Here is a 55940-nt window from a genome sequence, read left to right as displayed (position 1 = left end):
TGGCCGAGAGCATGGCCGACCGCCGACAGCGCGCGCGCGAGATCCTGATGATCATCATCCCGCTGATGACCATGCTGGCGCTGGGCACCGCAGCGCTGGTCTGGTTCGGCGTGACCTACGGCCTGCGCATCCTGACCCCGCTGAGGACCCGCCTGGCGCAGCGCCGTGGCGAACTGGCACCGATTTCCGATGCCGACGTACCGGAGGAGATCCAGCCACTGATCAGCACCATCGACGATCTGTTTGCCCGCCAGGCGGAAATGATCACCCTGCAGAACCGCTTCATCGCCGATGCCGCGCACCAGCTGCGTTCGCCGCTGGCGGGCATGGCCCTGCACGTGGACCAGGCGCTGGCACACGGTGACCCCGATACGGTGCGCGAGGCGCTGCAGCACATCCGCCGGCTCAACCAGCGCACCGCCCGGGTCAGCACCCAGCTGCTGGCGCTGAGCCGGGCGCAGACCGTGCCCGATACCGTGGAAGCACTGGACCTGTGCGAGCTGGTGCCGCAGTGGGTTGGCATGCGCGTGCCGGAGGCGATCCGCGATGGCATCGACCTCGGCTACCGCGGCAGCCCCCATCCGCTGCGTGTACTTGGCAACGGCGCCATGCTGCAGGAGGCGCTGGACAACCTGATCGACAACGCCCTGCGTTATGCCGGCCGCAATGCGACCGTCACGGTGGGCGTGCACGCGCTGGACGACAATGATGTCGAACTCTATGTGGAAGACAACGGCCCCGGCGTGCCCGACGACGTGATGCCACGGCTGGGCGAGCGCTTCTTCCGGGCGCCGGGCACCGCTGCCAGCGGCACCGGCCTCGGCCTGGCCATCGCGCACGAGGCGGTAGAGCACTTCGGCGGCCGCCTGAGCTTCCTCAACCGCCCGGGCGGGGGGCTCAAGGTCGCCATCACGCTGCCGCTGCTGAAGGCCCCCTGACCCGGCCCGGCGCGCTGAAAGGCTGGTGAAAATCGCGCTTGCGATCCTGCCATCCCCACTGCCGTCCCGGAGCCGCCAGGTGACCGAATCGCACGACTTCTTCCTCCCCGGTGGCCCCCAGGGCGTGCTGCTGGTCCATGGCCTGACCGGCACCCCGGCGGAAATGCGCATGCTGGGCAAGGGCTTGAACAATGCCGGCTTCACGGTGCACGGCGTGCAGCTGCCCGGCCATTGCGGCACCGTGGATGACCTGCTGGCGACCACCTGGGAACAGTGGTACCAGGGCGTGGAAGATGCGGCGGCCGCCCTGCGCGGCAAGGTCGACCAGCTGTTCGTGGGTGGACTGTCGATGGGCGCGGTACTTTCGCTGGCGTTGGCGGCACGTCGCCCGGAGTGGGTGTCCGGCGTGGGCGTGTACGGCGCCACTTTCCGTTACGACGGCTGGAACATTCCCGCCGTGGCCCGGTTCTCGTTCCTGCTGCCGTGGTTCAAGCGCTTCAACATCGGCCGCGACCGCATGTTCATGGAAGAACCGCCGTACGGCCTGCGCGACGAGCGCCTGCGCGCGCAGGTCAGCGCCGCAATGCTGTCCGGCGACAGCGCGGCTGCCGGCCTGCCGGGCAATCCCTGGCATGCGCTGGCCGAGATGCGTGCGCTGAGCAACTGGACCCGCCGCCACCTGCACCAGGTCACCGCACCGTGCCTGGTGATGCACGCCCGCGAAGACGATGTGGCCAGCATGGGCAACGCCGAGCTGGTGATGTCGCGGGTCAGCGGCCCGAAGGAACTGGTGGTGCTGGAAGACAGCTACCACATGATCACCATCGATCGCGAACGCCGCGATGTGATCCGTCGCAGCGCGCGCTTTTTCACCGAGATCGGTGAACGCACGGGCGTGCTCAAGGCGGTGGCCTGAGATGGGGGCACTCGCCACCCTGCTGTGGCTGGCCAATGTGGTACTCGATACCGGTGGCCAGCTCGCCTTCAAGGCCGCCGCCAGCGATCCGCAGGAAGGCGAAGGACTGCAACGCTGGAAACACATGCTCAGCCGCCCCTGGCTGTGGATCGGCATCGCCTGCTACGTGCTCGAGTTCGTGGCCTGGATTGCGTTCCTGTCGCTGGTGCCGCTGTCCAAGGGCGTGCTGCTGGGCTCGATCAACATCGTTGCGTTGATGATCGCCGGTCGTTTCCTGTTCCGCGAGAAGCTCACGCCGCTGCGGGTGACCGGCATGCTGCTGGTCACCGCGGGCGTGGCGGTGGTGGGGGCCGGCTCATGAGGCGCCTGTATGTGATCGGTTTCCCGCTGCTGATGGCCTTCGACACGCTGGCCCAGCTGTGCTTCAAGTACGCCGGTGACGCCGCGCTGCCGGTCGAGGCCAACACCGCCTGGCTGCTGCGCGTGCTGTCGCAGCCGTGGGTGTATGGCGCCATCCTCGGCTACGTGGGTGCGTTCTTCACCTGGATGAGCCTGCTGCGCCATGCGCCGATCGGCCCGGCGTTCGCGGCCTCGCACCTGGAAGTGATCAGCGTGCTGCTGCTGTCGGCGTGGCTGTTGAACGAGCCACTGACCCTGCACCATCTGCTCGGTGCGGTACTGATCGTGGCCGGCATCGTCTGCCTCGGCCGCGCTGAAGCGGACGACCCGCACAGTCCCGCCGAAAGCGCGTCGTGAGTGGGCTGCGATGAGCCTGTTCGCGCGCGAACTGCCACCTACCGCTGGCCTGCCGATTCAGGCCAGCGATTTCCTGCCCGGTGGTGGCGACCTGCGCGAAGTCCTGGCCAGCCAGCTCGGCACACCGCCACTGCAGCTGACCTGTTCCGGCACGCACGCACTGCTGATCGCGCTGCGTACGCTGCGCAAGCGCGCGCCAAGGCGCGACACCGTGATCATGCCGGCCTATACCTGCCCGCTGGTGCCGATCGCGGTGCACAGCCTGGGCCTGCGCGTGCAACTGTGCGATACCCGTCGTGGTCACTTCGACTTTGATCCCGGCCAGCTCAGGCGTCTGGCCGATGCGCGCACGCTGGCGATCCTGCCGACCCACCTGGGCGGGCGCATCGCCGATGTCGAACTGGCCTGCGAAGTCGCCCGCAACGCCGGCGCCTGGGTGATCGAGGACGCCGCACAGGCACTCGGCGCACGGGTCGGCAACAGCAGTGTCGGCCTGCGTGGCGACATCGGATTCTTCAGCCTGGCTGCTGGCAAGGGCCTGAGCCTGCATGAAGGTGGCCTGCTGGTCAGCCGTGACGACGAACTGCGTGCTGCGCTGGCCGAACATGCCGTCCAGCACGTTCGCTCCAGCCTGCGCTGGGAGCTGCTGCGCAGCGTGCAGTTGATCGGCCTTGCTGCCTGCTATCGCCCTTCGCTGCTGTCGCTGGTGTATGGCAATCCATTGCGCAGTGCGCTTCAACGCGACGATCTGGAAGAAGCGGTCGGCGACATTTTCCCGCTTGATATACCGCAGCACCGGGTCAGCCACTGGCGGCAGAACATCGGCGCGCATGCCGCGCGGCGCTTGCCGGCGTTCCTGCAGGCCGGTCGCCTGCGTGCGTTGCAGCTGCGCGTGCAGCTGGCACAGCTGCCAGCCGTTGAGGTGGTCGACGGCCTCGCCGGTAGCGGTGGCACCTGGCCATTGCTGATGCTGCTCCTGCCCAGCCAGCGCGCCCGCGATGCCGTGCTGAAGGACCTGTGGCCACGTGGTCTCGGCGCCAGCCGCATGTTCATCCATGCCCTGCCCGGCTACGCGTACCTGCGTGGCATCGTGCCGCAGGACGACATGCCCAATGCACGCGACTTCGCCGCACGCATGCTGACCCTTGGCAACAGCGCCTGGCAGACCCGCGAAGAGACTGCCGAAATACTGCAGGTCCTGGCCCGCGCCTGACCCGAACGTGCACGCGCGGCCTGTCCTCCGCGCATTCATCCGTGCACCTTCCTGAACGTTTTCCCAGCCTGTCAGAAGAGCCTTTCAACAGGAAAGGAACGAGAAAGGCGGCCTGCCTACATTGAGCCTGCCCCGGCATCGGGCCGGGCGTTTCTTTCATCGACGGACCTGCCCATGCACTGGAGCATCCTGTGTGACTTCGACGGCACCATCAGCCTCGAAGATGTCATCGACTCGCTGCTGGAAAAGTACGGCCAGCCGGGCTGGCAGGAACTGGAAGACCAGTGGAAAGCGGGAAAGATCGGCTCGCGTGAATGCATGCAGGGCCAGGTGCGGCTGCTGAAGCTGGACCCGGCCACGCTCGACGCCCATCTGGACCAGGTACAGATCGATCCGGGCTTCGCCGCCTTTGTCAGCCGTGCCGAACAGCTGGGCCTGCCGCTGCGCATCGTCAGTGACGGCCTGGACTATGCGATCCACCGCATCCTGGCCAACCACGGCCTGTCGCAGCTGCCGGTGGTGGCCAACCACCTGCGCTGGTGCGAAGACCATTGGGAACTGGAGTCGCCCTACCAGGCCGAAGGCTGCCGCAGTGGCACCTGCAAGTGCACCTGCGCCGCGCAGGCGCGCGCCAACGAAGCACCGCGCGTGCTGATGATCGGTGACGGCAGCTCGGATTTCTGCGTGTCCGAAGACGCCGACTTCGTGTTCGCCAAGCGCCGCCTGATTACCCATTGCACGAATGCCGGCATCGAGCATGCCGCCATCGACACCTTCCACGATGCAGTCGCACTGTTGCCGCGCCTGCTCGATGGCAGCCTGCTGCAGCCACGTCGCATCGACGCCACCCCGCAGCCCGCCGTACCGCCCCTGCTGCTGGCCACCGCCTGAGCACTCCCTTCCAGCCACGCTCCCCCGTTGCCCCCTTTCGAACGTCCTTCACGGAACCGAACTGCATGAACATTTTTGACAAGAACGCCGACGCCGCTGCCTCCGATGCGCAGCTGCTGGCCGACGAAGCCCGCTACAGCTCCTTCGGCGACACCGTCCACTACGTCGACCCGCCGAAGATCTTCCAGCGCGGCGAAGGCAGCTACATGTTCGACGGTGCGGGCGTGCCCTACCTCGATCTGCAGATGTGGTACTCGGCCTGCAACTTCGGCTACAGCAACAAGCGCCTGAATGACGCGCTGAAGGACCAGATCGACACCCTGCCGCAGGTCGCCAGCCAATACCTGCATCCGACCCGCGTGCAGCTGGCCAAGACCATTGCCGTGGACATGCACGAAAAGTTCGGCCTCGACGGTCGCGTGCATTTCAATGTCGGTGGCGCGCAGGCCATTGAAGACTCGTTGAAGATCGTGCGCAACGCGCGCGGCGGCAAGAGCCTGATGTTCGCCTTCGAAGGCGGCTACCACGGCCGCACCCTGGGTGCCTCGTCGATCACCTCCAGCTACCGCTACCGCCGCCGCTACGGCCACTTCGGCGAGCGCGCGATGTTCATCCCGTTCCCGTACCCCTTCCGTCGCCCGAAGGGCATGACCCCGGACGAGTATTCCGACCACTGCGTGTGGCAGTTCGAGCGCCTGTTCGAAAGCGAGTACAACGGCGTGTGGGATCCCAAGGTCGGCCAGGCCGAGTACGCCGCGTTCTACGTCGAGCCGATCCAGGGCACCGGCGGCTACGTCATTCCGCCGCGCAACTTCTTCACCGGCCTCAAGCGCGTGCTGGACAAGTACGGCATCCTGATGGTGGTCGATGAGATCCAGATGGGCTTCTGGCGTACCGGCAAGCTGTGGTCGATCGAGCATTTCGGCGTGACCCCGGACGTGCTGGTGTTCGGCAAGGCGCTGACCAACGGCCTGAACCCGCTGTCGGGCCTGTGGGCACGCGAAGAGCTGATCAACCCGACCGTGTTCCCGCCGGGTTCCACCCACTCCACCTTCAACTCCAACCCGCTGGGCACCCGCCTGGGCCTGGAAGTGTTGAAGCTGGGCAAGGAAATGGACTACGAGCGCATCGTACCGGAAAAGGGCGCGTACTTCCTCGACGGCCTGCGTGGACTGCAGAAGCGCCACCCGGAAATCGGCGACGTCGACGGCCTGGGCCTGGCCCTGCGCGCCGAAATCTGCCAGGCCGACGGCTACACCCCGAACAAGGAACTGCTGGACCGCATGGTCGACATCGGCCTGGCCGGTGACCTCCTGCACGACGGCAAGCGCATGGGCCTCGTGCTCGACGTGGGTGGCTGGTACAAGAACGTGATCACCTTCGCGCCGTCGCTGGACATCAGCTACGAAGAGATCGACCTGGCGATCACCCTGCTCGACCAGGCGCTGACCAAGGCCAAGGGCTGAGGCTGGATGCGCTGCCGGTTCCCGTGCCGATGGAGATGACGTCACGCGCATCCAGCACCGCGCTGGAACCGGCCGCGCTGCTGGAGGGTTTCCTGGCCCACCCGCCGCTCGGATTCGAGGCAGGCCGCCTTCCCAGTGGCTTGCCGACCTTCCGTGCGCCGCTGGACCTGACCACCACGATGGACGACGCGCTGCGCAGCAAGCTGCTCGGTCTGCCGCTGTCGCGCCTGTGGCGGCCATGGATCACCTGGAAGACCCGTTTCGTCGGTGCCACCAGCACCGAGTACACCCCGCTGCCGGCGCACGTGGCGCCGGAGGCGCTGGCCGAGGACGTGACGCGTCACGCGATTGGCGATACCCGGCTGCTGGTGGTCAAGGACCTGGCCATCGATTCACCGCTGCTGGACGACGCGGCCAACGCGCACAGCGCGGCGTTCCTGCAGGCCTTGCTGGCGCGCGGCTTCGTTGAACTGGAAGGCATGCCGCTTGCCTGGGTGGCGATCGATTTCGATTCGCTCGATGGCTACCTCGGCCGCCTGTCGCCCTCGCGCCGCAAGAACATCCGGCGCAAGCTCCGTTCGCGTGATGACCTGCAGATCGACTGCATCGCCACCGGCGATCCGGCCCTCGCCGACCCACGGCTGCAGGCCGAGCTGTATGCGCTGTACCTGGGCGTGTATGCGCAGAGCGCGGTGCATTTCGACCAGCTCGACCTGACCTATTTCCAGTACCTGCTGGCCGACAGCCAGGGCCAGGGACGAATGTTCCTGTACCGCCACCAAGGTCAGCTGATCGGCTGGAACCTGTGCTACATCCACGCCGGAAAGCTGGTGGACAAGTACATCGGTCTGGCCTACCCGCAGTCACGCGAGCACAACCTGTACGCGGTGAGCTGGATGCACAACCTCGAGTACGCGCTGCTGCATGGCCTGAGCCACTACGTGGCCGGCTGGACCGACTCGCGGATCAAGGCCGAACTGGGCGCCCGCTTCACCTCCACCCGGCACGCGATCCACGCCCGTTCCCCGCTGCTGCGCACTGCCCTGCGCAAGCTGGCGCCGCATCTGCAGGGCGAACCTGATGGAGGCGGTTGAACGATGCCGTTGCGTTCTCCGTTGATCCTCGACCTGGACGGTGGCGTGCTGCCGCTGCCCCAGGCGCAGACCCTGGCCCTGCCGCAGTGGCACGACCCGCTGCGCTTCGCCTGCAGCACTGCCACCCTGCACCGTTTCGCCGCCGAAGTGCTGGCGCCGCTGCCCGCGCAGCTCGGCACCGTGATGCTGGGCAGTGGCGACTTCCATCATCTCAGCCTGCCGCTGTTGTGCCGCATGCGCACACAGGCGCCGTTCCAGCTGGTAGTGCTGGACAACCATCCGGACAACATGCGTTTTCCGTTCGGCATGCATTGTGGCTCGTGGGTGAATGCAGCCAGCAAGCTGCCGCAGATCTCGCACATCCATGTGCTCGGCATTACCTCCAGCGACATCGGCCTCGGCCATGCCTGGGAGAACCACTGGCGCCCGCTGCTGGGCGGTCGCTTGACGTACTGGTGCATGGACGTGGATGTCAGCTGGGGCCATCGCCTCGGCATGGGCCACGCGTTCCGCCGCTTCGAGCACCCCGAAGCGCTGGTGGCCGCGTTCGCTGCCGAACAGGCCAAGTCGCCGCAGCCGGCCTACCTGTCGATCGACAAGGACGTGTTCGCCGAGGACGTCGCGCGCAGCAACTGGGACCAGGGCCGATTCCAGCTGGAAGACGCGCTGGTGGTGATCGAAGCGCTGCGTGCCGGCGGCCTGGTCGGCAGTGACATCACCGGCGAGGTGTCGCTGGCCACCTACCAGAGCCGCTTCAAGCGCTGGCTGTCGTCGCTGGATGGCCAGCCGGACATCAGCGCCGATGATCTTCCCGCCTGGCAGGCGCGTCACCAGCAGGTGAACCGCGAACTGCTGGCGGCAATCGCCGCCGTACCGACGGCCTGCTGACCGCGCCGGTAATGCCGGCCGCGGGCCGGCGTGGCTTCGGTAGTGCCGGCCGCTGGCCGGCAATGCCAACCGAGGTTGGCATCTACCAGACCAATGCCGGCCAGCGGCCGGCACTACACTGGGCGCCTACCCCAGGAGCCCTCGCCATGCCCCAGACCGTCATCCCGCAACTGCGCATGCGCCACGCCGACACCACCCTGCCGTTCTACGTGCAGGGGCTGGGCTTCGTGGTCGACTGGGAACATCGCTTCGAACCCGGCTTCCCACTGTTTGCCCAGCTCACCCGCGACGGCCAGACGATCTTCCTTACCGAACACAGCGGCGACTGCGAGGTCGGCGGCGCGGTGTACTTCATCGTTGACGACGTCGACAGCCTGCACCGCGCCTTCGGTGCCGCCAACGTCCCAATCGAGCAGCCCCCGCATGACACCGAATGGGGCAGCCGCGAAATGCTGCTGCGCGACCCGGATGGCAACCGGCTGCGCTTCGCCACCCACACGGACTGAATGACGTCGGCTTGAGATGGATATACGGAACATATACGATTCGTATATTCATACTCGAGGGCCACCCATGGGCATCGTCAACATCGATGACACCCTGCACGACCAGCTGCGCCGTGCCTGCACCGTCTCCAGCCGTTCGATCAACGCCCAGGCCAACTTCTGGATCCGGGTCGGCATGCTGTGCGAGATGAACCCGACGCTGAGTTTCCAGGACATCGTCGCCAGCGAGCTGCGCGCGGCCGGCGTGCAGCCGCCGTTGTTGCCTCCGGGCCAGGTCTGAGCCGATGGGCATCATCAAGCGCCCCGACGAGATCGCGCTGATGGCCGAATCGGGTCGCCTGCTGGCGCAGGTGTTCGCCGCACTCGACCAGCTGCCGCTGCAGGGCCGCAGCACGATGGAGATCAACGAATTCGTCGAGCGCATGATCGTCGATGAGCTGCAGGCGCGGCCGGCCAGCAAGGGCCAGTACGGTTTCCCGTACGTGCTCAATACCTCGATCGACAACGTCATCTGCCACGGCGTGCCCAGCACCACCGACGTGCTGCGCAACGGCCAGATCGTCAACCTCGACATCACCCTGGAAAAGAACGGCTACATCGCCGACTCCAGCACCACCTACCTGGTCGGTGAGGTCGACTACGCCGCGCGCCGGCTGGTGCAGACCGCCTACCAGGCGATGTGGAAAGGCATCGCCGCGGTGCGCCCCGGCGCACGCCTGGGCGATATCGGCCACGCCATCGCCCGCCACGCACGCAGCCACGGCTACAGCGTGGTGAAGGAGTACTGCGGCCACGGCATCGGCCAGGAGATGCATGAGGAACCGCAGATCCTGCACTACGGGCATCCCAACACCGGCGTGGTGCTGGAAGAAGGGATGGTGTTCACCATCGAGCCGATGCTCAACCAGGGCAAGCCGGCCATCCGCCAGCAGCCGGACGAATGGCCGGTCTACACCCGCGACGGCAAGCTGTCGGCGCAGTTCGAGCATACCGTCGCGGTCACCGGCAGCGGCGTGCGCGTGCTGACCCTGCGCCCGGGCGAAACACCGTTGTGCGCGGTGGATGCCGCCTAGAGCGGGCGCAACAGCAACAGCATGGCAAGGCAGAGCATGAACATCGCCACGCCTGCATCCAGCACCCGCCACGCAGACGGCCTGCGGAACACCGGCTGCAGCAGCCGCGCGCCATAGCCCAGTGCACAGAACCAGGCCACACTGGCCACGCACGCACCGGCGGCAAAGGCCCAGCGCAGATCGCCCGGATAGCGCGTCGACAGGCTGCCGAGCAACACCACCGTGTCCAGGTAGACATGCGGGTTGAGCAAGGTGAAGGCCAGGCAGGTCAGCAGTACCTGGCGCCCACTGCCGCCCTGCGCCTCGGCGGCGGCCAGCGCGCTGCCACCTCGCCACGCGCGCAGGCCCGCCTGCAGGCCATACCAGAGCAGGAAGGCCGCACCACCGAAGCGCAGCACCTGCAGCAGCAACGGCCACTGCAGCACCAGCGCGCCCATGCCGCCCACGCCGGCCAGGATCAACGCGATATCCGCGCCGGCGCAGGCCAGCACCACCCTGCCCACATGACGTTGTTGCAGGCCCTGGCGCAGCACGAAGGCATTCTGTGCGCCGATGGCGATGATCAGGCCGGCGCCCGCGAAGAGGCCGGCGACGGTAGCGGCAATCCACATCGGGACAGGCCAGGCAGCGAGGGGACGCGCAGGGTGCGGCCAACAGCCTTGTTTAGACAAACTGATTTTTCTTTATCCTGCGCAGGAAAACTGAAGAGGCACCGGCATGGACCTGGTACACCCGCAACTGGCCGCGTTTGCCGCGGTGCTGGAGGAAGGCAGCTTCGAGGCTGCGGCACGCCGCCTGTCGATCAGCCCATCAGCACTGTCGCAGCGGATCAAGGCTCTGGAAGACCGGCTCGGGCAGGTGCTGGTGGTGCGCCAGGCGCCGTGCCGCCCCACCGCCGCCGGTGAGGCGCTGCTGCGCCGGGTGCGACCGATGCAGGCGCTGGAGGCCGAGGCATTGGCCGAGCTGCTACCCGAGCGTGGCAGCAGCGACGCTGCGCGCACCCCGATCCCGCTGGCGGTCAATGATGATTCGCTCGATACGTGGTTCGTGCCGGCCATCGCCGACCTGCACCAGCGCCATGGCTACCTGTTCGACCTGCGCATGGACGACCAGGACCACACCCTGCGGTTGCTGCGCGACGGCAGCGTGCTGGGTGCGGTCACCGCCGAAAGCCAGCCGGTGAAGGGCTGCAACGTGCACCCGCTCGGCGCCATGCGCTACCAAGCGATTGCTTCGCCCGGCTTCGCCCGCCAGTACTTCAGCGATGGCATGGACGCCACAGCACTGGCACGCGCGCCGATGCTGGTGTTCAACCGCAAAGATGAACTGCAGTGGCGCTTCGTGCGTCGTCTGACCCGCGCGCGGCTGCAGCCGCCGCTACACTACCTGCCCTCCTCCACCGGTTTCGTCGAAGCCGCCGCGTGCGGACTCGGCTGGGGCCTGGCCCCGGAAACCCTGGCCGCGCCCGCTGTGCGCGCCGGCCGCGTGGTGGTACTGGAACCCCGCCGCTGGCTCGATGTGCCGTTGTACTGGCAGCATGCCGCCGTGCGCTCAAGCACGCTGCAGCACATCACCCAGGCGCTGCGTACTGCGGCCAGCGGCACCCTTCGTTGAGGAAAGACCGATGACCGCAGACCCGGGCTTCACACCATGCGCACTACCGTTTGCGCACTTCTTTACCACTGGGACGGCATGGGCGTGATCGGCCGACGTACAAGGATGCACCGCGCGAAAGTCGCGTTGACCCTGGCAGCCTGCCTGCCGCTTGCGGCGGCAGCGCAGAGCAGTGCCGATGCACCCGCACTGGACTGGGAACAGGCGCGGCAACGCCTGGAGCAGGTCTCCGATGCGCTGGCCGCTGCCGATGCAGCCGTTCGCAACAAGCAGGACCTGCAGGACGCCACCCGGCTGCTGCGCCTGCCGGAGATCACCGGCGAAGTGCGCCGCCTGCAGTTCCAGAAGACGCTCACTCTGCCGCTGGGCTCACTGGCGCCGGTGGCTGAAGCCTTCGGCATCGATTCGCCGCTGTCGTTCACCGAGCGCGACTGGCGCACCCGTCCAGTGGTCACTGCGGTGCTGCCGCTGTACACCGGCGGCGTGATTCCGGCCGCGCAGCGTGCGGCCAGTGCCGCCCACGAACAGGCCAGCGCCGAGCGCGAAGCACAACGTCAATCGCTGACCGTGCAGCTGGCCCAGGCCTACTTCGGGCAGCGCCTGGCCGAGCAGGCGGTGGACGTGCGCCGTGACGTGCGCGATGGCCTCAACCGCCACCTGTCCGATGCAGAGAAGCTGGAACGCGAGGGTTTCGCCACCCGCGCCCAGCGCCTGCAGGCCACCGTGGCCCGCGACAAGGCCGAGCGCGAATACCAGAAGACAGTGAACGACCTGGCCACGCTGAAGGCCGCACTGGCCACGCTGCTGCGCAGTGGTGGCGAGGTGCAGCCGGTTTCGCCGCTGTTCGTGCAGCGCGTGCCGCTGGAACCGGTGGCCAGCTTCGAGCGTACTGCGCAGGCGCGCCAGCCGCAGATCGCACGCCTGCGGGCCATGGTGGCGCAGGCCGAACAGGGCGTGCGCGTGCAGCAGGCCAAGCTGAAACCGCAGATCTTTGCCTTCGGCCAGTACGACTTCCGCCGCCGCGACGAAATGCTGACCGATCCGGACTGGGCGTTTGGCATCGGCCTGAAGTACACCTTCCTGTCGCCGAACTCGCGGCCGGCGCAGATCAGCGCCGCGCGCGCGCAGCAGGACCAGGCCGAAGCGGGCCTGCGCGAGGCCGAGAACCAGGTCGCGCTGGGCGTGCGCAAGGCCTGGAACGAACTGGAAACCGCGCGCCAGCAGTACGTGCTGCTCGACAGCAGCATTGCCCAGGCACAGGAAAACCTGCGCCTGCAGGAGCTGGCGTTCCGCGAGGGCCAGGCCACCTCGCTGGATGTGATCGACGCGCGGCTCGGCCTGGGCGGTGCCCGTGTAGAGCGCGCACAGGCCGCCTACCAATACGATATTGCGCTGGCACAGTTGCTGGAGGTCAGTGGACAGATGGACCGTTTTGAAGAATTCCGGCGCCGTGCGGACGAGGTGATCGACCATGAGTGATGTGCTGCACGACGATGCGACAACACCCCCGGCCAAGCGCCGCCTGGGCCCGATCCTGGTAGTGATGCTGCTGGTCGCGGTGGTGCTCGGCCTGTGGCTGGCCTGGCGCAGCCCGGCCGACCAGATCCAGGGCATGGCCGACGCGGACACCATCAACGTGGCCGCCAAGATCACCGCGCGCGTGGCGGAGTTGAAGGTGCGCGAGGGCGACCGCGTGCAGCCCGGGCAGGTGCTGTTCCTGCTCGACAGCCCCGAAGTGGCCGCCAAGGAACAGCAGGCGCACGGCGCATTGGCCGCCGCACAGGCGGTGGCCGACAAGGCCGACGAAGGCGCGCGCAGCGAAGACATCCGCGCCGCCGAAGCGAACTGGAAGCGCGCCGAAGCCGGTGCAACGCTGGCCGAAGCCACCTACCAGCGCGTGCAGAACCTGTTCAATGAAGGGGTGATGACCCGGCAGAAGCGCGATGAAGCGCATGCCCAGGCCACCAGTTCGCGCGAACTGGCCCGTGCCGCGCGCGCGCAGTACGATATGGCGCTGGTCGGCGCACGCGAGCAGGACAAGCGTGCCGCGCAGGGCCAGGTGCAGCAGGCGCAGGGCGCGGTGGCCGAAGTCAACGCCGCGCGTGTCGAAGTCGAAGGACGCGCGCCTGTGGCGGGCGAGATCAACAAGCGCATGGCCGACCCGGGCGAACTGGTGCCGGCCGGCTACCCGGTATTCACCCTGGTCGACATCGATCGCATGTGGGTGGCGATGAACCTGCGCGAATCACAGATGCAGGGCCTGAAGATCGGCAGCAAGCTGCAGGGCAACGTGCCGGCACTCGGCCTGGACGGCGAGTTCGAGGTCTACTTCATCAACCCTGCCGGCGACTATGCGACCTGGCGTACCACCCGCCAGTCGTCCGGCTACGACGTCCGCAGTTTCGAGGTGCGGGTGCGCCCGGTACGCCGCATCGAGGGCTTCCGCCCCGGCATGAGCGTGCTGTTCGCATGGCCCCAGCACTGAGCCCGGACCGCAACGGCTTCGCTGCTTCGTGGCGGCGCGAGCTGCAGTCGCTGCGCGGCAACCGTGCCGACCTGCTGCTGGTCACCGTGCTGCCCCTGCTGATGCTGGCGGTGATGGCGTGGATGTTCTCGCCGTCGGTGATGCGCGACATCCCCATTGCCGTGGTCGACCTCGACCACAGCAGTGACAGCCGACTGCTGCTGCGCATGCTCGATGCCAGCCCCGGCGTACGCATCGCCAGCCAGCCGGCGGACCTGGAGGACGCGCGTTCGCAGCTGCGCAGGCTGGATGTGTTTGCCATCGTACTGGTGCCGCGCGATGTCACCCGGCAGGTGCTGCGTGGACGCCAGGGCACGGTGTTCGCCTATTACAACGCCACCTACATGACCACCGGCCAATCTGCGTCTCGCGATATCGGCGACGCAGTCTCGGCCTGGAACGCACGCCTGCTGCGCGAACGCATCGGCCTGCAGGTCGGCCCCGGCAAGCTGCGTGCGGCACCGATCGCGGTGCAGTCGAACATCCTGTACAACCCTGCGCGCAGCTACGAGTTGTTCCTGCTGCCGCTGATCTTCCCAGCCGTGCTGTCGCTGGTACTGGCACTTGCGGTGGCCGGCAGCCTCGGCCGCGAGATCCGCGACGGCACCCTGCCCGCCTGGCTGGATCGAACGCCGTGGTCGGCGATTGCCGGCAAGGTCACGCCGTACATCCTGCTGTTTTCGCTGTATGGCGCGCTCGGCATCGGTTACCTGGCCTGGCTGCGCGGCGATGGTGTGGCCGGCAGCGTGCTCCTGCTGCTGCTCGCACAGCCACTGTTCTACCTGGCCACGGCCGCCTACGCGTTGTTCTTCGTCGGCGTCACCCGCGACATGGGTACCGCGCTGTCCGCGGTCGGCCTCAGCATCGGCACCGCACTGGCGTTCTCCAGCGCTACCTTCCCGGTGCTGGATGGCCCCCTGTTCACCCGCATCTGGCATCAGCTGCTGCCACTCAGCGCCTACATCAAGCTGCAGACCCAGCAGCAGTTCATCGGTTCGCCGCTGCAGGTTTCGGTGTGGCCGGTGGCCACATTGCTGCTGATGGCGGTGGTGGCAGGAGGCATTGGCGGCCTGCGCCTGATCGCCTTTGCGCGCACGCCGGAAGCCGCGCAGCCTGCGGGAGCCGACGCATGAGCGCACTCTGGCGCAGCCTGCGGCAGACCCTGATGGCGGTGCTCTGCGACCGCTACGCGATCGTGGTGATGGTCGGCGCGGTGATCCTGTATTCCTTCTTCTACCCGGCCGCGTACCGTCACCAGGTGGCCGGCAACCTGCCGGTGCTGGTGGTGGACGAAGACCACAGCGCGACCAGCCGCGAGCTGCTGCGCAAGCTCGATGCGCTCCGCGTTGCACGCGTGGTCGGGCAACCGGCGGACATCGACAGTGCGCGCCAGCAACTGGAAGCCGGCCACGCCGAAGGCATCGTGCTGATCCCGGCCAACCTGGAGCGCGACATCCTGCGTGGTCACCCGGCCAAGCTGGTGCTGCTCGGCAACGGCGCCTACCTGGGCCGTGCCAGCTGGGTGCTGGGCAGCGTGGCCGATGCACTGGGCGCGTTCGGGCGTGACGCCGTGGTCGGCCAGGCCGCCTTCATGGGCGCGCCACAGGCGCCGCCGGTCACCCTGGTGCAGCGCCCGCTGTACAACACCCAGGAAGGCTATGGCAGCGCCATCGTGCCCGGCGTGGCCGAGCTGATCGTGCACCAGACCCTGCTGATGGGCATCGGCGTGCTGCTCGGTGGTCGTCGTCTGGCACTCGGCCGGCGCCTGCGCTTCGACCTGCCGACCCTGGCCGGCATGGCGATGGGCTTCGGCCTGATCGGCCTGTTCGGCCTGTTCTGGTACGCCGGGTTCACCGCCTGGGTGCAGGACTATCCGCGCGGCGGGAACCCACTGGGCCAGCTGCTGGGCGGCACCCTGTTCATCGCCGCTACAGTGGTTTTCGGCCTGTTCGTCGGCAGCTTCTTCCGCACCCGCGAACGCGCCTTCCAGTACATCATCGCCACCTCGATCCCGCTGTTCTTCCTGGCCAACCTGTCGTGGCCAGCAGTGATGACGCCGCAACCGCTGGTCTGGCTGGCGCAGCTGCTGCCTACCACCTCCGGCATCAACCTGATGGTGCGGCTGAACCAGATGGACGCCAGCCTGGCCGACGTCAGCCACGAACTGATCACCCTCACCGTCCTGCTGCTGCTCTACGGCAGCCTCGCCACCTCGCGCCTCCTCGCAAAAAAAGGGACGGAGGGGATTAAGTCGTAAACGGCCGTTTTTGGGGATTGCGACTTAATTCCCTCCGTCCCCTTTTTCCTGCAACGAAGAACGCCGGCGTCGGGCCGGCGTTCGGGTACTGCGGTGTGGAAGGGGAAACGAGGTCTGGCTGTGACCGATCAGCGGTAGACGCGTTCGCAGCGACGTTCAACCACGCGGTCACCGTTCTTCTGCTGCTGGTTGCCTTGGATCTGGCGGCCGGCCGCACCACCGGCCACGGCACCGGCCACGGTTGCAAGCTTCTTGCCGTTGCCGCCGCCCACCTGATTGCCCAGCAGGCCGCCGATCACTGCGCCGGTAGCGGTACCCGTGATGCGGTTCGGATCGCGCGAGTTGCGCTGCACTTCCACGTTCTTGCAGACCACGCGACTGCCGTCATTGAACTTGCGTCCCTCATCGCGCGGCCCATACGTCTGCGCACCGGCCACCGACGAAGCCGCCAGCAGCGTGCCCAGCACAAGCAATCGGGTCGAGGTCTTCATGGCCATCTCCTGAGTTCCGGTATGGCGCAAGTGTCCTCCTGCGGTTGGCAACCGGAAGTGAAATGCGCGTGTCCGCCGCCTCATCGGCCATCGCGCGTTCAGGAAGAGAATCCGCGCCCATCACGATCATCCATCGCGATGGGCGCCGTCTCCCTACCGGCATTGCCCTCTGCTAGAACTCTTCCCAACCACCCGCATTGGCGGCCAGCGTCGGTTCCATCCGCGGCGACAGCACCGCCGGCCGGCGTACCGGTGCAACCGATGCCGCCACGGCTGCCAGCGCCGGGCGGACCGCTGCGGCGGCGGTCACCGCCCCCGTGCGGAACACCGAAACCGCCTCGGCCAGCAGGTTGGCCTGCTCTTCCATGGAACGCGCTGCGGCGCTGGCCTCTTCCACCAGCGCCGCATTCTGCTGCGTGGTCTCGTCCATCTGCACCACCGCCTGGTTCACCTGTTCGATACCCGAGCTCTGCTCCTGCGAGGCGGCAGAGATATCGGCCATGATGTCGGTCACGCGCTGCACCGAGGCCACGATCTCGCCCATCGTGGTGCCGGCCTGACGAACCAGCGCCGATCCATCGGCGACCTTGCCGACCGAATCCTCGATCAGGCCCTTGATCTCCTTGGCCGCACCGGCCGAGCGCTGCGCCAGCGTGCGCACCTCACTGGCCACCACCGCAAAGCCCCTCCCCTGCTCGCCGGCACGCGCAGCTTCCACCGCCGCGTTCAAGGCCAGGATGTTGGTCTGGAACGCGATGCCGTCGATGACACTGATGATCTCGGCGATCTTCTTCGACGAGGCTTCGATAGCCGACATCGTGGTGACCACCTGGCCGACCACCTCGCCGCCCTGCGAGGCGACGCCATGCGCACCGATGGCAAGCTGGTTGGCCTGGCGTGCGTGCTCGGCGTTCTGTTTCACGGTGGAGGTCAGTTCCTCCATCGACGCAGCCGTCTCTTCCAGGTTCGCCGCCTGCTGCTCGGTGCGCCGCGACAGATCGGTGTTGCCCGAAGCGATCTCGCCTGCCGCCAGGTTGATGCTGGACGCGCTGGACTGGATACGGCCGACAATCTGCTTGAGCTGATCGACGGTGGCGTTGCAGTCATCACGCATGCGGGCGAACACGCCGTGGAAGTCCCCCTGCATGCGTACGGTGAGGTCACCGCGCGAGATCGCCTGCAGCAGGGTCGACACCTGCACCAGGTTCTCGTCGGTGGTCTGCATCAGGCGATTGAGCCCGGCCACCATGTCGCGGAACTCATAGGCGAAGCGATCTTCATCGCCGCGCAGGCTGAAGTCGCCTGCGGCTGCAGCCGTCGCCAGGCGGCGGATCTCACCGTTGATCGCCGACAGGCTGGTCTTGGTTTCGTCCATGGCCTGGGTGATTGCGGCCTTCTCGCCCGGCAGCGGATCCATGTCCACCGACAGATCACCGCGGGCGTAATGCTTCATTACTTCGATCAGCCGGTTCTGCACCTGCACATGCGAGCCGACCAGCGCATTGGTCTCGTGCACCATGCGCCCGTAGTCGCCAGGGAAGGCGCTCTCGTCCATGCGATAGCTGAGGCTGCCCGCATCGTGCTGGCGGGCCAGCTCGCCCTGCGCCGCCATCACCGACTGCAACTGCGCCTGCATGCGCTGCATCGACCTGAGCAGCTGCGTCACCTCATCGTTGCCGGACGCGTCGATGCTGTTGTCCAGCCGCCCGTTGGCGATGCCGTCGGCCAGCTTCACCGCACCTTCCAGCGGGCGGGTCAGGCTGCGGGTGATGGCCCACGCAGCCAGCGAGCCCAGTACCAGGCTCAACGCGCCGAACACGATCGACAACGTGCCGGTCCAGGATTCGGTTGAACGGTATTCCTCGCGACTGCGCTCGGTCAGTGTCTCCTGATGCCGCAGCAGGGTCGAGATCGCCTCATTCCATGCGGTGGCCAAGCCGTGCTCGGCGAGCAGTTCCTTGGCCGCGCCGTCGAAATCACCGGCCTTCATGCGCTCGTGCAGATGCTGGGTGGAGGCGTCGGTGGCCTTGCGTGCCGCGTCGATTTTCGCCACCAGGCCATCACCGGTGGCGTCGCGTGGAATCTTGATGTACTTGGCCCAGATACCGTCGTAGGTCTGCGACAGCTCCTGCGCCTTCTGATAATCCTTGTTGAAATCCTCGCCGCGCTTGATCACCATCAGCCGGCGATGCATCAGCACCGCGTTGTTGGTATCCAGCATGTCGTTCAACAGCCGCATCTTCACCATGTTGACGTCCACCACTTTCTCGAACTGGGCAGACTTCAGGTGATTTCCGTACAGCGCCAGGCCGACGATAGCCACGATGAACAGCAGCAGCAATCCAAATCCGGCACCCAGCCGGGATCCCACTCGGAGGTTGCGTAAGGCGAGCATCTCAATTCCCTTGATCATGGCCGTATGATCGATGGCGGCGCAGCGGAGGGAAACTTTACGGAACTTTATATATGGACCGATCCAAATATATGGAACTGTGCAGGCAGTCAGAAAATGCAGCGACCAATAATGGCGCCACATCATTACCGAATGCCACTGACACGCCAGCGCCCGATGAAAATTACACAGATTGACACCATAATCACGCCTGCCCCATCCAAGGCGGCCCGGATTATCTGCGCCGGACACAACCGTCGCCCGAGCGGGCTACAGTCTGCAGATGACACGGATCCTGCACATCGAAGGCGCGTCCATCAACGACATCGCCAGCGTCTACGTGGAAATCAATCGCGTGTTCATGGCCGACGAAGACTGGCAGCTGGGCGCAAGCTTGGACGCGCTTGATGACCCGCTGCACGGCAGCTACGGCGCGCTCGCCGGTCATGCCGCCACCACGGTGGTGTGGCGTGACATCGCCCACAGCCGCGAGGCACTGGGCCGCGAGACCACGCGCGCTTGGCTGCGGTCCAAACTCGATCAGGACGGCAGGTTCAACGGTCCGGTCATCCAGCCTCAGTTGACGGCACTGTCGATTGGCCAGGGACAGACCTACTTCGAGATCGTCATGGAGATCTTCGGCAGCCATCCGCAGATCACCCTGGTGCCAGGCTGAGCACTCTGCAGCAACTAGACCCCATCAGCTCAAAGCTTGGCCAGGGCCACGCCCAGACGGCGTGGGAACGCCACTTCGCTGGCCAGGTGCCATGCGCGTGCATTGGCGCCCAGCCGGGTCCACTCGGCCTCATCCATCGCCAGCGCACGCTCGACGGCCTGTTCCAGCGCCTTCTCATCCACATGCCAGGTTCTGGACAGATGGCAGGGCTCGCCCTCGTGCGCGGCGACCAGGATACCGCGGCTGTCGTCGATCATCTGGTTCATCGGCGCGCCGTCGCAGGTGATCACCACCGCGCCGCAGCTCATCGCTTCCACCAGGTAATGGCCCCAGCCTTCGGTCTGCGACAGGCACAGGTGAAACGCATGTTCGTTCTGCAGGCGCTGCACCTCTTGGTCGGGCAGCCGCTCGCGGACGATCCGCAGGTTCGCGGCCCCGCCCTCATCTTCGTCCGAAGGGCCGCCGCGCAGGATGGTCAGCAAGGGCCACTCAGGGTGCCGCTTCCAGACATTGACGAGTGCAGCCGTCCCCTTCATGCGACTGGTACCGGCCGCATGCAGGAAGCTGCGCGGTCTGCGCGGCACCGCTGGGTCGTAGCGGTCACGGCTGCAGAAACCGACTTCCAGCGCGCGCATGCCCAGTGCGTTGAAGATGCGCGTGGCTTCTTCGGTCTTGGTCAACAACGCATCGAACCGCGGCAGGATCCGCAGGCTGCGTGCGGACACCCATTCCGGATTCGGAATCAACAGATTGACCTCGGCCAGTCCGAAGCTTGCCGGCCGGACATGCTCCAGCGAGATGTTGATGTCGAACCGGGCTGGCGTGCGCCCCAAGCTGAGCCACGAGGCCAGCAGCCTGCGCAGGCGCATCCCGCGCAGTTTCCAGGCACCACCATTGCGCACCGCGTCCAGACGGCTGACCGTCACCGTGTGCCCGAGCTGCTGCAATGAGCGCTCGATCACCTGGATGTCATGGGACAGGCCACGCAGGTTGTCGGCGGCCAGTAGATGGATATGCGCCATCAGGACGGACTCCCTGGCCGATTCAGGTTACGCGCCGGCAAGGCGGTCGCCATCATGAAGCCCAGCACCAGGTAGAAATAGAACGAATGCGGCATCGCCCGGTAGAACACGTTGTCCGTGAACGCCGAAAGCGCATAGACGATGACCACGGCAAGTCCGGCGATGGCGATCGTCGCGGTGATGTCGTCGGCGTGGCCGAGGCGCCGCACGAAATGAATGCCGGGCAGGATGAAGACCAGCAGCATGATCAGCAGCAACGGCACGCCACCGGTCACCGCCGCTTCCAGGTACTCGTTGTGCGGGTGGTTGTAGCGGAAGATCGACTCGGACACCTCGCCGCGGGCGATGCCCTCACGTGCATAGCTACCGAACTGGTTCAGGCCCACCCCCGCCACGGGATGCTCGGCGAAGGCGTCGACCGCCACGCCCCACATGGCGATGCGCTCGCGGACCGAGCCGACCTCGTTTTCCTGGTTGAAGCCGGAGATCTCGCCACTGACCTCACCGAAGCGCTGGATCACCTCGTGGTTCAGCACCGAGGTGGCGCCGACCACGCCGATGGCCAAGGCACCGACGAAGACCAGTGCCCCCCGCCAGCGCCGGGTTCGCCGGACGTGCACCACAATCACCATCAGCATGGCGGGAATGAACGCCAGGATCGGCCCGCGACTCTGCGCCAGGATCGAGCCGTAGACGCCGACGGCGATGGCCACGCCGTGCAGCCAGCGTTCGGCCGGATGCACATTGGGCTGGATCAACCGGATGACCGAGAACAACGCCATGCACAGCGTCACCATGGTGAACTCGATGGCCGTCCATTCGCCGCCACTGAAACCGTGCGCGCGTTCAAGACCCATCACGTGGTGCTGCACGATGCACGACCCGCCGAAGACCAGGGTGGACACGGCGAAGATCTTCCAGATCAGGCGCCAGTCCAGCGCAGTGGCGAACACAGCAGCGGTACCCAGGTAGAGCAGTGTCTGCGCCGGCAGATCCAGCTCGTTCCAGCGCAGCCCGTGCCAGAGGATGCTGTAGAAGGCATAGGCCAGGCGCAGGAAGCAGACGATCACGATGAACCGGGCGATGCGGTAGCGCAGGCGGACATCGGGCTGGCGGCGAATCAGAACCACGCCGGTGACCAGCAGGGCCAGCAGCAGCACCGCCTTCAGCAAGGTGTTGGGTGCGGAGCCGGCAAGCGGAACGATGGCGACCAAGATGCTCAGCAGGACGGTACGCCAAGTGTAACGAGGTTCGGCGGCCATGCAGGCTGCAGTCATGCTTGTTCTTTCCATCAACGCCCGCCCGGGGACAAGTCGCCCCGTTTTCCATGGAGGCCGCTTGGCGGAGATCGCCGGGGCTGACACTACCGTGGGACCCGGGGGAAATCAACCAAAGTGCCGGGGCAGAGGCGCAGGCGTTGGCACACGGACAGCCTCCGGGCCAAGCGCGGGTGCCGCGGATCATCGACCGCCCCAGGTCGCTACACTAATGACCTCTCCGGCCATGCCTGCGCGTGGTCACGCCCCGACGCCCTGCCCAAGACGCGAAACGCCCCAAGTGACTGATACAAAAGACAACACCAGCAACGCCAAGGCGTCCAAGGATCACACCCCGCTGATGAAGCAGTTCTTCGCAGCCAAGTCCGACTACCCGGACCTGCTGCTGTTCTTCCGCATGGGCGACTTCTACGAGCTGTTCTACGACGACGCGCGCAAGGCTGCGCGGCTGCTCGACATCACCCTGACCCAGCGTGGCAGCTCCGGCGGCGCACCGATCCCGATGGCCGGCGTGCCGGTGCATGCCTACGAAGGCTACCTGGCACGGCTGGTGGCGCTGGGCGAGTCGGTGGCGATCTGCGAGCAGATCGGCGACCCGGCGCTCGCCAAGGGCCTGGTCGAACGCAAGGTGGTGCGCATCGTCACCCCCGGCACGGTCACCGACGAAGCGCTGCTGGACGAGCGCCGCGACACCCTGCTGATGGCGTTGTCGCGCAGCAAGCAGGGCTACGGCCTGGCCTGGGCCGACCTTGCCGGTGGCCGCTTCCTGGTCAACGAAGTGGAGACCGACGACGCCCTGGAAGCCGAGCTGGCACGGCTGGAGCCGGCCGAGCTGCTGGTGCCCGACGAGGAGAACTGGCCGGAGTTCCTGCGCCAGCGCACCGGCGTGCGCCGCCGTGCGCCGTGGCTGTTCGACGCGGACAGCGGGCGCCGACAGCTGCTGAACTTCTTCAAGCTGCACGATCTGAGCGGCTTCGGTATCGATGACAAGCCACGTGCCACCGCCGCCGCCGGCGCCCTGCTCGGCTATGTCGAGGAAACCCAGAAGCAGCGCCTGCCGCACCTGACTTCGATCGCGATGGAAACCGCCGGCGAGGCGATCGCGATGAACGCCGCCACCCGCCGCCACCTGGAATTGGACACGCGTGTCGACGGTGATACCCGCAATACCCTGCTGGGCGTGCTCGACAGCACGGTGACACCCATGGGTGGGCGCCTGCTGCGCCGCTGGCTGCACCGCCCGCTGCGCCTGCGCGAGGTGCTGGTGCAGCGCCACCACGCGGTGGAAACCCTGATCGATCGCGGTGCGGACGCCGACATCCGCGAGCAGTTCCGCCGCCTCGGCGATCTGGAACGCATCCTCACCCGCGTCGCGTTGCGCTCGGCGCGCCCGCGCGATTTCTCCACCCTGCGTGACGGCCTGGGCCTGCTGCCGGCGGTGCGCGAAGTGCTGGCCCCGCTGGACTCGCCGCGCCTGCAGGCCCTGCATGCGGCGCTGGGCGAACACGACGCGTGCGCGCAGCTGCTGGCCAGCGCCATCGCCGACATGCCGCCGCTGAAGCTGAGCGACGGCGGCGTGCTGGCCGATGGCTTCGATGAAGAGCTGGACGAGCTGCGCCGGCTGTCCACCCATGCCGACCAGTTCCTGGTCGACCTGGAACTGCGCGAGCGCGAGAGCAGCGGTATTCCCACCCTGAAGGTGGGCTACAACCGCGTTCACGGTTACTACATCGAAATCAGCAAGGGCCAGTCCGATCGTGCGCCGGTGCACTACACCCGCCGCCAGACGCTGACCAATGCCGAGCGCTACATCACCGAAGAACTGAAGGCATTCGAGGACAAGGTGCTGTCCGCGCGCGACCGTTCGCTGTCGCGCGAGAAGTACCTGTACGAGCAGCTGCTGGACACCCTTGGCGGGCAGTTGGAACCGCTGAAGCAGTGTGCCGCTGCGCTGAGCGAACTGGACGTGCTGGCCGCCTTCGCCGAACGCGCGCAGGCGCTGGACTGGGCGCGCCCGGAACTGCAGGCCGAGCCGTGCCTGAAGATCGAACGCGGCCGCCATCCAGTGGTCGAAGCGGTACGCGAACAGCCGTTCGAACCCAATGACCTGGACCTGCATCCGGACCGTCGCATGCTGGTCATCACCGGCCCGAACATGGGCGGTAAATCGACCTACATGCGGCAAAATGCGCTGATCGTTCTGCTGGCCCACATCGGCAGCTTCGTGCCGGCCAGCCGGGCGGTGATCGGCCCGATCGACCGCATCCTGACCCGCATCGGCGCCGGCGACGACCTCGCCCGCGGGCAGTCAACCTTCATGGTCGAGATGGCCGAGACCAGCTACATCCTGCACCACGCCACCGCCCATTCGCTGGTGCTGATGGACGAGATCGGCCGTGGCACCTCCACCTACGATGGCCTGGCGCTGGCCGACGCGGTGGCCCGCCACCTGGCCTACCAGAACCGCTGCTACACGCTGTTCGCCACCCACTACTTCGAGCTGACCGCGCTGGCCGACGAACAGCATGAGGGCGGCCGCAGCGGCATCGCCAACGTGCACCTGGACGCGGTCGAGCACGGCGAAGCGCTGGTGTTCATGCACGCAGTGAAGGACGGCCCGGCCAACCGCAGCTTTGGCCTGCAGGTGGCCGCACTGGCCGGCCTGCCGCGCGCCACTGTGGCGCAGGCACGGCGTCGCCTGGCCGAGCTGGAACAGCGCGGCGCTGAAAGCCACGCCGCCGAGCTGGCGCCGCAGGCGCTGGATGCCCCGCAGCAGTTCGGGCTGTTCGCGGCGCCATCCAGCAAGGCGCAGGAAGCGCTGGCGGCGATCGATCCGGACGAACTGACGCCGAAGCAGGCGCTGGAAGCGCTGTACCGGCTGAAAACGCTGCTGTAAGTGCGCCTGGCCAGGGGGCACCATGCCCCCCTGGAAGCCACCGCGGAGAATCCTGCATACTCGGCCACGCAGACCGCCACAGGGGAGCTGGGGCGCCGTTCCGCACAGTCACTGAAACTGCGATCCCAGCGGCATGCAATGGGGCCGGGCAACATGCCGCGGCATCGAAGCGAGGGGATTCGATCACGAGGGAACGAACATGCGGCGTACGGTTCTAGCGTTGTTGCTGGTGTGTGGCGTGGCCGATGCACAGGAATTCGTAAGCAGCGAGCGTACCTACGACGAACGCCTGCGGGGTGCGCGGGTCGCGGCGCTCGGCGATGATCTGTTTGGTGATTCCCTAAACAGGAAGGATGGCACGCTGCAGTTCTCGCAGACCGATGTCGTGGTGCCGACCAGCAGTGGAATGCGGGTCGCATTCACCCGCACAACGCCGAAGCAGAAACAGGGACTGGATCGCGCTGCCGCCCCGCTGGGGGCGTCCTGGGAGATCGATGCCCCCTACATGATGGGCTCCTACGATCAACGCCGGGGCTGGAATGCGGCGGGCGGCGGCCGCTGCAGCGGCAGCAACCTGTCCCCGACCGAGTGGGTGGGCCCGTCACCGGACTTCAACACCCGGGTCATCCCGAAGCACACCTATTGGAGCGGCATCTTCATCAACCTCCCTGCGGTCGGTTATGAATCCCTTTTGCTGAAGGAAGCAGGGGCAAGCCTGCCCCAGGATGGGGCAACCTACATTGGCACCTCGGCCAGCCAGTGGCGCGTCAGCTGCCTGCCAGCCATCAGGAATGGAACCGGCGAAGGTTTTGTGGTGCGGACCACCGATGGCACCCGTTACTTCTTCGATTGGATGGCGGTCCGCGACCAGCACGACGTGCTGGCCAACGAGTACTATCGTGATGGCAATGGCAATGGCACATCGCAGCCCTACCTGCTGGTTCCGGTCGTCGATGTCTTCCTCTACGCGACACGTGTCGAGGACCGCCACGGCAACTGGGTCAGTTACAGCTACGACGGTGCCAACCCGACCCGCCTGCTGGCGATCATTTCCAATGACGGAGCCCGGATCGATATCGACTATGACGCGCAGGGCAAGATCGGCGCCGTCCGGGCCGGGGATCGCACCTGGCGTTACAACTACGTCGACAGCTACTGGGGGCGCACGCTCAACGAAGTCGTACTTCCCGACCAGTCGCGCTGGACCTTCTCCACCGACCGCCATGTGGGCGCCATGCCGTGGACGATGGTGCCCCCCGTCCTGAATCCAGGCTTCTACATGAATTCCTGCGCGCAGAATGCAACGGGATTCCGCTCGGAAGATGCCGGCGACCCGGCCTTCAACGATGTGATCACCATGCGCCATCCCAGCGGCGCACAAGGGGTGTTCTCGCTTCGCCAGTTGATCCACGGATCGGACAACACGCCTGGCAGCTGCGGCATCATCGGCACTAGTTCCTCCAACTTCGGGTTTGGCTCATTCGGCATTCCCAATGCCTACATGGCCAAGTCGCTGGTATCCAAGACCCTGTCCGGGCCCGGCATCCAGCCCGCCTCCTGGACGTACACATACTCACCACACTGGTCATTCACCGGTGGCTGCACCTCCAACTGCGTTTCAACAACCTGGGAAAACCGGCCCGACGGCGTGCAGGCCGAGTATGTCTTCGGCAACGACTACACCGCCAACATCGGCGACCTGCAGATCGAGCGCCTTCGCCGTGCCGGCCTGGTGGTACAGGAAACCCGGTATGTGAAGGCAGCCGCATCGGGGCCCTACCCCGCACGCTATGGAACGCAACTGGCGCCACGCGGGAATCCGCTGACCACCCAGATCCGGCCGATGCAGGACACCCAGCTGCGCCGGGACGGGATGCTTCATCGTCGTTATGTGGATGCATTCGACGGCCTAGCGCGCCCGGTGCGCATCGTCGAATCGAGCACTGCTGGCCCATGATCGGAGCGTGTCGGGATGCGAGCCGCCGGGCGACCGGAACAAGGCCCCGGCAATGAATTCCCGACAATCGATAGACAGAAGCTATAGAAGTGAATGATTCATTCGATTATTCATTTCATCTGGCCATAGCTAAAGTCGAGTGAAGATGTTCCACCCCGTCTTCACCCGCAGGAGCCAGCCATGAGCCAGTCCGATAACAACAGCCCCAAGTGCCCGTATCACACCGCGCCGTCGCCTGCGGAAGGCACCCAGCAGCAGCGTGAACTGAGCACCACGCCCAAGCAGAAGCACGGCGATGATCCGGTCACGCCGATGACCACGGCCTTCGGCGCACCGGTGGTGGACAACCAGAACAGCAAGACCGCCGGCCCACGTGGCCCGCTGCTGATGGAAGACGTCTGGCTGCTGGAGAAGCTGGCCAACCTCAACCGCGAGATCATTCCCGAGCGCCGCATGCACGCCAAGGGCTCGGGCGCGTTCGGTACTTTCACCGTCACCCACGACATCAGCAAGTACACCCGTGCCAAGCTGTTCGAGAAGGTCGGCAAGCAGACCGAGATGTTCGCGCGCTTCACCACGGTGGCCGGCGAGCGTGGCGCCGCCGACGCCGAGCGTGACATCCGCGGCTTCGCACTGAAGTTCTACACCGAAGAAGGCAACTGGGACCTGGTCGGCAACAACACGCCGGTGTTCTTCCTGCGCGACCCGCGCAAGTTCGCCGACCTCAACAAGGCCGTGAAACGCGACCCGCATACCAACCTGCGCAGCGCGCGCAACAACTGGGACTTCTGGACGTTGCTGCCCGAAGCCCTGCTGCAGGTGACCGTGGTGATGAGCGACCGCGGCATCCCGCGCAGCTTCCGCCACATGCACGGCTTCGGCTCGCACACCTACAGCTTCACCAACGCCGACAGCGAGCGCTTCTGGGTGAAGTTCCACTTCGTCAGCCAGCAGGGCATCGAATCGCTGACCGACGCGCAGGCGCAGATCCTGGTCGGCCATGACCGCGAAAGCCACGGCCGCGACCTGTTCGCCGCAATCGAGAAGGGCGACTTCCCGAAGTGGAAGCTGTTCATCCAGGTCATGCCCGAGCTGGAGGCGGAAACCTACCGCATCCATCCGTTCGACCTGACCAAGGTGTGGCCGAAGAGCGACTACCCGCTGATCGAAGTGGGCCAGTTCGAACTGAACCGCAACCCGGTCAACTGGTACCAGGACGTGGAGCAATCCGCGTTCGCACCGAGCAATCTGGTGCCCGGCATCGGCCCGTCGCCGGACAAGATGCTGCAGGCACGCCTGTTCGCCTATTCCGATGCGCAGCGCTACCGCCTGGGCGTGAACCACCACCAGATTCCGGTGAACGCCGCACGCTGCCCGGTGCACAGCAACCACCGCGACGGTGCGATGCGCGTGGACGGCAACTACGGCGGCCTGCCGCACTACGAGCCGAACAGCTACGGCCAGTGGCAGGAACAGCCGCAGTACCGCGAGCCGCCGATGAAGATCCGCGGTGACGCCGACTTCTGGAATTTCCGTGAGGACGACGCCGACTACTTCAGCCAGCCCGGTGCGCTGTTCCGCAGCTACAACCAGGCACAGAAGGACCGCCTGTTCGCCAACACCGCCCGCGCCCTGGGCGATGCGCCGGACTTCATCAAGCAGCGCCACATCGACAACTGCAGCAAGGCCGACCCGGCCTATGGCGCTGGCGTTGCCGCAGCGCTGAAGGCGCTGGCCAGCCAGCCTTCGGATCCGTTCAAGCCGGCGCAGCCGGAAGCGGACTTCCCCACCGCGACCCCGGGCGCCGAAGACATCGAGCTCTGATCGCCCTGCCCCGTGAACAGCACGCCGCCTCCCCGTGAGGCGGCGTCGCCGTTTTAACGGTCCGCGTCGTACCTTCTGCACGCCCCACCCCAATCAAGGATTCCGCAGATGAGCCTCACCGACGAACTTCTCGCCAAACTGCAGGGCGCACCGCTGCAGCAGGTGTCGCAGCAGCTCGGCATCAGCGACACCCAGGCTTCCGGTGCGATCAGTGCCGCGCTGCCGGTGCTGATGGGCGCGCTGGGCAACAACGCCTCGCAGCCGCAGGGCGCGCAGGCGCTGCTCGGCGCGCTGCAGAACAACCACAGTGGGCTGGACCTGGGCAGCGTGCTCGGTTCGGTACTGGGCGGCGGTGGCGGTGGTGCCGCCAGCGATGGCGCCGGCATCCTCGGCCACATCTTCGGCGGCAACCAGCAGAAGGTGGAAACCGGCCTGGCCCAGGCCACCCAGCTCGACAGTGGCCGCACCAGCCAGCTGCTGCAGATCCTCGCACCGATCGTGATGGCTTTCCTCGCCCAGCGCCTCGGTGGCGGCCAGGCCGACGCCGGCTCGCTCAGCCAGGCCCTCGGCCAGGAAAAGCAGCAGGTGCAGCAGCAGGGCGGTCTTGCCGGCGGCCTGCTCGGCAGCCTGCTGGACCAGGACGGTGACGGCCAGCTCGGCGTGGGCGATCTGCTGAAGATCGGCGGCAGCCTGCTGGGCGGCAAGCGCTGAGCCAAGGGGGCGCCGGATCCGGTCTGGCGCCCTGCTGCTTACAACGCGTCGATATCGCCGAGCGCGCGGATCAACCGCCGTGCGCGCTTGTCCGGCTTGTGCTCCGGCGGCTGGAAACCATCGCGCGCCGCGATGCGCAACGCGCGCTGTTCGGCACGGCGCGCCTTCGAGGCCTCACTCTCGGCATACAACTGCTGCGCCGTCGGCGCCGGCCCGCGCTGGTCGCTCAGGCCCAGCACCTGGATCTCGAAATGCTCTTCGCCGCGGTCGACCTGCAGCTGCTCACCGACGCGCACTGCGCGTGAGGATTTCGGGCGCTGCCCGGCGACGCTGACCTTGCCGGTTTCGATGGCCTGCTTGGCCAGGCTGCGGGTCTTGAAGAAACGGGCCGCCCACAGCCAGATGTCCAGGCGGACACTGGGCGACAGCGCGGAAAGCTCGGTCATCGGCAGGGACTACTCCGTTCGCTTGTTCAGGGGACGCGGGTTGTCGGGGTCGGTGCGGCAGCCGCTGCCCCCGATCAGGGTGGGAACGCCGGCGGAAAGATCCTGGCGCTGGCTGCCGACCAGGCACTCGGGGCGGTCGGTTGGCCGCACCTGGGTATCGCCCAGCCGGTCACCTGTCGAACATGCGGCCAGCGCGGCGCCGATCAAGGCCAGCGCCAGCCTTCGCTTCACCTGCAGTCGTTGACGCATTGCCACATCCCGCAAACCGGCTTGGTGCTAGTGTGCGCCTCCCGGGATTCGATCACCACTCCATGGCCAAAGCGCCGCTTGACCTGACCTCCGGCCCGATCGGCCGCAATCTCCTGTTGTTTTCCCTGCCGATCCTGGCCGGCAACATCGCGCAGTCGCTGAACGGTTCGGTGAATGCGGTCTGGGTCGGGCGCTTCCTCGGCGAGGCGGCACTGACCGCCACCGCGAACGCCAACAACATCATGTTCTTCCTGATCGGCTCGGTGTTCGGCTTCGGCATGGCCTCGACCATCCTGATCGGCCAGGCGATCGGCGCGCGCGACATCGCGCAGGCGCGGCGCGTGGTGGGTACCAGCGCCACCTTCTTCATCGGCCTGTCAGTGATCATCGCCATCGCCGGCTGGTTCATGGCCCATCCGCTGCTGGCGGCGATGGGCACGCCGGCCGCCTCGCTGCCATTGGCCGAGGCCTACCTGCAGATCATCTTCCTGGCGATGCCGACGCTGTATGCGTTCGCCTTCCTCACCGCCGCGCTGCGCGGTGCCGGTGACTCGCGCACGCCGTTCCGTTTCCTGATGGTGTCGGTGGCACTGGACATCGTGCTGAACCCGGTGCTGATCTTCGGCATGGGGCCGTTCCCCGCGCTGGGCATCGCCGGCTCGGCCTGGGCCACGCTCGTCGCGCAGACGCTGTCGCTGGCCGGCCTGCTGCTGTACATGCGGCACAAGCGCCACACGTTGTGGCTGGGCCGCGCCGACATGCGCCTGTTCAAGCTCGACCTGACCATCCTGAAAGCGCTGGTGCTCAAGGGTGTGCCGATGGGCCTGCAGATGGTGTTGATCTCGCTGTCGGTGATCCTGCTGATGACCATGGTCAACCAGTACGGCACCGACACCGCCGCCGGTTACGGCGCTTCCCTGCAGCTGTGGAACTACCTGCAGATGCCGGCGATGGCGATCGGCGCGGCGTGCTCTTCGATGGCGGCGCAGAATGTCGGTGCGCAGCGCTGGGACCGCGTACGCGGCACCGCACGCCAGGGCGTGCTGTTCAATTTCCTGCTGACCGGCGCGCTGATCCTGCCGCTGGTCCTGTTTGATCGCCAGCTGCTGGCCCTGTTCCTGCCGCCGGCCAGCCAGGCGCTGGACATTGCCCGTCATCTCAACCACGTGGTGATCGGCTCGTTCCTGTTCTTCGGCGTCAGCTTCGTGATCTCCGGCGTGGTGCGCTCCACCGGTGCGGTGATCCCGCCGCTGCTGATCCTGGCTGGTTCGCTGTGGGGCGTTCGCGTGCCGTTCGCCGAGCTGCTGCAGCCGTATTGGGGCGCCGATGCGATCTGGTGGAGTTTCCCGGTCAGCTCGCTGGTGTCGATGCTGCTGTCGTTGGCGTATTACCGCTGGGGCGGCTGGCGCAAGGCGAAGATGATCAGCAAGCCCTCGCACGCCGAGGAACTGGCCACGCCGTCGGAAATTCCGGCTTGCCCGCCGTCGCCAGTGGCCGACCCGGATGCCGCACCGATGCGGTAATACCGGCCGCTGGCCGGCAACCTCATGGGCCAGTGAACGCCACGGTAGTGCCGGCCGCTGGCCGGCAACCTCACACCTCTCCAGCAGCATCGCGGCACAGCCGGCCAGCGGCCGGCTCTACCGCTTCTTCTTCTTCGCCGCGTTGAACGTCGCCGCCGCGCGCATCAACGCCTTGAACGCGGCGGCATCCGGCATCGCGCCTTCATGGATATCGATCGCGCGCCGCGTGTTGCCCTCCAGGCTGGCGTTGAACAGGCCCTTCGGATCGGCCAGCGCCGCGCCATTGGCAAACGTCAGCTTCACCGCCTGCTTGTAGGTCTCGCCGGTGCACAGGATGCCGTTGTGCTCCCACACCGGTGTACCCCGCCATTTCCAGGTTTCCTGCACGTCGGGCAGCGCCTCATGGATCAACGCACGCACGCGTGCCAGCGCTTCGCCACGCCAGTCGCCCAGTTCGGCGATGCGCGCATCGATCAGTTCGGCGGCCGGGGTTCCGGCATCAGCCGGGTTGGGTGCATGCGTGGCCATCAGCGGCTCTCGTCGGCAAGGAGATCAGAACGGTGGGCTTACATGTGTTCGCCGGGCAATGCCGCGGCCTGGCGCACCCAGTCAAGAAACCGGGCTTCATCCAGTACGCCATCCTGTGCAATGTGCAGGTAGCGCGTATCGGCACTCCTGGACGGCTCCGGCGGCACCGGTTTCAGCGCAGCGCCGCGGAAGAACGCCACCTTGATATAGCGGGTGAAGCAATGGAAGCTGAGAAACCAGCCTTCGCCCGCGGCCACCGCATACATCGGCGAGTTCCACTTCACCGCCTTGTGCACCCCGGGTACGGCCTGTTCGACCAGCGCATCCAGCCGTGCGCCGATCGGCCGCTTCCAGTCCGGCATCGCCGCGATATAGGCCTGTACCGTGGCATCGCCCTCGCCCTTGGCGATCTGCGGATTACCGCCTGACAACAGCTTGTGCGCAGCGGAAGGTGCGGTTCGCTTGGCAGGCATCGCACGGCACGTCCATCGGGATGATGCCGGCAGCCTACCGCGGCCTGTGCCGGGCGGTCACGGCGCAGTGCGCCATCGGCTCAGTCCGCCTGCCCCGCGCGGAACTGGCGCCACTCCGGCAGCTTGCGGTGCCGGCGCAGCGCGCGCATCAGCGCCGCCATCACCATGCCGAACAGCGCTCCGGCCAACAGCCCGGCCACCAGCAGCAGCGCCAGCGGACGCTCACTGCCCTGCCACAGCATCAGCCACATCAGCGCGGTCCAGAACAGCCCGAACAACAGGCCCTGCACCAGCGCATTGGTACCGAAGCCGGCCAGGATCGGCGGTGGCAGTGCGATGCCCATGCGCCACAGCAGGCGATGCAGCAACGGCGCCGACTGCACACGCGCCAATCCCTTGCCGTCGAGGAAGCGCAACGCCGACTGGATCACGGCGGGATAGCGCGGGTTGATGTCGTTCATCACCTGATCGTGGCCGATGCGCTGCCGAAAACGCAAACGGCCACCCGAAGGTGGCCGTCGCGGCAACAACCGAAGTTGTTTATCAGGCCTTTTCGGCCAGACGGGCAGCCTTGGCGGCAGCAGCGGCAGCCAGGTCTTCCTTGATGCGGGCAGCCTTGCCTTCCAGGCCACGCAGGTAGTACAGCTTGCCGGCGCGGACCTTGCCACGACGCTTCACTTCGACCGAGTCGATGATGGCGCTGTGGGTCTGGAACACGCGCTCGACGCCGTAGCCGTGCGAGATCTTGCGCACGGTGAACGAGGAGTTCAGGCCGGCGTTCTTGGTGGCGATGACGACGCCTTCGTAGGCCTGCACGCGCTCGCGGCTGCCTTCCTTCACCTTCACGTTGACGACAACGGTGTCGCCCTGGCTGAACTTCGGCAGTTCACGGGTGATCTGGGCGGATTCGAATTCCGCAACGATGGACTTGTTCAGCTTGCTCATGGGTTACACCGATTCTTGTTCGGGTGGGCGTGTCATGTAGACAACGTGGGCTCATGCAGTCACCGGACTGTGCTGCACGTTTGTTGTGGGTACTGCGCGCCGGCCTAGGCTGGCGGTAATTGGCCATGATAGCCGATAAAGCCGGCCCTGCGCTAGGGGTCGGCCTTCTGTTTCTGGGCCTGACGGCCCTGTTCCAGCAGCGTGCGGTCGGCCTTGCCCAGCGCCTGTTCATCCAGCAGGTCCGGGCGCCGCTGGGCGGTACGGACCAGCGACTGCTGGCGGCGCCACGCGGCGATGGCCGCATGGTTGCCTGAGCGCAGCACGTCCGGCACGTCGCCCAGAGGGTGCTGGGCCGGCTGGCTGTAGTGCGGACAGTCGAGCAGGCCCAGATCACCTTCGAAGCTGTCCTGGGCCGCTGATTCAGCGTCATTCAGGGCCCCGTCCTGCAGGCGGGCCACGGCGTCGATGATGACCGCCGCACCCAGCTCGCCACCCGACAGCACATAGTCGCCGAGGGAGATTTCCTCGTCGACATTGGCTTCCAGGAAACGCTCGTCGATGCCCTCGTAGCGGCCACAGAGCAGGACCATGCGCGGCAACGCCGCCAGTTCCCGCACCTTGGCCTGAGTCAACGGCGCCCCCTGCGGGCTGAGATGGATCACCCGCGCCGGGGTCGGATCAGCATCGCGGATCGCCTGCAGGCAGGCCTGCAACGGCTCGATCAGCATCACCATGCCCGGGCCGCCACCGAATGGACGGTCGTCCACCCGGCGGTAGTTGCCTTCGGCGTAATCACGGGGATTCCAGCCATGCAGGCTGAACAACCCCTTCTCCTGCGCGCGCCCGACCACGCCCAGTCCAGCGGACTGGGCGAGGAACTCGGGGAACAGGGTGATGACGTCGAAACGCATGCTCACACTCAGAACTCGGGATCCCAGTCGACCACGACCAGGTTGGCCTCGAAATCGACCGACTTGACGAAGTCCGGCTGCACGAACGGGATCATCCGCTCGCGGTCACCCCGGACCACCACCACGTCGTTGGCGCCGGTGCTGAACAGGTGCGAGACCTGGCCCAGGGCAACGCCCTCGGTGGTCTTCACGTCCAGGCCTTCCAGGTCCACCCAGTAATACTCATCGGGCTTCGGCGGTGGCAGGGCACTGCGGGCCACGTAGATCTCGGTGCCGCGCATCGCTTCAACGGTATCGCGGTCCTCGACGCCGGGGAACCGGGCGACCAGGTGCTTGCCACTGTCGCGGCCACGCACACCTTCAATCGTGGTTTCCACGCCGGACGGGCTGCGCACGATCCACGGCTGGTAACGGAAAATGGCGGAACGTGGCTCGGTCCAGGACTCGAGCTTGATCTCGCCGCGCACACCAAAAGCGCCGACAACCCTGCCCAGCAGGATGCGGCGCTCGATATCTTTCATCTGCTTCAACCAAGAGGGCCACGCCGAAGCGTGGCCCGTCAGGATCAGGCCGCAGCGGCCTGGGACTTGGTCGCTTCCTTGATCAGGTTGCGGACCTTGTCGGTCGGCTGGGCGCCGTTCTTGACCCAATGGTCAACGCGGGCCAGGTCCAGCTCGATGCGCTTCTCGCCGCCCTGGGCGACCGGGTTGTAGAAACCAACGCGCTCGATGTTGCGGCCGTCGCGCGCGCTGCGCACGTCGGTGACGATGATGTGGTAGAACGGACGCTTCTTGGCGCCGCCGCGGGTCAGTCGAATCTTGACCATGGTGTTTTTCCTATTGCCCAGTCGCCAGGATGGCGAGGTAAGCGGGCGATTATAGCGGCAGAGTCCGGCCGAGCCAACCCCGGGGGGTTCGCTTGGGGTCAGATCCCTTTTGCGGCGCAAAAGGGATCTGGCCCCAGCCCCTGCCAAGCCACCGCCGCCAGCACCGCCCTGCTCTGTTCAGCCAGCGCCTGCGAGCTTGGCAGGAGATGCCCGTCGATGGCCTCCAGCGCCCACAGGCCGCTGGCGTTGCAGGCAAAAGCGGCCTTCACACTGCCCAGTTCAGCCAGCGCCAACGGCCGCGTCAACTGCGCATCGGGCCAATGCCGCTTCAGCAGCGCTTCGGCCGTACCGCGCAGGGCCGGCGCCTGCGGCCAGAGCAGCCGTTCACCATCGTGCACGGCCAGATTCCAGGTGCTGCCTTCACTCACGTCGCCATCAGCGGTCACGAACAGCACATCGTCGAATCCTTCGGCCATCGCCGCTCGGCGCTCGGCGAACAGGCCAAACGTGCCCACGTGCTTGATCTGCGGCATTTCGCGCTGCCAGACCACGCTGCGCACGCGCTTGGGCGCGACCAGGGCCACCGGCGCTGATACTGCCACCAGCACGTCCACCGGCACCGCCGCCAGCGGGTTGCGGAAATCGAACCGGCGCGAGTACACCGTCACCCGCAGCGAGGCATCGGCCAGGCCGGCCTGTTGCAGGGCCTGTGCCATCCAGGTCTGCACCTGCACCGTATCCAGCTCGCTGCCGAACAGTTCACGGGTCGCCTGTGACAGCCGCGCCAGATGCAGGTCCAGTCCCTGCACCGCGTGGTCGCGCACCTGCAGCGAGGTGAAATGGCCGTAGTTGACCAGCGCCGGCAGCAGATCCTCGACCTGTGCCGGCAGGCCGTTGCAGGTCACCGTCATCGCAGCAGCGCCTGCGCCTGGCTCCACATGCCGCGCAGCACGTCGGCGGCCGGCTGTGCCGGCGCCATCCACGCCGACTGCCCGGCCCAGGCCTGCATCGCCGCCAGGCGGTTTTCCTGCGCGGCCTGCTTGCGCATCGGCGCGGTCAGCCCGCGCTGCACCGGGTACGGGCGTGGCGCCGGGGCGCCTTCTGCGGCAGCGGCGCGCACATAGGCGGTCGCCAGGCCGCGGCCCAGGCGGCCGCTGAAGGCGCGGGTCGGCCAGGTGTCTTCCGGTTCGCTGGCGGCCAGCCCATCGGCCCATGCCGAGGCGATCGCTGCTTCGGGCGTGCGCAGGAACGCGGTGCCGATCTGCACCGCGCTGGCCCCCAACGTGAGCGCGGCGGCGATACCGCGGCCATCGGCGATACCGCCGGCGGCAATCACCGGGATCTGCAGGTGATCGGCCAGGCGCGGCAGCAGCGCGAACAGGCCGACCAGCTGGCGCTCGGCCATCGCCGGATCGAACGCACCGCGATGGCCGCCCGCTTCCATGCCCTGCGCCACCACCGCATCGGCACCGGCGTCCTGTGCTGCACGCGCTTCGGACAAGGTGGTCGCGCAGGCGATCCAGGCAATGCCGGCATCCTTCAACTGCTGCACGTGGCGCGGCAGCAACACACCCATGATGGTCGAGGCCACCGCCGGGCGTGCGGCCAGCAGTGCGGCGAACTGTTCTTCGAAGTCGGCGGGCGTGGCATCGGCGGCGCTGGCCGGCACGTCCGGGCCCCACTGCGTCAGGAAGGCGCGGCTGGCAGCCTCGGCGGCAACGTCACGGGTCGGCACCGGATCCGGCACCCACAGGTTCACCTGCGCCGGGCCATTGGAAGCGGCGCGGAAGTCATCCATCCAGCGGCCGATATCGGCGGCCGGCGACAGCACCGCACCCATCGCGCCCATGCTGCCGGCATTGGCCAGCGCGGCCGACAGCGGCACCGGGCAGGCACCGGCCATCGGTGCCAGCAGGATCGGAAGCTGCAATGAAAAACGCCGACAGAAGGTGTCGGCGCGTTCAAGAATCGGCGATGCATTCACGCGACATACCTGTTGGAGAAGTCGCCATCCAGCATACGCCAGTCATTGTGACCGGGGCCGCGTCGCAATGCGCGCCGGCCCCGTCGCTGCATCAACGGAACGGCATGCCGCGGCCGCCCATGGCGCCCATCATGCCCTTCATGCTGCGCAGCATGCCCTTCATGCCGCCGCCGGCCATCTTGCTCATCATCTTTTCCATCTGCATGTACTGCTTCATCAGCTTGTTGACGTCAGCCGGCGTCACGCCCGAGCCCTTGGCGATGCGCGCGCGGCGCGAGCCGTTCAGCAGGTTCGGGTTGCGCCGTTCCTTCTTGGTCATCGAGCTGATGATGGCGATCATGCGCGGCACTTCCTTGCCCTGGCTGACCTGCTGCTTCAGATGGTCGGGGATGTTGCCCAGGCCCGGCAGCTTGTCCATCAGGCCGCCGATGCCGCCCATGTTCTGCATCTGCTCGAGCTGGTCACGCATGTCGTTCAGGTCGAACTTCTTGCCCTTGGCGACCTTCTCGGCCAGCTTGGCCGCCTTGTCCTTGTCGACCTGCTGCTCGACCTGCTCGACCAGCGACAGCACGTCGCCCATGTCGAGGATGCGGCTGGCGATACGGTCCGGGTGGAACACGTCCAGGCCTTCCGGCTTTTCGCTGACGCCGACGAACTTGATCGGCTTGCCGGTGATGTAGCGCACGCTCAGTGCGGCACCGCCACGGGCGTCACCGTCGGTCTTGGTCAGCACCACGCCGGTCAGCGGCAGGGCATCGCCGAAGGCCTTGGCGGTGTTGGCCGCGTCCTGGCCGGTCATGGCGTCGACCACGAACAGGGTTTCGGCCGGGTTCACCGCAGCGTGCAGGGCCTTGATCTCGGCCATCATCGCTTCGTCGATGGCCAGGCGGCCGGCGGTATCGACCAGCAGCACGTCGACGAACGACTTGCGCGCGTCGTCGATGGCGGCACGGACGATGGCTTCCGGCTTCTGGTCGGCACTGGACGGGAAGAACAGCACGCCGACCTGCTCGGCCAGGGTCTTCAGCTGCTCGATCGCGGCCGGACGGTAGACGTCGGCCGAGACCACCATCACCTTCTTCTTGCGCTTTTCCTTCAGGTGCTTGGCCAGCTTGCCCACCGTGGTGGTCTTGCCGGCGCCCTGCAGGCCCGCCATCAGGATGATGGCCGGCGCGGGCACATTGAGGTTCAGGTCGCTGGCTTCGGCGCCCATCACCGCGGTCAGCTCGTCGCGCACGACCTTGATCAGCGCCTGGCCCGGGGTCAGCGACTTCAGCACTTCCTGGCCAACCGCTCGTACCTTGATGCGCTCGATCAGGGCCTGCACCACCGGCAGCGCAACGTCGGCTTCGAGCAGCGCGATGCGCACTTCGCGGGTCGCCTCGCGGATGTTCTCCTCGGTCAGGCGGCCACGGCCACGCAGGCGCTCGATGGTGCCGGAAAGGCGCTGGGTCAGGGACTCGAACATGCGGCGCAACCTGTCTGAAAGCGGGGGACAATAAGGCAGACAGTATAACGGGTCCGGCTGTCTCCCCGGACTGCGGCCACGGGACCGTCGCCACCACCGCAGGGGTATGCGAAACTGCAACGATGACAATCGTTCTCATCGCCGTCCTGCTCTACCTGGCTGCCAGTGCCCTGCTGGTGCGCGCGCTCGGCCGCGATGAAACCACCGGCTCGCCCACCTGGCTGTGGCCGGCCCTGCCGGCGATGCTGCTGCATGGCAGCTACCACGTGATGGTGGCGATGCGCACCAACGGCGGGCCGGACATGCACTTTTTCGCCGCGCTGTCGCTGGTCGGCCTGGGCATGGCCTGGCTGACCTCGCTGGTCGGCGCACGAGGGCGGATGTCGGCGCTGGGCGTGGTGGTGTTCCCGCTGGCTGCCGTGCTGCTGCTGGCCTACCACGGCTACGGCCACGAACCGAGCAAAGTGCTGGGCTGGCGCCTGGCCAGCCACGCCTGGCTGGCGCTGCTGGCCTACGCCACGCTGAGCATCGCCGCGCTGCTGGCAATCATGCTGTGGCTGCAGGAACGCGCACTGCGTCGCCGCGAGTTCCGGCCGTGGCTGCGGGCGCTGCCGCCGCTGGCCGACCTGGAATCACTGCTGTTCCGGGTGATCATCGTCGGCTTCGCGCTGCTGACCCTGACCCTGGTCACCGGCGTGCTGTTCGTCGATGACCTGCTGGCACAGAAGCTGGTGCACAAGACCGTGCTGAGCGTGCTGTCGTGGGTCGTGTTCGGCGTGCTGCTGGTCGGCCGCCGCCGCTACGGCTGGCGCGGCATGAAGGCGGTGCACTGGACGCTGGCGGCAATGCTGTTGCTGCTGCTGGCGTTCTTCGGCAGCCAGTTCGTGATCGAACTGGTGTTCGGGCATACGCGATAGAAGCGTGCCGACCAACGGTCGGCACCCACCCAACATCACCTGGTAGTGCCGGCCGCTGGCCGGCAACTGGACCGCACCCTGCGTGGATGCTGCCGCCGGTCAGGGCACCGGCTGCGCCAGGATCTTCCGCACCGAACGGCCGCTGTTGGTGAGGATGTCATCGACCTGCCAGCAGCCCTGGCCCTGGCGCACCATCGGCAACCGGGTCACGTAGGCCTTTTTCCAGACCAAATATCGCATTTCTACCTGGCCAGTGGTCGCCGAGGCCTCTTTCCAGCTGTAACGCACGGGGCTGTCGATGTCGCCATCCTGCGCATCCAGCCACGGATCGGAATCGATCGTGCAGATGCCCTCCTCGCGCTGCTGGCAGGCACGCTCATCACGCAGCGCCTTGCCGAAGGCCGCGCTGACCAGCGCGGCCGGCGGATCCAGCAGATCACCGTTGCCGGTCGTCGCCTCGTAGAAGGCGCGGGCCACAGCCGCAGGCTCCCGGCAGGCGGGAGCAGCCTGCACGGTGGGGGCCAGCAGCAGCCCGGCGATCACGAACATCCCTGTCTTTCGCATGTATTTCTCCTTGAGGGAGTGCCGGCCGCTGGCCGGCACTACAGGATATCCCGGCGCTGCCGGCCAGCGGCCGGCACTACCCGATACCCGGCTTACAACCCGTAACGCTCGATCACGTCCAGGTGCGGCTGGCGATCCTGGTCGCAGGCTTCGGCCAGGCGCAGCCAGCAATGCGGATGCGGCCACGTCGCGGTCTGCTGCTGGAGGAAGCGGTGCAGCGCCAGCGGTGCATGGTCCTGCGGCTGGGCCACGGTGAACAGCAGGCCGGGCAGCGTACCCTCTTCCACATCGGGGTCGGTGACGGTGTAGTCCGGGCGGCTGTGCGACCACACCTTCCAACCCTGTGCTTCGGCCGCCTCAACGAAGACGTTCCAGGCCTCTTCGCCCGGGTGCGCGCCATCGATCATCCAGCTGCGGGCGAAGCCGCCGCGTTCCAGCACATGCACCTGCGCATAGGTCGGGATGAAATGCTCGCGTGCTTCCTCCTCCTCGGGTGCCGGATGCACCAGCGCGGCATCGAACACCACCCAGTCGCCCACCTGCTGGGCGCGGTTGGACGGCGCGTTCTCGACGATGCGCGCGGTCACCGGCCCGCTGCGACGGGCGTAGTACTCCATCGGCTCACCGTTCTCTTCGCTGCGGATGATCACCCAGCCCCACGGCTCTTCGACCACGCCTTCCAGGCTGGACAGCTCCATGCCGATCGCCTTCGCCGAGCGACGCACGGCGTCCCAATCCCGCGCCGCGCTGGCGGCACTCATGTGGTCCCAATGCGCGGCATTCGGATCTTCCAGCAATTCAACCAGCTGCGCATAGCAGGCCTGTGCTTCGCTGAAGCGGCCGGTTTCCATGTACATGCGCGCCAGCGTGCCGCGCGCGCCGTGCGAGCCCGGAGACAGCTCCAGCAGGGATCGGGCCGCCTGCTCCAGCGCCGGCCAGTCGGACACGCGGCGTGCACGCTGCACCTCGCACCAGTGCGCGAACACCGGCACGCTGCCGCGATAGAGATCGGCCAGCTGGCGCAGGCCATCGTCGTCGCCCTGTTCGGCCAGCCAGCGCATCAACGTGTAGGCCGCGGGACCATCGTTCTGCGCATGGCTGCGTACGAACCGCCACAGCAGCGCGCGCGCCTCGGGCTGCGCGCCGCAGGCATTGAGTGCGCTGGCCGCCATCTCGGCCAGCGCCTCGTCATCGGGCAACTCGGCATGCGCCTGCAGCAACCACTGCGCTTCGCGCTCGGGATCGCGCGACTGGTTCTGTTCGCCCTGCGCGTCCAGCCATGCCAGCAGCTCGCCCGCCGGCACCGGCAGCGGTGCGACATCCGGCAACGCGTCGATGCGCGCGGCCAGGCCGGCCACCAGCGCCGCAGCACCACGATCCTGGCGCAGCTGCGCCAGATGCGTGCGGGCCAGTTCCAGCTGCCGCAGTGCCACCCAGCGCGCACCACGCTGCAGCGCCAGCTCCAGGCTCAGCGCTGCCACTTCGATCAGCAGGCGATGCGATCCGACCCGGGCAAAGTGCTCGATGATCGTGTTGAAGCGCGTGCCCAGATCCCAGGTATTGCGCGCAGGATCCCGCTGGCAGAGCGCGGCGGCGGTGTTGGCCCACAGGCGCCAGTAGTTCGGAGTCAGCTCGCTCCACGGCACCAGCTGCTGCAGCGCCTCTTCGTCGCGGCCCAGCTGGGCCAGCGCCCAGGCCTTGGACAGGCGGCGCGGCACCGTGCAGTTGGCCGGCTCGTATTCTCCGGACGCAGCAACTTCGGCCTCCCGCTTTTCGATCAGTGCCAGTGCCTCATCGGCACGGCCCATTCCCAGCAGGATCTTGATCTGCATCTCCGGGAAGCTGTCGAACACTTCCTTGCCACAGGCCTCCACGGCATCGGCCTGCGCCTGCAGGTAATCCAGCGCCGCCTGGCCACGACCATCATCGAGCAGCGCATCGGCCTTCTCGCAGCTCAGGCACTGGAAACAGGCCCAGCTCGGGTCGATGCGACCCAGTGTTTCATCGCAGACCTCGATGCGCTCGGGCACCCAGCCCGGGCCATCGATGTTGCCATAGCAGGCAGCCAGATCCTGGGTCACGCAGATCGACTGCGGGCATTCCAGCGTGTCCTCACGGTGCGCACGTTCGAACAGCGCCACCGCTTCGCCCAGCGCGCTCTCGCCTTCGACGCGGTTGCCGACGCGGTTGCGCAGCGCCCAGTGGCCGACATAGACGTCGACCCACGGGTTGTCCAGCGCCTTGCCCAGCGCACGCGCTTCGGGCAGCAATGCATCGACGCGGTCGATCTGCAGTTCACTCACCTCGTCGGCGAGACGGTTCAGCAGGTGCGCGTTCTGCGCCTGGCCGGCCTGGCGCAGGTCACCCTGCAGTTTTTCGACCCAGTTCCAGATGTCCATGGGGTAAGTGCTCCTGTCTAGCAAAGGCTGGATGAGAAGGTACGGTGCTCAGCGCAGCATCTGCTGCAGGGCACCGGCAATATCGGTAAAGGCGCCGTTGAGATCCGGGCCGGGCGTAGCGTTCGCGCGTGCCAGCGGGCGGCCCTGCGCGGCGACGATGATCTTCAGTGAGCGCAGCAGACGGGCTGCGGCTTCGGCCTGTGGATGCCCCTCGCGCTGGGCGCGCAGCAGCGCCTGCACTGCCGGGTTGTCGAGATTGAGGTACAGCCGCGACGGCGCGCGCGACTCGATGCGTGCGGTGAACTGCCGGGCCAGGCGCAGCGCGGCCATCGACACGCGCTTGTCGTTCTCGTCGTCTTCCAGGCGCTGCTTCAGCTCGGCTTCGCGGTCGGGCACCACCACCACCGGCAGCGACTCGGGGCTGAAGCGTGCCGGCAGCAACTGTTCGCCGTCGCCCAGCTGCTCGCGCAGCCATGCCAGCTGCGCCTCGTCGAGGCTGTCATCGCTTCGGAACAGTGCACGGTTACCCTGCTCGGTCCCCAGTTCAACCAGGCGCAGGCCCTTGGCCTGGGCCCAGCGACGCAGGAACGGCACGACTGCATAGCGGTGGCCATGCGCGACCGGTACCCCCATCGCGCGGAACAGCATCTCCTCGAAGCCACCGCCATTGTCGAGAATCACATGCACGGCACCACGCGCCGGCAGCGCACTGGCCGGCAGGTCGCCCTGCGAAGTCGGCACGCGCACGTGCTCCAGCAGCAGGTCGAACAGGCGGTCATCGCACAGCGCCGCGCCCAGCAAGGCCTCATTATGGCGCGTGAGAACGCGTCGCCAGGCTTCCGGCTGCTGCCGTGCGACGTCGGCCAGGCCATCAATCAGCGCCTCCAGCAGCGCGTGCTGCACGGCCCGGTACTGGTCATCGCGCTGCAGGTCTTCGCGGCTGGCGGTGGGCGTCAGCCGCGAGGATTCGATCACTCCGCCGATGAAGCCCGCCCACGGCGGCAGCAGGTCGCGCGCATCGTCGTCCAGCAGCATGCCGCGCACGAACACCGAAAGATTGCGGTTGTCACTGGTGCCGTAGGTAGCGCCGTCCTGGACCCACAACAGGCCGGTGGCATCGCTGTCGCCATCCGCGCGCAGTGGCACGGTGACGATCGGCTCGAAATCGTGCTCGAAGCGCGCAGCGAACTGCAGCGCCTGGCGACGCGCCTGCACCGGATGCACGACGACGTCACCCTGGCTGCGCCACGGCGGCGGCTCGGGGTTGAGCGCCTCGGCCGCAGCACCGATGAAGATCGGCTCGGACAGCAGCGCGCAATAGCGGCCCAGCACCTCGTGCAGGCGCGCCTCGTTGGCCAGCGGCAGGAAATCCGGATGCAGCTCCAGTTCCACCTCGGTGCCAACCGCGCGCGCCGGCATTTCGCTGACGGTGTACTGCTCGGCATTGCTGGACACGTACAGATGACCCAGTTCCGGCGTCTGGTACGAGGTGGTACGCACGCTGACCCTGCGCGCCAGCACGAAGGCCGACAGGAACCCGAGGCCGAACATGCCGATCAGGCCTTCATCGTCCTCCCCGCCCTGGCGCAGGCCCCGGGTGTAGCCGACGCCCACGGTAGCCAGGTAGTCATGGATTTCCTGGCGGGTCAGGCCGGCACCGGTATCGGTGATGCGCAGCACGCCGGCAGCGGCATCGACCTGCACCGAGATGCGCGACGGTACTTCGATGCCGGGCTGCTCGATGCGGCGACGGATGATCGAGTCATGCGCGTTCTGCACCAGCTCGCGCAGCGCCACCATCGGGGTGGAATACAGGTGCTTGCCCAGCACCGTCATCAATCCATTGAGATCGACCCCTGCGCGACGGATTTCGGCGTTGGGGGCGGTGGGCGTGGTGTCCTGCATGTAATCGTTTACTCCTGGGCACGGAAAGACGCCAGAGGGCGCCTTCGTCGAGCGGGAAAAACTAGCACAGGCAGGCTGACCGTTGCCGTATACGACGTTTGTAGAGGCAGGGCCGCGCGCATCACGCCGCGTCGATAGCCTCGGACAGGCGCTCCACCGCGATCACTTCCATGCCCTTCACCGAACCGCCCTTGGGCGCGTTGGCCTTGGGCACGATGGCGCGCTTGAAACCATGGGTGGCCGCCTCGCGCAGGCGGTCCTCGCCGTTGGGCACCGGGCGGATCTCGCCGGACAGGCCAACCTCGCCAAAGGCAATCGTCTTTTCCGCCAGCGGCCGGTCCTGCAGCGAGGACAGCACCGCCAGCAGCACCGGCAGGTCGGCCGCGGTCTCCTGTACGCGGATACCCCCGACCACATTGACGAACACGTCCTGGTCGCCGACCAGCACGCCGCCGTGACGGTGCAGCACGGCCAGCAACATGGCCAGGCGGTTCTGCTCCAGGCCGACCGCGACACGGCGCGGGTTCGACAGCGGCGATGCATCGACCAGTGCCTGCACCTCCACCAGCAGGGGCCTCGTGCCCTCGCGGGTGACCATCACGCAGCTGCCCGGCTGATGGGTGCTGCCGCCGGACAGGAAGATGGCCGATGGATTGGAGACTTCCTTCAGGCCCTTGTCCCCCATCGCGAACACGCCCAGTTCGTTGACCGCACCGAAGCGGTTCTTGAACGCGCGCAGCAAACGGAAGCGGCTGCCGCTCTCGCCTTCGAAGTACAGCACCGCATCGACCATGTGTTCGAGCACGCGCGGGCCGGCGATGCCGCCCTCCTTGGTCACGTGGCCGACCAGGAACACGGCGGTGCCGGTCTCCTTGGCGAAACGCACCAGCCGCGCCGCGCTCTCGCGCACCTGGCTGACCGAACCCGGCGCGGCGGTCAGGCTCTCGGTCCACAGGGTCTGCACCGAATCGGCCACGATCAGCCGCGGGCCCGCCCTGGAGGCATGCTGCAGGATCGACTCGACGCCGGTCTCGGCCAGCGCGTTGACCCCATCCAGTGGCAGTTCCAGCCGGTGCGCACGACCGGCCACCTGCGCCAGCGACTCCTCGCCGGTGACGTACAGCACCGGCAGTTCGGCCGCCATCTTTGCCACTGCCTGCAGCAGCAGGGTCGACTTGCCGATGCCCGGGTCACCGCCGACCAGCACCACCGCGCCCTCGACCAGGCCACCGCCGAGCACGCGGTCGAACTCGCCGATGCCGGTGCTGACCCGGCGGTGCTCGGTCTGCTCCACGTCCTTCAGCGCGGTGATCTTCGGCGGATCGATCTTGCCCGCCCAACCCGCCCGGCGCGACGCCGGCGCCTTGGCCGCCGCCGCGCTCTCCAGCACGATTTCCGACAGCGAGTTCCAGGCGTTGCACTCGGTGCACTGGCCCTGCCACTTGCTGAATTCGGCGCCGCATTCATTGCAGACGTAGGCGGTGCGGGCTTTGGCCATCGGATGATTTCCAGCAACGGGAACAGGCGTGGCAGGATAGCCGAGCCGGGTCGCAGGTGCTGCGACCGCTCAAGTCCCGCCTGCCCGCGCCGATAGCTGTCGCGGGCGTGCGCCTTGCGGGCGCCCCCTCCCTCCCCCTCTGGATTCAACATGACTGGCAGTTACAGTCAGAGCCTGGTCGCCATCTCCCTGCTGGTGGCCATTCTTGCTTCGTACACGGCGCTGGACATGGCCGGCCGCCTGGCCACCGCCGAGGGCCGCGTGGCTCGCTGGTGGCTGGCCGGCGGCGCGGCGGCGATGGGCCTGGGTATCTGGTCGATGCATTTCATCGGCATGCTGGCCTTCGACCTGCCGATTCCGGTCGGCTACGACCTCGGCATCACCCTGTACTCGCTGGCCGTGTCGATCGGCGCCTCGGCCTATGCGCTGTGGCTGGTGTCGCGGTCCAGCCTGCCCTGGCGACGTCTGCTGGCCGGCGCCGTGCTGATGGGCCTGGGCATTGCCACCATGCACTACCTGGGCATGGCCGCGATGCGCATGCAGCCGGGCATCGACTATCACCCGGGCTGGTTCGCTGCCTCCATCGCGGTTGCCATCGGCGCCGCCGGTGCGGCGCTGTGGATTGCCTTCCGCCTGCGTGCCGAGCAGCGCAACACCACGCGCCTGCGCCTGCTCGCCTCACTGGTGATGGGCCTGGCCATCGTCGGCATGCACTACACCGGCATGGCCGCGGCGCGCTTCCCGGAGGGCAGCATCTGCGGCGCGGTCGGCAGCGGCGGCATCGACACGCGTTGGCTGGCGGTGCTGGTGATCGTCACCACGGTGGCGACCCTGGGCATCGCCCTGGTGGCCTCGCTGTTCGACCGGCAGATGCGCGTGCGCACCGGGCTGCTGGCCGATTCACTGGCACACGCCAACGACAGGCTGATCCAGGCCGCCCTGCACGACCCGCTGACCCAGCTGCCCAACCGCATGCTGCTGCAGGACCGCATCGAGCAGGCCATCGAGAAGGCGCGGCGGCGCAACCAAGCGGTGGCGGTGATGTTCTGCGACCTGGACGGCTTCAAGGCGGTCAATGATGCGTACGGACACCAGCTGGGAGATCGCCTGCTGGTGGCGGTGGCGCAGCGTATCGGCGGCCTGCTGCGGCCACAGGACACCTTCGCCCGCCTCGGCGGCGACGAGTTCGTGATCGTGCTGGCCATCGATGTTCCCGACGATGCAGTGGTGGTCGCCGAGCGGATCATCGCGGCGGCGGGCGAACCGTTCCTGCTGGATGCAGCCGAGCTGCAGGTCAGCGCCAGCCTGGGCATCGCCCTGTATCCGGCTGATGCCGGCAACGAGCGCGAGCTGATGGCACACGCCGATGCGGCGATGTACCACACCAAGGAGACCGGCCGGAACGGCTATACGTTCTTCACCCCCTCGATGCAGCTCAGTGCCAACCGCCAGCTGCGCCTGCTGCAGGACCTGCGCAAGGCCATCGCCCGCGACGAGCTGGTGCTGCACTACCAGCCCAAGTTCCCTGCCGCCGGCGCACCGGCCACCGGCGCCGAAGCGCTGCTGCGCTGGCAGCATCCCGAGCTGGGCCTGCTGGCGCCGGATGTGTTCATTCCCATCGCCGAACGCAGCGGTCTGATCCTGCCGATCGGTGACTGGGTACTGGACCGTGCCTGTGCACAGCTGCGCGCGTGGCACGATGCCGGACATTCCGAATGGTCGATGGCGGTGAACCTGTCACCGTTGCAGTTCGCCTCGCCGGCGCTGCTGGACAGTGTGCGCGAGGTGCTGCAACGGCACCGCATCGAGCCGGCGTGCCTGACCTTGGAGATCACCGAGACCACGGCAATGAAGGACGTGGACGCCAGCCTGGCGATTCTCAACGACCTGACCGCGATGGGCGTGCATATTGCCATCGACGACTTCGGCACGGGCTATTCCAGCCTGCTCTACCTGAAGCGCATGCCCGCCACCGAACTGAAGATCGACCGCGCGTTCGTGCACGATCTGGAATGCAATGAAGAGGATGCCGCCATCGTCTCGTCGATCATCGCGCTGGGGCGCACCCTGCAGCTGCAGGTGGTGGCAGAGGGCGTGGAGACGCAGGCACAGCGCGAGTACCTGAGCGAACTGGGGTGTGATCAATTGCAGGGTTACCACCTGGGCCGACCAATGGACGCCGAGGAGTTCCTGCGCCGGGTGGGGTGAGACCCCATCCACGCATGGCGTGGATCTCCTGGTAGAGCCGGCCGCTGGCCGGCTTCCCGCAATTGCCGGCCAGCGGCCGGCACTACCACCCTGTGCCGGCCATGCCAGGCGGGATGAGGCCGATGGCTTTGGGGTCGGATCCCTTGCTGCAGGCAAGGATTCAGACCCCATCCACGCATGGCGTGGATCTCCTGGTAGAGCCGGCCGCTGGCCGGCTTCCCGCAACTGCCGGCCAGCGGCCGGCACTACCCCCCTGTGCCGGCCATGCCGGGTGGGATGAGGCCGATGGCTTTGGGGTCGGATCCCTGGCCGCAGGCAAGGGCTCTGACCCCATCCACGCATGGCGTGGATCCTGGTAGAGCCGGCCGCTGGCCGGCTTCCCGTAATTGCCGGCCAGCGGCCGGCACTACCACCGCGCGTGCCATTCCCGGCGGGCGCGACAAACAAAAAAGGCCGCCCGAGGGCGGCCTTTCTGCGTGGCAACGTCGCGCGGACGTCAGTGCATCATGTGCACGTTCATGTTGTGCATGACCCACAGGGTGCCGACCACGATGATGCCGATCACCACCACGGTGAAGGCCGCAGCGTTGACGTTCCAGCGGCTTTCCGAAGAACGGTCCAGGTGCAGGAAGAACACCAGGTGGACCAGCATCTGCAGCACCGCGGTGATGGCGATGACCACACCGTTGACGGTGCGCGAGAAATCGCCCGACATCACCATCCAGAACGGGATGACGGTCAGCACCACCGCCAGCACGAAGCCGATCAGGTACGACTTCACGGTGCCATGGCTTTCGCCGCCGGTGCCGTGGTCGTGTGCATGGTTGTCATGTGCCATTACAGCGCTCCATTGAGGTAGACGACGGAGAACACGCCGATCCAGATCAGGTCCAGGAAGTGCCAGAACAGGCTCAGGCACGCCATGCGGGTCTTGTTGGTCGGGGTCAGGCCGTACTTCTTCAGCTGCACGAACATCACCAGCAGCCACAGCAGGCCGGCGCTGACGTGCAGGCCGTGGGTACCGACCAGGGCGAAGAACGCCGACAGGAAGGCACTGCGGTCCGGACCGTAGCCCTGGTGGATCAGGTGCTGGAACTCCCACACTTCCATGCACATGAAGCCGAAGCCCAGCAGCCAGGTGATGCCCAGCCACAGGTACATCTGGCCCATCTGCTTGCGGTGCATGGCGATCATGCCCAGGCCGAAGGTCAGCGACGAGGTCAGCAGCAGCGCGGTTTCCCATGCCACGAACGGCAGTTCGAACAGGTCCTTCGCGGTGGGGCCACCATCGGTGCCGCCTGCCAGCACCACGTAGGTGGCGAACAGCGAGGCGAAGATGAGGCAGTCGCTCATCAGGTACACCCAGAAACCGAAGACGGTGTTGCCGCCGGTGTCGTGGTGCTCGTGGTCGTCATGGCCATGGGCCGCCGCATGCGCGGCGTGCCCGTGGCTCAGGGTCGAGGTATTGGTGCTCATGCCTTCAGCTCCGACTTCACCAGGCCCTGGGCTTCCAGGTGCTTGCGGTGTTCGTTCTCGATGCGTTCCACCTCGGCGGCCGGGACCCAGTAGTCCACGTCCTGGTCGAAGGTGCGGTAGATGAACGTGGCGATCATGCCGACGAAGCCGACGATGGCCAGCCACCAGATGTGCCAGATCATCGCGAAGCCGAACACCAGGCTGAAGGCACCGATGACAACGCCCGTGCCGGTGTTGCGCGGCATGTGGATGTCGGTGTACTTGGCCGGCTTCGGCCAGGCTTCACCACGCTGCTTGCGTTCCCAGAAATCGTCCAGCTCGGTGACTTCCGGCAGGGTGCCGAAGTTGTAGAAGGCCGGCGGCGAAGAGGTTTCCCACTCCAGCGTACGGGCATCCCACGGGTCGCCGGTCAGGTCGACGGTCTTCTTGCGGTCGCGGATCGACACGGCCACCTGGATGATCTGGCACAGGATGCCGGCACCCACGATGAAGGCACCTGCGGCGGCAATCAGCAGCAGCGGCTCGTAGGCCGGGTTGACGGTGCTCTGCAGGCGACGGGTCATGCCCATGAAGCCCAGCACGTACATCGGCATGAAGGTCACGTAGAAGCCGATGAACCAGCACCAGAACGCGCACTTGCCCCAGAACTCGTTGAGGCGGAAGCCGAACATCTTCGGCCACCAGTAGGTGATGCCGGCGAACATGCCGAACACCACGCCGCCGATGATGACGTTGTGGAAGTGGGCGATCAGGAACAGGCTGTTGTGCAGCACGAAGTCGATGGCCGGGATCGCCAGCATCACGCCGGTCATGCCGCCGATGACGAAGGTGACCATGAAGCCGATGGTCCACAGCACCGGGGTGGTGAAGTGCACGCGGCCGCGGAACATGGTGAACAGCCAGTTGAAGATCTTCACGCCGGTCGGGATCGAGATGATCATCGTCGTGATGCCGAAGAAGGCATTGACGTTGGCACCCGAGCCCATGGTGAAGAAGTGGTGCAGCCACACGATGAACGACAGCACGCCGATGCAGGCGGTGGCGTAGACCATGCCCTTGTAGCCGAACAGCGCCTTGCGCGAGAAGGTCGCGATGACTTCGGAGAACACACCGAACGCCGGCAGGACCAGGATGTACACCTCCGGGTGACCCCAGATCCAGATCAGGTTGATGTACAGCATGGCGTTGCCGCCACCGTCATTGGTGAAGAAGTGCGTACCCAGGTAACGATCCAGGGTCAGCAGCACCAGGGTGATGGTCAGCACCGGGAAGGCAGCGACGATCAGCACGTTGGTCACCAGGGCGGTCCAGGTGAACACCGGCATCTGCATCAGCTTCATGCTGGGGGTACGCATCTTCAGGATGGTGATGAAGAAGTTGATACCGCTCAGCGTGGTACCCAGGCCTGCGACCTGTAGACCCCAGATGTAGTAGTCCATGCCGACGCTTGGACTGTATTCGATGCCCGACAACGGCGGGAACGCCAGCCAGCCGGTGGCAGCGAACTCACCGATCCACAGCGACAGCATGATCAGCACAGCGCCCGACACGAACAGCCAGAAGCTGAGCGAGTTGACGAACGGGAACGCGACGTCGCGCGCACCGATCTGCAGCGGCACGGCCAGGTTCATCAGGCCGGTGATCAGCGGCATCGCCACGAAGAAGATCATGATCACGCCGTGGGCGGTGAAGATCTGGTCGTAGTGGTGCGGCGGCAGGTAACCCTCGGACCCGCCGACGGCAAGCGCCTGCTGGGTACGCATCATGATCGCGTCGGAGAAGCCGCGCAGCAGCATGATGAAGGCGACGATGAGGTACATCACGCCGATCTTCTTGTGATCCACCGAGGTGAACCACTCCTTCCACAGATAGCCCCACAGCTTGAACTTGGTGATCAGGGCCATGACGCCCAGGCCACCCAGCACCGCGCCGACCAGGGTGGTCAGCACGATCGGATCGTGGGGGATCGACTCAAGAGAGAGTTTTCCCAACATGTTCATTCTCCCGAACCCGCGTGGCCAGCATGGCCAGCGTGTTCGTGTTCGGTGGCATCCAGGTTTTCACCCGATTCCTTGGAATCATGCGCGTCACTGGGGGCATGCCCCTCGTGCGCTTCATGGCTGGCGGCATCGGCAGCGGCGGCACCGGCGTGCGAGTGCTTCATGCCGTAATGCTTGTTGTCGCCCATGTGCTTGGCGATGACCCAGTCGAACAGGCCTTCTTCGGTCTTGCCGAAGTAGGTGACCGGATACCACTCGGCGTTGCGTGCTTCACCCAGGGCCTTGAACGAGGCCTTGTCCAGGGTCTGCTCACCGGCACGGACCTGGTCCAGCCACTGGCGGTATTCGGCATCGGTGACCGAGTAGGCGGTGAAGTGCATCTTGGCGAAGCCTGCGCCACTGTAGTGCGAGGACATGCCCGGGAATTCACCGGTCTCGTTGGCGATCAGGTGGAGCTTGGTCTCCATCGCAGCCATCGAGTAGATCATGCTGCCCAGGTGCGGGATGAAGAAGGCATTCATCACCGAATCGGACGTGATCTTGAAGTTCAGCGGCGTGTTGACCGGGAACTTGATTTCGTTGACGACCGCCACCTTCTCTTCCGGATAGATGAACAGCCACTTCCAGTCCAGCGAGATCGCCTCGATGGTGACCGGCTTGACGTCCGATTCCAGCGGACGATACGGGTCCAGCGCGTGCGACGAACGCCAGGTCAGGACCGCCAGCACCAGCACGATCATGCAGGGAATGGACCACACCACCACCTCGATCGCCGTCGAGTGGGACCACTTCGGCTCGTAACGGGCCTTGGTGTTGGAGGCGCGATACTTCCACGCGAAGGTCAGGGTCATGATGATGACCGGGATGACGACCAGCAGCATGAGCACGGTGGCCGTGATCAGCAGGGTCTTCTCATCCTGGCCGATCTGGCCCTTCGGACTGAGGATGGCCACGGCATCGCAGCCGGTGAGCATCACCAGCAACGACAGCAGCAGGCCCGGGCGCAACCAGCGCCCAAGGGTTTTCAACGGAATCATCGGTCGATCCAATTGCGAGGGAATGCCGTTCCCCGTCCTGCCTGTTCCGGCCAAAGCCGGTCCCACCGGTCCGGAAGACAGGTAGGGAGGTGGGTCGAGTCAGCCTTTCAATTTTAGGCCGTCACCCACCATTTAAGAAAGGCATTGACATTGATCGAGCGCAGGAAAGGCCCGATTCTGGCTGCGACACGTTGTCGCACCGCGCGGGCATGACGGGGCGCATGACCCAGGGCGGCATTCCGGCCCTGGACGTTCGCGGGCCGTTCGCCCTCGTTCGGCAAAGTCACCTGAATCGGTTCAGGCGTGCTGACGGGTGCCTAGCATGGGATGCTCGGCACAGGAGGAAGACCCCGATGGACAAGATCGACTTCAAGAAGCGCGACCGGGCACTCTATCACCCGCCCACCGGCCAGTTCGTACCGGTCGATGTACCGCCCCTGCCCTACCTGATGGTCGATGGCCGCGGCGACCCGAACACCGCCCCGGCCTACCTGCAGGCGGTGCAATGGCTGTACTCGGTGAGCTATGCATTGAAGTTCGCCCTGAAGGCCGGGGGCCAGGACTACGTGGTGCCACCGCTGGAAGCGCTTTGGACCGCCGAGGATCCGTCGAGCTTTGTGGCACGCCGCAAGGATGAGTGGAGGTGGACGGCGATGATCCGCACGCCGGATGGGATCAGTCCAGCGCAGTTGGAGGCTGCCATTGCCAAGGCGGCGAAGAAACTGGGCGACGTTCCAGCCAGCCTTCGCCACGAAATTCTCGAAGAAGGCCTCTGCCTGCAGACGCTGCATGTAGGCGCCTACGATGACGAGGGTCCGGCCCTGGCCCATCTGCACGACGAACTGATGCCCGCACTGGGTTACACCTTTGCCGGCCCCCATCATGAGATCTACCTGAGCGACCCGCGCAGGACCGACGCGGCGCGGTTGAAGACCGTGCTGCGGCAGCCCGTCCGCGCGGAATGACCGCCTGCGAGCACCGCTCTGACAAGGAGCAGAAGATTCATGCCCCTGATTGATCGTTTACTGCGCTGGACCACCCTGCCCACCGGGCGCCGCGCCTTCGCGCTGCTGTGCAGCGTGTTGTTGCTTGTACTGGCCTGCAATCCCGACCTGCTGCCGCTGCTGTCGCTGATCGATGCACTGGGGATGGATGTGGTGATGTTGCTGCTGGCTGCACAGGTAACGGTGGTACTGCCCTGGCTGCGGGAACGCGCCGGGCGATGGTTCCGGCTGGCCATGCGGATCGCGGCCGGGGTGCTGGCCGGGGTGATCGGCGGCTATCTGCGGCAACTGGTGATGCTCGTGCTCATCAGATCCGGCACCTGCTGCGCTATATATAGGGCTTGATGCCCCGGGCCTGCAGGGAAGACATGAAACAGCTCGCTATCACACTCGGTGCACTGCTGCTGTCCGGCAGCGCATGGGCCGATACACACCAGACCGGAAAAATCACCAAACTGGTTGTCGAATCCACGTTCGTTTCCGTGTGGCTGGAAGGCCAGCCCACCAACAACGAGTGTGCTTCCGACGGGCGCTGGACAATCGATCTTGCCAGCGACAAATCCGGACGGGAAAAGTACGCGGCCATCCTGTCGGCGGCGTCATCGCGGACACCGATCGGCTTCCACGCACTCACCAGCGAAGGTTGCGGCGTGTTCGGAGCAAAGAAGATCTACTATTTCGACCTTGCCTATTGAGACAGCACTCCGCGCAGACGTGCTGCTCAGCGCCTCGGGGCCGGATCTGCGATGCAGACCTTCTCCCCAAGGCGCAGGGACTTGCCGTCCCCGTGCCCTGCCGATGAACGATCAAGCGGCCAAAAGCAGACACTGATACCGGAAAGGTCATTGCCATAGTCTTCGGGGATGCCGGTCATGGCAATGCCCATGACTTCATTCCAGCCCGGCGCGCCACACTTCAGGCAAGCTGCCGCGCTCGCCTTGGCTTTGCCTGGTGTCCATCGCGCGGGCGGAAGGCCCATTCGCCCGGCTTTCCATTCGACATACCGGGAATGGAAGCCAATTGAAAATCCACGCCCCATGTCCACCGTTGTCGTCGAGGCGTCTGCGGGAACCGTCGATTCAACCCGGATCGTCACCGGCCGGTCGGGCAACGTGGCTCCGACCTCAATGCAGTAGGTCGGCGCGCAGGCCTGCGGCACAGAGACAGGTGGCGCAGCGGATGCTGCAGCCGGCAGCGAGGCGGCCAGAATGACGACTGAAGAAGCAATCCGCATGATCATTTCCTCTTGTCGTCCTCGATGAGGGTCTTCAACACCTGCTCGCTGCCGTTGCTGTTTCAGCAGGTTGACCGGGCTCATTCAATCCAGACGTTGGAAATCGAATGTGACCTTCCTGGTGCAGCGGGATGGGACCGGAGGGAAACGCCACTTCGCCACGGCAACCAAGGCTGCGCGCTCATAAGCAGCATTGTCGACCCTCCCCCGGTCCAGCGCTTCAAACTGTGACCGCGTGATGACGGGATTTGTCACCCGCCCATCCTCTTCAACGACGACGGTCGCCACGACAGAGCCACGCACCTGCATCTCAGTCGCGGCGGGAACGACCGGCGCAATGGACTCCACCGGACTGCTTGCCGCCTGGCAAGGCCCAGGGAGCTCCTCACCGGCGCGACATGAGGCACTGGACAAGGCCAACGCAAGCATCAGAACGCGGTTCATTCAACACTCCCGATTGCTGGTGGGGGAGCAGACATTAACCGTGCCGTTCGTGTCGCTGTAGCTCTTCCGGGCAGGCTCCCCCAGCTCACGCGCGGCCCGGGTCTCCACCCCCGTAGCCCGCGCCTCCTCCGAAGATACGCCGACTCGGATCTGCATCACGCCGTTGCTCTCCGAGTTGGACTGTGGCGCAACAAGCGAAGCCTGGAAAGCGGACAATCCAACCCGATCATGCTGGGCAGCATGGCTCACCTCGTGACCGCCCCCCAGAGCAGGAGACTGGATCTCCCCGGAGGATTTGACGCGAAGTCCAGAGGTGACATCAATGCTGATGATTCTTTTGTTCTCGTCATATCCAAAATCACCATTGCGATTGAACTGTATGGTGTAGGTCTCATCGGATAGGAGAATCTGCTTCAGTTCAGAGCTGATGGTTTCTGACTTCATCCAATGGTTGAGCACGGCAGCACCATCACGCAGCGTCGCTCCGCCTTCAAATGCGTACTTGACGATTCGCCCATC

56 protein-coding genes (2 of these 56 only partly in view) are annotated in these 55940 nt (G+C 66.3%); 28 read left to right on the top strand and 28 right to left on the bottom strand.

What is annotated here, in order from left to right; genetic code table 11:
* The 12 genes from AC5P5S_RS02250 to map form a co-directional block, all read left to right on the top strand.
* A protein-coding gene (locus AC5P5S_RS02250) for a sensor histidine kinase (protein ID WP_005412674.1) crosses the window boundary here: on the top strand, positions 1–938 show its 3' portion. Its footprint begins 442 nt before the window's first position; 938 of the gene's 1380 nt are visible here — the last part of the coding sequence; its start codon lies beyond the left edge, outside the window; the stop codon is at positions 936–938.
* 79 nt (positions 939–1017) lie between these two features.
* Complete coding sequence (locus AC5P5S_RS02245) at positions 1018–1854, top strand: alpha/beta hydrolase (RefSeq protein WP_005412675.1); 837 nt, start codon at positions 1018–1020, stop codon at positions 1852–1854.
* Between the two features lies 1 nt (position 1855).
* Positions 1856–2215 carry an EamA family transporter gene (locus AC5P5S_RS02240; RefSeq protein ID WP_012479558.1) on the top strand — a complete coding sequence of 120 codons (360 nt, stop codon included), beginning with the start codon at positions 1856–1858 and terminating at the stop codon, positions 2213–2215.
* Entirely contained in the window at positions 2212–2610 is a 399-nt protein-coding gene (locus AC5P5S_RS02235; RefSeq protein ID WP_005408666.1) for a DMT family transporter, read from the top strand. Before AC5P5S_RS02240 ends, AC5P5S_RS02235 begins: the two co-directional genes overlap by 4 nt.
* Positions 2611–2620: 10 nt before the next feature.
* On the top strand, positions 2621–3823 hold the full coding sequence (locus tag AC5P5S_RS02230; RefSeq protein ID WP_005408665.1) for a DegT/DnrJ/EryC1/StrS family aminotransferase: 1203 nt from the start codon (positions 2621–2623) through the stop codon (positions 3821–3823).
* A gap of 174 nt (positions 3824–3997) precedes the next feature.
* The gene (locus AC5P5S_RS02225) at positions 3998–4714 is read left to right on the top strand and encodes an MtnX-like HAD-IB family phosphatase (RefSeq protein WP_062606838.1); all 717 of its coding nucleotides are present in this window, start codon (positions 3998–4000) and stop codon (positions 4712–4714) included.
* Between the two features lie 65 nt (positions 4715–4779).
* On the top strand, positions 4780–6180 hold the full coding sequence (locus AC5P5S_RS02220) for an aspartate aminotransferase family protein (RefSeq protein WP_062606837.1): 1401 nt from the start codon (positions 4780–4782) through the stop codon (positions 6178–6180).
* A 29-nt stretch (positions 6181–6209) separates the two neighbouring features.
* Complete coding sequence (locus AC5P5S_RS02215; protein ID WP_062606836.1) at positions 6210–7274, top strand: GNAT family N-acetyltransferase; 1065 nt, start codon at positions 6210–6212, stop codon at positions 7272–7274.
* A gap of 3 nt (positions 7275–7277) precedes the next feature.
* Positions 7278–8162, top strand: coding sequence for a hypothetical protein (locus AC5P5S_RS02210; protein ID WP_062606834.1), 885 nt, complete (start codon positions 7278–7280; stop codon positions 8160–8162).
* Between the two features lie 146 nt (positions 8163–8308).
* Positions 8309–8668 carry a bleomycin resistance protein gene (locus AC5P5S_RS02205; protein WP_024958234.1) on the top strand — a complete coding sequence of 120 codons (360 nt, stop codon included), beginning with the start codon at positions 8309–8311 and terminating at the stop codon, positions 8666–8668.
* Positions 8669–8735: 67 nt separating this feature from the next.
* Entirely contained in the window at positions 8736–8948 is a 213-nt protein-coding gene (locus AC5P5S_RS02200) for a ParD-like family protein (RefSeq protein WP_005408659.1), read from the top strand.
* Positions 8949–8958: 10 nt separating this feature from the next.
* Entirely contained in the window at positions 8959–9741 is a 783-nt protein-coding gene (map, locus tag AC5P5S_RS02195; RefSeq protein WP_171956620.1) for a type I methionyl aminopeptidase, read from the top strand.
* On the opposite strand, the gene AC5P5S_RS02190 is transcribed toward map, so the two are convergent.
* Positions 9738–10352 carry a LysE/ArgO family amino acid transporter gene (locus AC5P5S_RS02190; RefSeq protein ID WP_012479552.1) on the bottom strand — a complete coding sequence of 205 codons (615 nt, stop codon included), beginning with the start codon at positions 10350–10352 and terminating at the stop codon, positions 9738–9740. The two genes, map and AC5P5S_RS02190, sit on opposite strands and share 4 nt — an antisense overlap.
* Before the next feature lie 106 nt (positions 10353–10458).
* Here AC5P5S_RS02190 and AC5P5S_RS02185 point away from each other — a divergent pair, with 106 nt between their 5' ends.
* From AC5P5S_RS02185 to AC5P5S_RS02165, 5 genes are all read left to right on the top strand, one after another.
* Positions 10459–11355 (top strand): LysR family transcriptional regulator ArgP, encoded by an 897-nt coding sequence (locus tag AC5P5S_RS02185; protein WP_012479551.1) that lies wholly within the window; start codon positions 10459–10461, stop codon positions 11353–11355.
* A 78-nt stretch (positions 11356–11433) separates the two neighbouring features.
* Entirely contained in the window at positions 11434–12834 is a 1401-nt protein-coding gene (locus AC5P5S_RS02180) for a TolC family protein (protein WP_043035548.1), read from the top strand.
* Positions 12827–13840, top strand: coding sequence for an HlyD family secretion protein (locus AC5P5S_RS02175; protein WP_495276286.1), 1014 nt, complete (start codon positions 12827–12829; stop codon positions 13838–13840). The genes AC5P5S_RS02180 and AC5P5S_RS02175 overlap by 8 nt, the downstream gene beginning before the upstream one ends.
* Positions 13825–15012, top strand: coding sequence for an ABC transporter permease (locus tag AC5P5S_RS02170; protein WP_062606831.1), 1188 nt, complete (start codon positions 13825–13827; stop codon positions 15010–15012). Before AC5P5S_RS02175 ends, AC5P5S_RS02170 begins: the two co-directional genes overlap by 16 nt.
* Positions 15009–16136 (top strand): ABC transporter permease, encoded by a 1128-nt coding sequence (locus tag AC5P5S_RS02165; RefSeq protein WP_062606829.1) that lies wholly within the window; start codon positions 15009–15011, stop codon positions 16134–16136. The genes AC5P5S_RS02170 and AC5P5S_RS02165 overlap by 4 nt, the downstream gene beginning before the upstream one ends.
* 128 nt (positions 16137–16264) lie before the next feature.
* On the opposite strand, the gene AC5P5S_RS02160 is transcribed toward AC5P5S_RS02165, so the two are convergent.
* Positions 16265–16633, bottom strand: a complete 369-nt coding sequence (locus AC5P5S_RS02160) for a glycine zipper 2TM domain-containing protein (RefSeq protein WP_032965667.1) — start codon at positions 16631–16633, stop codon at positions 16265–16267.
* A gap of 166 nt (positions 16634–16799) precedes the next feature.
* Entirely contained in the window at positions 16800–19022 is a 2223-nt protein-coding gene (locus AC5P5S_RS02155) for a methyl-accepting chemotaxis protein (protein WP_062606828.1), read from the bottom strand.
* 280 nt (positions 19023–19302) lie between these two features.
* On the opposite strand from AC5P5S_RS02155, the gene AC5P5S_RS02150 reads away from it, so the two are divergent.
* Positions 19303–19695 (top strand): barstar family protein, encoded by a 393-nt coding sequence (locus AC5P5S_RS02150; RefSeq protein ID WP_049459277.1) that lies wholly within the window; start codon positions 19303–19305, stop codon positions 19693–19695.
* A 29-nt stretch (positions 19696–19724) separates the two neighbouring features.
* Here AC5P5S_RS02150 and AC5P5S_RS02145 read toward each other — a convergent pair whose 3' ends face one another.
* Both AC5P5S_RS02145 and AC5P5S_RS02140 read right to left on the bottom strand, forming a co-directional pair.
* Positions 19725–20717: a glycosyltransferase gene (locus AC5P5S_RS02145; RefSeq protein ID WP_049459276.1), complete on the bottom strand. Its 993-nt coding sequence runs from the start codon at positions 20715–20717 to the stop codon at positions 19725–19727.
* Complete coding sequence (locus AC5P5S_RS02140; RefSeq protein ID WP_049471479.1) at positions 20717–21994, bottom strand: O-antigen ligase family protein; 1278 nt, start codon at positions 21992–21994, stop codon at positions 20717–20719. The genes AC5P5S_RS02145 and AC5P5S_RS02140 overlap by 1 nt, the downstream gene beginning before the upstream one ends.
* A 226-nt stretch (positions 21995–22220) precedes the next feature.
* Between AC5P5S_RS02140 and mutS the strand changes: the two genes are divergently transcribed.
* From mutS to AC5P5S_RS02120, 4 genes are all read left to right on the top strand, one after another.
* On the top strand, positions 22221–24890 hold the full coding sequence (gene mutS / locus AC5P5S_RS02135; protein ID WP_425529725.1) for a DNA mismatch repair protein MutS: 2670 nt from the start codon (positions 22221–22223) through the stop codon (positions 24888–24890).
* 238 nt (positions 24891–25128) lie between these two features.
* The gene (locus AC5P5S_RS02130; RefSeq protein WP_227415825.1) at positions 25129–26847 is read left to right on the top strand and encodes a wall associated protein; all 1719 of its coding nucleotides are present in this window, start codon (positions 25129–25131) and stop codon (positions 26845–26847) included.
* Positions 26848–27027: 180 nt separating this feature from the next.
* Positions 27028–28671 (top strand): catalase, encoded by a 1644-nt coding sequence (locus AC5P5S_RS02125; protein ID WP_043035634.1) that lies wholly within the window; start codon positions 27028–27030, stop codon positions 28669–28671.
* A 108-nt stretch (positions 28672–28779) separates the two neighbouring features.
* Positions 28780–29382: a DUF937 domain-containing protein gene (locus AC5P5S_RS02120; RefSeq protein ID WP_005408604.1), complete on the top strand. Its 603-nt coding sequence runs from the start codon at positions 28780–28782 to the stop codon at positions 29380–29382.
* 38 nt (positions 29383–29420) lie between these two features.
* Here AC5P5S_RS02120 and AC5P5S_RS02115 read toward each other — a convergent pair whose 3' ends face one another.
* Positions 29421–29828 carry an RNA-binding S4 domain-containing protein gene (locus AC5P5S_RS02115; protein WP_024956742.1) on the bottom strand — a complete coding sequence of 136 codons (408 nt, stop codon included), beginning with the start codon at positions 29826–29828 and terminating at the stop codon, positions 29421–29423.
* Positions 29829–29837: 9 nt separating this feature from the next.
* Positions 29838–30077 carry a hypothetical protein gene (locus AC5P5S_RS02110; protein ID WP_005408602.1) on the bottom strand — a complete coding sequence of 80 codons (240 nt, stop codon included), beginning with the start codon at positions 30075–30077 and terminating at the stop codon, positions 29838–29840.
* A 62-nt stretch (positions 30078–30139) separates the two neighbouring features.
* Here AC5P5S_RS02110 and AC5P5S_RS02105 point away from each other — a divergent pair, with 62 nt between their 5' ends.
* Positions 30140–31600: an MATE family efflux transporter gene (locus AC5P5S_RS02105; RefSeq protein ID WP_005408601.1), complete on the top strand. Its 1461-nt coding sequence runs from the start codon at positions 30140–30142 to the stop codon at positions 31598–31600.
* A gap of 117 nt (positions 31601–31717) precedes the next feature.
* On the opposite strand, the gene AC5P5S_RS02100 is transcribed toward AC5P5S_RS02105, so the two are convergent.
* The 10 genes from AC5P5S_RS02100 to ffh form a co-directional block, all read right to left on the bottom strand.
* The gene (locus AC5P5S_RS02100) at positions 31718–32128 is read right to left on the bottom strand and encodes a DUF1801 domain-containing protein (RefSeq protein WP_043035636.1); all 411 of its coding nucleotides are present in this window, start codon (positions 32126–32128) and stop codon (positions 31718–31720) included.
* 38 nt (positions 32129–32166) lie between these two features.
* A complete protein-coding gene (locus tag AC5P5S_RS02095) occupies positions 32167–32601 on the bottom strand; it encodes a DUF1801 domain-containing protein (RefSeq protein ID WP_062606757.1) in 435 nt (144 codons plus the stop codon).
* A gap of 80 nt (positions 32602–32681) precedes the next feature.
* Positions 32682–33062 (bottom strand): DUF6404 family protein, encoded by a 381-nt coding sequence (locus tag AC5P5S_RS02090; protein ID WP_062606755.1) that lies wholly within the window; start codon positions 33060–33062, stop codon positions 32682–32684.
* 82 nt (positions 33063–33144) lie between these two features.
* The gene (gene rplS, locus AC5P5S_RS02085; protein WP_005408597.1) at positions 33145–33546 is read right to left on the bottom strand and encodes a 50S ribosomal protein L19; all 402 of its coding nucleotides are present in this window, start codon (positions 33544–33546) and stop codon (positions 33145–33147) included.
* A 152-nt stretch (positions 33547–33698) separates the two neighbouring features.
* Positions 33699–34457: a tRNA (guanosine(37)-N1)-methyltransferase TrmD gene (trmD, locus tag AC5P5S_RS02080; protein WP_005412653.1), complete on the bottom strand. Its 759-nt coding sequence runs from the start codon at positions 34455–34457 to the stop codon at positions 33699–33701.
* 8 nt (positions 34458–34465) lie between these two features.
* Positions 34466–34978 (bottom strand): ribosome maturation factor RimM, encoded by a 513-nt coding sequence (rimM, locus tag AC5P5S_RS02075; RefSeq protein ID WP_005408595.1) that lies wholly within the window; start codon positions 34976–34978, stop codon positions 34466–34468.
* Positions 34979–35022: 44 nt separating this feature from the next.
* Positions 35023–35283, bottom strand: coding sequence for a 30S ribosomal protein S16 (rpsP, locus tag AC5P5S_RS02070; protein WP_005408594.1), 261 nt, complete (start codon positions 35281–35283; stop codon positions 35023–35025).
* A 98-nt stretch (positions 35284–35381) separates the two neighbouring features.
* A complete protein-coding gene (locus AC5P5S_RS02065) occupies positions 35382–36194 on the bottom strand; it encodes an aminotransferase class IV family protein (RefSeq protein ID WP_062606753.1) in 813 nt (270 codons plus the stop codon).
* The gene (locus tag AC5P5S_RS02060; protein WP_012479529.1) at positions 36191–37267 is read right to left on the bottom strand and encodes an NAD(P)H-dependent flavin oxidoreductase; all 1077 of its coding nucleotides are present in this window, start codon (positions 37265–37267) and stop codon (positions 36191–36193) included. Before AC5P5S_RS02060 ends, AC5P5S_RS02065 begins: the two co-directional genes overlap by 4 nt.
* Positions 37268–37358: 91 nt before the next feature.
* Positions 37359–38735, bottom strand: coding sequence for a signal recognition particle protein (gene ffh, locus AC5P5S_RS02055; RefSeq protein ID WP_005408591.1), 1377 nt, complete (start codon positions 38733–38735; stop codon positions 37359–37361).
* A gap of 122 nt (positions 38736–38857) precedes the next feature.
* On the opposite strand from ffh, the gene AC5P5S_RS02050 reads away from it, so the two are divergent.
* Positions 38858–39652, top strand: a complete 795-nt coding sequence (locus AC5P5S_RS02050) for a cytochrome C assembly family protein (RefSeq protein ID WP_012479528.1) — start codon at positions 38858–38860, stop codon at positions 39650–39652.
* Between the two features lie 99 nt (positions 39653–39751).
* Here AC5P5S_RS02050 and AC5P5S_RS02045 read toward each other — a convergent pair whose 3' ends face one another.
* The 4 genes from AC5P5S_RS02045 to radA all read right to left on the bottom strand — a co-directional run bounded on the left by AC5P5S_RS02045 (position 39752) and on the right by radA (position 46018).
* Entirely contained in the window at positions 39752–40216 is a 465-nt protein-coding gene (locus AC5P5S_RS02045) for a YqhG/Tai3 family protein (RefSeq protein ID WP_005412649.1), read from the bottom strand.
* Positions 40217–40308: 92 nt separating this feature from the next.
* A complete protein-coding gene (locus AC5P5S_RS02040; RefSeq protein WP_012479526.1) occupies positions 40309–42615 on the bottom strand; it encodes a tetratricopeptide repeat protein in 2307 nt (768 codons plus the stop codon).
* 48 nt (positions 42616–42663) lie between these two features.
* Positions 42664–44520, bottom strand: coding sequence for an ATP-binding protein (locus AC5P5S_RS02035; protein WP_005412647.1), 1857 nt, complete (start codon positions 44518–44520; stop codon positions 42664–42666).
* Between the two features lie 121 nt (positions 44521–44641).
* A complete protein-coding gene (gene radA / locus AC5P5S_RS02030) occupies positions 44642–46018 on the bottom strand; it encodes a DNA repair protein RadA (protein ID WP_005408586.1) in 1377 nt (458 codons plus the stop codon).
* A 150-nt stretch (positions 46019–46168) separates the two neighbouring features.
* Between radA and AC5P5S_RS02025 the strand changes: the two genes are divergently transcribed.
* Positions 46169–48226 (top strand): putative bifunctional diguanylate cyclase/phosphodiesterase, encoded by a 2058-nt coding sequence (locus AC5P5S_RS02025; protein ID WP_005412645.1) that lies wholly within the window; start codon positions 46169–46171, stop codon positions 48224–48226.
* Between the two features lie 496 nt (positions 48227–48722).
* Here AC5P5S_RS02025 and cyoD read toward each other — a convergent pair whose 3' ends face one another.
* The 4 genes from cyoD to cyoA are packed head-to-tail and all read right to left on the bottom strand — an operon-like array spanning position 48723 to position 52739.
* A complete protein-coding gene (gene cyoD / locus AC5P5S_RS02020) occupies positions 48723–49064 on the bottom strand; it encodes a cytochrome o ubiquinol oxidase subunit IV (RefSeq protein WP_005408584.1) in 342 nt (113 codons plus the stop codon).
* Positions 49064–49702, bottom strand: coding sequence for a cytochrome o ubiquinol oxidase subunit III (gene cyoC / locus AC5P5S_RS02015; protein ID WP_005408583.1), 639 nt, complete (start codon positions 49700–49702; stop codon positions 49064–49066). Before cyoC ends, cyoD begins: the two co-directional genes overlap by 1 nt.
* Positions 49699–51696 carry a cytochrome o ubiquinol oxidase subunit I gene (cyoB, locus tag AC5P5S_RS02010; protein WP_032966504.1) on the bottom strand — a complete coding sequence of 666 codons (1998 nt, stop codon included), beginning with the start codon at positions 51694–51696 and terminating at the stop codon, positions 49699–49701. Before cyoB ends, cyoC begins: the two co-directional genes overlap by 4 nt.
* A 2-nt stretch (positions 51697–51698) precedes the next feature.
* The gene (gene cyoA, locus AC5P5S_RS02005; RefSeq protein ID WP_005408581.1) at positions 51699–52739 is read right to left on the bottom strand and encodes a ubiquinol oxidase subunit II; all 1041 of its coding nucleotides are present in this window, start codon (positions 52737–52739) and stop codon (positions 51699–51701) included.
* A gap of 353 nt (positions 52740–53092) precedes the next feature.
* Between cyoA and AC5P5S_RS02000 the strand changes: the two genes are divergently transcribed.
* Genes AC5P5S_RS02000 through AC5P5S_RS01990 form a run of 3 tightly spaced genes read left to right on the top strand, consistent with a single transcriptional unit; the run spans position 53093 to position 54438 of the window.
* Positions 53093–53704: a GyrI-like domain-containing protein gene (locus AC5P5S_RS02000; RefSeq protein ID WP_062606751.1), complete on the top strand. Its 612-nt coding sequence runs from the start codon at positions 53093–53095 to the stop codon at positions 53702–53704.
* 39 nt (positions 53705–53743) lie between these two features.
* Complete coding sequence (locus tag AC5P5S_RS01995) at positions 53744–54088, top strand: hypothetical protein (RefSeq protein WP_062606749.1); 345 nt, start codon at positions 53744–53746, stop codon at positions 54086–54088.
* A gap of 23 nt (positions 54089–54111) precedes the next feature.
* Positions 54112–54438, top strand: coding sequence for a hypothetical protein (locus AC5P5S_RS01990; protein ID WP_005408578.1), 327 nt, complete (start codon positions 54112–54114; stop codon positions 54436–54438).
* 26 nt (positions 54439–54464) lie between these two features.
* Here AC5P5S_RS01990 and AC5P5S_RS01985 read toward each other — a convergent pair whose 3' ends face one another.
* The 3 genes in view from AC5P5S_RS01985 to AC5P5S_RS01975 are tightly spaced (at most 15 nt apart) and all read right to left on the bottom strand, a layout consistent with a single transcriptional unit that may run on beyond the window.
* Positions 54465–55061 carry a hypothetical protein gene (locus AC5P5S_RS01985; RefSeq protein WP_062606747.1) on the bottom strand — a complete coding sequence of 199 codons (597 nt, stop codon included), beginning with the start codon at positions 55059–55061 and terminating at the stop codon, positions 54465–54467.
* Positions 55062–55406, bottom strand: a complete 345-nt coding sequence (locus AC5P5S_RS01980; RefSeq protein WP_061201628.1) for a TonB family protein — start codon at positions 55404–55406, stop codon at positions 55062–55064. It lies immediately after the preceding gene.
* Positions 55407–55421: 15 nt separating this feature from the next.
* A protein-coding gene (locus tag AC5P5S_RS01975) for an RHS repeat-associated core domain-containing protein (protein WP_414487324.1) crosses the window boundary here: on the bottom strand, positions 55422–55940 show its 3' portion. It continues 432 nt past the right edge of the window; 519 of the gene's 951 nt are visible here — the last part of the coding sequence; its start codon lies beyond the right edge, outside the window; the stop codon is at positions 55422–55424.

It is taken from the genome of Stenotrophomonas sp. YJH_SMC_54, assembly GCF_059368435.1.
Note: the sequence above shows the minus strand (reverse complement) of the source record. Positions and strands in the feature narration are given on the sequence as shown.

Excerpts from the sequence above, each read along its gene's own strand:
- AC5P5S_RS02240 (WP_012479558.1), top strand. The coding sequence starts at position 1,856 with ATGGGGGCACTCGCCACCCTGCTGTGGCTGGCCAATGTGGTACTCGAT.
- AC5P5S_RS02235 (WP_005408666.1), top strand. The coding sequence starts at position 2,212 with ATGAGGCGCCTGTATGTGATCGGTTTCCCGCTGCTGATGGCCTTCGAC.
- AC5P5S_RS02230 (WP_005408665.1), top strand. The coding sequence starts at position 2,621 with ATGAGCCTGTTCGCGCGCGAACTGCCACCTACCGCTGGCCTGCCGATT.
- AC5P5S_RS02225 (WP_062606838.1), top strand. The coding sequence starts at position 3,998 with ATGCACTGGAGCATCCTGTGTGACTTCGACGGCACCATCAGCCTCGAA.
- AC5P5S_RS02220 (WP_062606837.1), top strand. The coding sequence starts at position 4,780 with ATGAACATTTTTGACAAGAACGCCGACGCCGCTGCCTCCGATGCGCAG.
- AC5P5S_RS02215 (WP_062606836.1), top strand. The coding sequence starts at position 6,210 with ATGGAGATGACGTCACGCGCATCCAGCACCGCGCTGGAACCGGCCGCG.
- AC5P5S_RS02210 (WP_062606834.1), top strand. The coding sequence starts at position 7,278 with ATGCCGTTGCGTTCTCCGTTGATCCTCGACCTGGACGGTGGCGTGCTG.
- AC5P5S_RS02205 (WP_024958234.1), top strand. The coding sequence starts at position 8,309 with ATGCCCCAGACCGTCATCCCGCAACTGCGCATGCGCCACGCCGACACC.
- AC5P5S_RS02200 (WP_005408659.1), top strand. The coding sequence starts at position 8,736 with ATGGGCATCGTCAACATCGATGACACCCTGCACGACCAGCTGCGCCGT.
- AC5P5S_RS02190 (WP_012479552.1), bottom strand. The coding sequence starts at position 10,352 with ATGTGGATTGCCGCTACCGTCGCCGGCCTCTTCGCGGGCGCCGGCCTG.
- AC5P5S_RS02185 (WP_012479551.1), top strand. The coding sequence starts at position 10,459 with ATGGACCTGGTACACCCGCAACTGGCCGCGTTTGCCGCGGTGCTGGAG.
- AC5P5S_RS02180 (WP_043035548.1), top strand. The coding sequence starts at position 11,434 with ATGGGCGTGATCGGCCGACGTACAAGGATGCACCGCGCGAAAGTCGCG.
- AC5P5S_RS02175 (WP_495276286.1), top strand. The coding sequence starts at position 12,827 with ATGAGTGATGTGCTGCACGACGATGCGACAACACCCCCGGCCAAGCGC.
- AC5P5S_RS02170 (WP_062606831.1), top strand. The coding sequence starts at position 13,825 with ATGGCCCCAGCACTGAGCCCGGACCGCAACGGCTTCGCTGCTTCGTGG.
- AC5P5S_RS02165 (WP_062606829.1), top strand. The coding sequence starts at position 15,009 with ATGAGCGCACTCTGGCGCAGCCTGCGGCAGACCCTGATGGCGGTGCTC.
- AC5P5S_RS02160 (WP_032965667.1), bottom strand. The coding sequence starts at position 16,633 with ATGGCCATGAAGACCTCGACCCGATTGCTTGTGCTGGGCACGCTGCTG.
- AC5P5S_RS02155 (WP_062606828.1), bottom strand. The coding sequence starts at position 19,022 with ATGCTCGCCTTACGCAACCTCCGAGTGGGATCCCGGCTGGGTGCCGGA.
- AC5P5S_RS02150 (WP_049459277.1), top strand. The coding sequence starts at position 19,303 with ATGACACGGATCCTGCACATCGAAGGCGCGTCCATCAACGACATCGCC.
- AC5P5S_RS02145 (WP_049459276.1), bottom strand. The coding sequence starts at position 20,717 with ATGGCGCATATCCATCTACTGGCCGCCGACAACCTGCGTGGCCTGTCC.
- AC5P5S_RS02140 (WP_049471479.1), bottom strand. The coding sequence starts at position 21,994 with ATGACTGCAGCCTGCATGGCCGCCGAACCTCGTTACACTTGGCGTACC.
- mutS (WP_425529725.1), top strand. The coding sequence starts at position 22,221 with ATGCCTGCGCGTGGTCACGCCCCGACGCCCTGCCCAAGACGCGAAACG.
- AC5P5S_RS02125 (WP_043035634.1), top strand. The coding sequence starts at position 27,028 with ATGAGCCAGTCCGATAACAACAGCCCCAAGTGCCCGTATCACACCGCG.
- AC5P5S_RS02120 (WP_005408604.1), top strand. The coding sequence starts at position 28,780 with ATGAGCCTCACCGACGAACTTCTCGCCAAACTGCAGGGCGCACCGCTG.
- AC5P5S_RS02115 (WP_024956742.1), bottom strand. The coding sequence starts at position 29,828 with ATGACCGAGCTTTCCGCGCTGTCGCCCAGTGTCCGCCTGGACATCTGG.
- AC5P5S_RS02110 (WP_005408602.1), bottom strand. The coding sequence starts at position 30,077 with ATGCGTCAACGACTGCAGGTGAAGCGAAGGCTGGCGCTGGCCTTGATC.
- AC5P5S_RS02105 (WP_005408601.1), top strand. The coding sequence starts at position 30,140 with ATGGCCAAAGCGCCGCTTGACCTGACCTCCGGCCCGATCGGCCGCAAT.
- AC5P5S_RS02100 (WP_043035636.1), bottom strand. The coding sequence starts at position 32,128 with ATGGCCACGCATGCACCCAACCCGGCTGATGCCGGAACCCCGGCCGCC.
- AC5P5S_RS02095 (WP_062606757.1), bottom strand. The coding sequence starts at position 32,601 with ATGCCTGCCAAGCGAACCGCACCTTCCGCTGCGCACAAGCTGTTGTCA.
- AC5P5S_RS02090 (WP_062606755.1), bottom strand. The coding sequence starts at position 33,062 with ATGAACGACATCAACCCGCGCTATCCCGCCGTGATCCAGTCGGCGTTG.
- rplS (WP_005408597.1), bottom strand. The coding sequence starts at position 33,546 with ATGAGCAAGCTGAACAAGTCCATCGTTGCGGAATTCGAATCCGCCCAG.
- trmD (WP_005412653.1), bottom strand. The coding sequence starts at position 34,457 with ATGCGTTTCGACGTCATCACCCTGTTCCCCGAGTTCCTCGCCCAGTCC.
- rimM (WP_005408595.1), bottom strand. The coding sequence starts at position 34,978 with ATGAAAGATATCGAGCGCCGCATCCTGCTGGGCAGGGTTGTCGGCGCT.
- rpsP (WP_005408594.1), bottom strand. The coding sequence starts at position 35,283 with ATGGTCAAGATTCGACTGACCCGCGGCGGCGCCAAGAAGCGTCCGTTC.
- AC5P5S_RS02065 (WP_062606753.1), bottom strand. The coding sequence starts at position 36,194 with ATGACGGTGACCTGCAACGGCCTGCCGGCACAGGTCGAGGATCTGCTG.
- ffh (WP_005408591.1), bottom strand. The coding sequence starts at position 38,735 with ATGTTCGAGTCCCTGACCCAGCGCCTTTCCGGCACCATCGAGCGCCTG.
- AC5P5S_RS02050 (WP_012479528.1), top strand. The coding sequence starts at position 38,858 with ATGACAATCGTTCTCATCGCCGTCCTGCTCTACCTGGCTGCCAGTGCC.
- AC5P5S_RS02045 (WP_005412649.1), bottom strand. The coding sequence starts at position 40,216 with ATGCGAAAGACAGGGATGTTCGTGATCGCCGGGCTGCTGCTGGCCCCC.
- AC5P5S_RS02040 (WP_012479526.1), bottom strand. The coding sequence starts at position 42,615 with ATGGACATCTGGAACTGGGTCGAAAAACTGCAGGGTGACCTGCGCCAG.
- AC5P5S_RS02035 (WP_005412647.1), bottom strand. The coding sequence starts at position 44,520 with ATGCAGGACACCACGCCCACCGCCCCCAACGCCGAAATCCGTCGCGCA.
- radA (WP_005408586.1), bottom strand. The coding sequence starts at position 46,018 with ATGGCCAAAGCCCGCACCGCCTACGTCTGCAATGAATGCGGCGCCGAA.
- AC5P5S_RS02025 (WP_005412645.1), top strand. The coding sequence starts at position 46,169 with ATGACTGGCAGTTACAGTCAGAGCCTGGTCGCCATCTCCCTGCTGGTG.
- cyoD (WP_005408584.1), bottom strand. The coding sequence starts at position 49,064 with ATGGCACATGACAACCATGCACACGACCACGGCACCGGCGGCGAAAGC.
- cyoC (WP_005408583.1), bottom strand. The coding sequence starts at position 49,702 with ATGAGCACCAATACCTCGACCCTGAGCCACGGGCACGCCGCGCATGCG.
- cyoB (WP_032966504.1), bottom strand. The coding sequence starts at position 51,696 with ATGTTGGGAAAACTCTCTCTTGAGTCGATCCCCCACGATCCGATCGTG.
- cyoA (WP_005408581.1), bottom strand. The coding sequence starts at position 52,739 with ATGATTCCGTTGAAAACCCTTGGGCGCTGGTTGCGCCCGGGCCTGCTG.
- AC5P5S_RS02000 (WP_062606751.1), top strand. The coding sequence starts at position 53,093 with ATGGACAAGATCGACTTCAAGAAGCGCGACCGGGCACTCTATCACCCG.
- AC5P5S_RS01995 (WP_062606749.1), top strand. The coding sequence starts at position 53,744 with ATGCCCCTGATTGATCGTTTACTGCGCTGGACCACCCTGCCCACCGGG.
- AC5P5S_RS01990 (WP_005408578.1), top strand. The coding sequence starts at position 54,112 with ATGAAACAGCTCGCTATCACACTCGGTGCACTGCTGCTGTCCGGCAGC.
- AC5P5S_RS01985 (WP_062606747.1), bottom strand. The coding sequence starts at position 55,061 with ATGAGCCCGGTCAACCTGCTGAAACAGCAACGGCAGCGAGCAGGTGTT.
- AC5P5S_RS01980 (WP_061201628.1), bottom strand. The coding sequence starts at position 55,406 with ATGCTTGCGTTGGCCTTGTCCAGTGCCTCATGTCGCGCCGGTGAGGAG.